Genomic DNA, 57,671 nt, shown 5'->3' with positions numbered 1-57,671 from the left:
TACACGCAATTCTGCCGCAACGACCGCCCTTTACGTGGACAGTGTCATTGCTCCGCTGCTGCCTGACATGCAGACGAGCCAGGCGCTTGACGACACTGTCGCGCGTGCTCTGGACGAGACGCTCGGGCAAGGTGCGCTCGGCAACCGGCTGTTGTCATTCCGTTTGTGGCGCTCGGACGGAACTGTTCTCTATTCGAACGACAAGACCATGGTCGGAAAGAAGTTCCCGCTCAGTGATGAGCTCAAGACGGCCTTTGCCGGCAAGATGGCGGCACAGTTCAACGAGCTCGACGATGTCGAGGACAAGGTAGAACGCCTTGCCGGTAAACCGCTTCTGGAGATCTATAACCCCGTCCTGCAGCCCTGGTCAGGACAGGTGGTCGCCGTTTCGGAGTTTTACGAAATTGCCAACGACTTCCAGCACAGCCTTAGACAGGCCCGGCTTCACACCTGGCTCGCGGTGGCGGGCTTTACGCTTGTGTTCTTCGCGACGCTTTCGGCGATTGTTTTAAGGGGTAGCCGAACGATCGAAAATCAGCGTCATGCGTTAAGCCAGCGGATCGACGATTTGTCCGCTTTGCTTGCCCAGAACGAGGCTCTCCGGGAGCGTGTCCAGCGCGCTTCCGAACGTGTCACCGCATTGAACGAGAGCTATCTGCGGCGCATCGGCGCGGATCTTCACGACGGCCCAGCCCAACTTATAGCTTATGCTTCACTTCGGCTGGATAGCCGCACCGTCGTCAGCGCCTCGACCTCTCCTGTCACCCGCGAGCGGGAGGTAGCATCCATCAAGGCAAGTCTCGACGAAGCCATGCGCGAAATCCGTACGATTTGCAGCGGTCTGGTCTTGCCGCAGATCGAGGCAGCGAGCCTTTCTGAAATATTGGAGCGTAGTGTTCACGCGCATCGCCAGAGAACCGGGACGATCGTCGAGCTGGTGACGTCCAGCATCCCTGTTTGTCTATCGCCGTCGGCGAAAATATGCATCTACCGTTTTGTGCAGGAAGCATTGAATAATGCCTATCGCCATGGCGGGGGCGCGGGCCAGCGTGTTATCCAGCGTCTGCAGGAAAATTGCGTCAGCATAGAAGTCGCAGACGATGGGCCAGGTTTCAGTCCCGACGACGTCGGACCTACCAGCCTTGGACTTGCGGGCCTCAGGGAACGCGTTGAAAGTCTTGGCGGTACGTTCGAGATCACATTTGCGGCGCCAGGTACGACCGTCAGGATGACACTCAACACCGAGGAGGCCGAGCAAATATGAGCGAAACGATCAGGGTCGCGGTTATAGACGATCACCCGCTGTTTAGAGAGGGCGTAACGAGAAGCTTGTCGGAGATCGATGGTTTCTTGGTGATCGCCGAAGGCGGCTCGAAGGATGACGCGTTGCGAATTGCGCAGGACCTGCGGCCCGACATCATCCTCATCGACATTTCCATGCCAGGCGGGGGACTGAACGCGATTGGTCCGATCCTTGAAGCATCACCCGCGCAGAAGATCATCATGTTGACGGTCTCTGAAACCAACGATGATGTTACCGGAGCCTTGAAGGCGGGGGCGAAAGGTTATGTTCTCAAAGGCGTCGGCTCCAGAGCACTCGCTGACATCATCCGCACGGTGGCTGACGGGGACGGATATGTTGCTCCGACGCTGTCTGCCAAGTTGCTTCACAATCCATCCGAGCCCTCCAACGTTGACGCCATTGCTGCGCTTACCGCCCGTGAACACGAAGTTCTAAAGCTCGTCGCGACGGGCCTTAGCAATAAGGAGGTGGCCCGGAAGCTCGACCTGCACGAGAAAACGATTAAGCATCACATGACACAGGTCATGGCGAAACTTGACGTCAACAACAGGACAGAGGCGGCGATGGTCTTTCGCGATGCGATCGATCGGAAGCCGGTCAGGGACTGAATGATTGAAGCCGTTTTACATCATCAAACGTGGCGCGCCGATTGACGATCGTGCGCCCTTTCGCATCTTTCATGATGTAACGTCCCCTTTTGACTTCCTCGCTCATTCCATCGACGTGAAGCACTTCAAGCGAGGAGTTGTCATCGCCTCTTGTCGTTGCCGACACACCAGAGCTTTTTCCGGAAGAGCTGTTGCTCGAGCCGCTCTTCCCGTTGCCACCGCCGCCGTTGCCACCGCCGCCGTTGCCATTGCCGCCGCCGTTGCCGCCATTGCCGCCGTTGCCATTGCCGCCGCCATTGCCGTTGTTTCCACTCTTGGCCAGGGCAGACTGGGTGACCACGTCAAACGCGGATCCCGATATTTCAATCTTGTAGGGAAGGATTGAAAGGGAGACACCAACCAAAGCCCAACACAACGTGGCTAGAAAGTTCCGACGCGTCGTCATCGCTGTTACCTGACGCGGGGTCAGCGCCCACGTCCTTTGTCAATTAAAGAGCGCACTTGGAGCAATGGCGAATATTCGGCTCGAAGGCGATGGGCAAAACCTGCTGAGCAAATTTACATGCAGCATCCAAGCAGCCGAAAAGGCCAGTCCAAGTTCTTGAGATTGCTCATGACGCATGCCGATCGTCAACCCTGCAAGCGCCTGATAAAGGAAGATCAGACCTTTCCTGCGAACGGGATCGGACCTTCGTCCGCTTGCGGATAGGACCAAAGTCCGAGGACAGATGAGGACTGGGAGGGCATGATCAACCCACGAGAGATATGTGCTCGCGTACTCTCGTTTCGTTCTGATGTGCAGGTCGCGTTCCGGAGACCGTAATGATCCCTCAATGGCTGGCGCTTCTGAAGAGGACCCACCCCCCGGGCGCGGTTACAAGTTTCTCGGCTGCTGCATTTGAGCTTACGGCCGCAATTAACCTACGCCTCGCCTTGAGGATGATCAAACCGACAGCAGAGTGTCTGGCCAGAGCCGAAGAATTTTATGAGCGAGCAAAGCTCTATAGCGAATTGCGCGAAGCCGGTTCGGCATCTACTATCAACGCGGAAAGACAACTGGCGGACGCTTTAAAATTGCTGACAGCGGAAATGCAGGTGTGCGATCCTGGGCGAAGTGCCAATGACATTGTCGTACGACACATCTTGACAGACGAACGTGCCAGGAGACCAGAACCACCTGACAAGGATCGGGAAGGCATTCCTCTCGAAGTTGGAGATTTCGATTGTCTCCGCTCAACTTCCTGCTGACCATATCCGGTGGTATGGAGCCGCTGCGACCGTTGAGACTTCCACCAATACCGACGACCATGTACTCGGCTCCGGTTCATGCGCCGGTCTCGATCACCGGATCCGCAGGGGTTCGTGCATTCCGCCAAATGCCACAATCTAGACAAGAAATTACCTAGACAATGGCGTGAACGGGATATCGGTAGAATCAGGCCAGTTCCTGATCGAGGGTCGACCACAAGGTCGGGGGTAGCGAGCTTGAAAGTCAGACGTGGCCGCGTTGGGCTCGTGCATGAGATGCCGGGTTGGCCAGCGCTGTGCAGTCGTTGGTTTGATGAAGCGCCTATCTTCGCCTGGAAGGGACAGCGTTCTCCGTCTCTTTCGACAGATCCGGCGACTTAAGTAGGGTGACTATTTGGCGCTGTCGTGACGCCAGTTCGGGGGACCAGATTGTCAGATGATCGACGCAAAGAACAATCCGTACCCCCCGGTTCCAAAACCGAAAATGGCGTGCCGGGCGACGACACTGCGCCGGTAGAGGTCGAACGCCGTCGTTATCCGCGATCGGCACAGCCAAGCAATGAAGAGCCTCCGGCTCCGCCAGCGTTGGAACCATTGCTGTTTTCCACGCGCGGGCTGGAACCGGCAGGTCAATTTGCGGCCTGGCAGGCCTATGTCGCTCCCCTTATAGACATTCGGCGTCCGGATTCCCCTTCGCAAGAAGCGGAGTTTGTAGCCGATCATGCGGCCTGGAATCTCGGCGGCATGCTGGTCGTTCAACAAAGCACCCCTGCCCACAGCTATGTGCGATCGGAGGCAAAGGTGCGGTCAAACCTCATCGATCATTGGCACATTTCGGTCCTGCGCAACGGGCGGACATGGACGGAAGTTGATGGGCATGTCTCGGAGGGCGAGCCAGGAAAGGTGGAACTGCGTTCCTTGGGACATCCATTTCGAGGCCGATCAACCGAGGCGCGGGTCCTCTCGCTTTATTTGCCGCGCGAACTGCTTTTTGATGTTCCCGCCTCCAGCGAAATCAAAAACAATGTCGCCTTGTCCGGAACATACACTAAACTGCTGATCGAATATCTGGATGGTGTCGAGGCAAACCTTTCACGTCTGGCTGCGGTGGACCTTCCTTACGTGGTCCAGACCACACGTGATATGGTTTTGACCTGCGTTTCAGCATCGGCTTCGAATATTGCTGTTCCGGAGCAACACAGCACCTTGGCTTTGATGGAGCGCGTGCGCCGCTTCGTCCAGCGCAATCTGAAGTCGCCCGATCTCACGACGGATCGGATATGTCGGGAACTTGGTGTTTCGCGCACCCGCCTCTATCAGGTGTTCGAGCCGGATGGCGGCGTTCATCACTATATTCAGCGCCGGCGGCTTTTGTCTGCTCACGCTGCCCTGAGTGACGTCAGCAATCGGCAGCAAATCGTCGATATCGCCTTTGCTGTGGGCTTTTCTTCTGCTGCCCATTTCAGCCGGGCCTTCAGTAAGGAGTTTGGTTACAGTCCGCGGGAGGCGCGAAATGTGGCCGTTCCGCTCTATCTTGGGCATGCTGTCGCACCAATGTCAGAAGTCGAGAGCGCTCATTCCTTCGACAAATGGCTAAAGACGCTCGGCCATAGCCGCTAGCCCCGGCCGGTGGCCATCAGAGCAGGCGATCTGCGGCATTGACGAGCTCATTTCGCTTGCCGCACACATCGATCGTGCGCCGCTAAAGCCGATGGCGACCTGTCCTAAGCAGCCCGGCGACCTCCCGACGATGGCCCTTTACTGGTCGCCGCTCGTCGCAGGACCGTGGGTATGTTTGCTTGACCGCATATCGTGGTCATTGAGGGTAAAATTCCGGATCGCCGATCGGTGATTGCAAAAAATGGACGCTGCTGCAAGTTTCGGGATGCGTGGCTAACGACACGCGACACTTAACTTATTAGAAACGAAGCATAATAGCAGTTCAGACGAGAGAAACCGGGTACATGACGAATGTACTCTCCATGCAAAATAGCGCAACCTCCAGGGGGCATATCAATGGAATTTACCCGTCCGACAATACAGATCAGCAATCCGCAACATGGCGCAAGTGATCCATATAGAGCTGTCGAGCGCGAAGAGGTCCTTGCAGCGGCATTTCAAGATTTCGTGCAAAGGGCCCTTGCTGCGGGGTGGAAGGAACCGGAGGTCGCCTTGACCTTGGCCGACATCGCGGATGACTATGTGATGGCGCTCGCGCGAAGGGTTGCAGCAAATTAGTATTGAGTATCCGTTCGCGTCTCGCACGACAACAAGCGCGAAATGGTGCCAGCAATTCTTCGGCAAGCCCGCCGGCGCTGCTGCTTCGCGACGAAGCGGCTCGCCGGCGGCGTGCGTGGTTCTGAGACCGTGGTTTTAGCTGCTGGTTTCACAATGGGGATCATTTGCCCGGATCGATCCGCGAGAAGGCGGCGAGAACTGTGCGCTCAGACTGCATCAGATACGCTTCGAGCGCCGTGCAAGCTTCGGCCGTCAGTCCCGCCTCGAGCTTTTCGAGAATAGCGCCATTGAGGTCGACATAGGGCGCGTGCAACGATTCGGGATCGGCGAGAAGGCCGAAACTGAGACGCAGCTCTGCGGCGATCTGGGCGTAGAAAGCATTCAGGCGCTGACTGTCGGCAAGATCGACGATCGCCGCGTGAAAGACCATGTTTTCGCTGCCGACCATGGCCCAATCCTTGCGATCGCGCGCGACCCTGGCGCGCTCGACCGCCGAGCGCATACGAACCACCGCCGGATGCTTGGGATAGGCCTTTGCAAGCGCCTGGCATTCGATCACGCGGCGCACACGGTAGATGTCGATGATTGAGGCCATGCTCGGCGTGGCGACGAAGACGCCGCGATTGGGTTCGTGGCGCAAGAGATTTTCCTTGGTCAAGAGCCGGAAGGCTTCGCGCAGTGAATTGCGCGACACATCAAGGCCGGCGCTGAGCGCTGCCTCAGACAGGCGCTGCCCCGGCTTCAATTCGCCCGCGATCAGCATGTCGCGGATCTCCTTCGCCAGACGCGGCGCAAGCGCCGATATGGTATCCTGTTCAGCCATCAAAGCCCCTTCTGCATGGAAATGGATGAAGCATCCGTCTCCTTGCGCATCGATATCGCGGTTCTCGCTCAATGGGAACCATTGGGCGAACGACACGGCCAATCGGGTCACTGCGGCAAAGGTCAATCGCGGCAGTCAGACATATCCCTTAAGGGCGCGAAAAGTGACAAGCGCGCGGGCGGGTGCTGCAAAATGGGTTCTGAAGATTGGCCGGCGCTCATGAAATGCTCAGATTGCTCAACATTTCAAAAATATAGTAGAACGATAAACTAATATCGTTGAACAATCTTGACATCTTAGAGAAACGCGACGACGCTGGCTCGTGTCAGAACTCACACGGCCCGCCCGAGGGACTGCGGGAGGCCGCATAAGGAGAGGGTTTATGGAACAGCTATCAATTTCATCCGCAGACGGCGCATCGGCCGCATCCTCTGGCATGTCGCTCAAGTCGCGGCGCGCAGCACTCACGGCTGCGGTGTTCTTAATGGCTACGTCGGCAATTGGCCCGGGATTCATCACCCAGACGGCAACATTTACCACCAAACTCGGTGCGGCTTTCGCTTTTGCGATCCTCTCCTCGATTGTCATTGATTTCGTCGTGCAGCTGAACATCTGGCGAATCGTCACCCTGACGCGGATGCGTGCCTCCGATCTCGCCAATGCCGCAATCCCGGGCGCTGGCTATCTGCTTGCCGTTCTGGTGATCGTCGGCGGATTATTCTTCAATATTGGCAATATCGGGGGCACGGGCCTTGGTATCAATGCGATGATCGGGCTTGATCCGAAAACCGGCGGCGCAATCAGCGCGATTCTTTCGATCGGCATCTTCTTATCGAAGCGCGCCGGCATGGCCGTCGACCGTTTCATCATCTTCGCCGGTATCTTGATGATCGCATTGACACTCTATGTGGCCATCGCATCGGCCCCGCCCGTTGGCGAAGCACTGTTCCAGACCTTTTTACCGGCAACCGTCGATTTCGCCACGATCACCACCATCGTCGGCGGCACGGTCGGTGGCTACATCACCTATTCCGGGGCACATCGCCTACTCGACAAAGGCACGGTCGGCATCGAAAACCTCGGCGCCGTCAACCGCGCAGCCCTCACCGGAATCGCCGTCACCGGCGTTATGCGCTACGTCCTCTTTCTCGCTGTGCTCGGTGTAGTCGCAAGCGGTGTCGTAATCGATGTCTCAGGCAAGGGTGCCAATCCGGCCGCCCAAGCCTTTGAGGCCGCCGCCGGCGATGTGGGCATGCGCGTCTTCGGCATTATCCTGTGGGCTGCCGCCATCACCTCGGTTATCGGCGCTGCCTATACCTCGGTTTCCTTCCTCACGATCTTCAAGCAGGACCTTAGTGAGAGGGCGCGCAATATCGCGACCGTGATCTTTATCGCGGTATCGCTGTTCTTCTATGTGATTATCACGACCCCGCCGGCCCAGATGCTGGTCTTCGTCGGCGGCCTGAACGGTCTCATTCTGCCGATCGGCCTGTCGATTTTCATCTATGCTGCCTGGGCCCGTTCTGACCTGATGGGTGGCTACCGTTATCCGCGCTGGCTGCTTGCGCTCGGCGTGCTGGCTTGCGTCCTCACCTGGTACATGGGCTACAAGTCAATCGGCCCGATCTTCGCGCTTTTGACCGCCTAAGGAGACCTGATATGACTGCCATCGATCTGAACAGCGATCTCGGCGAAAGCTATGGCGCATGGGGCATGGGCGACGACACCGCGATGCTCGCCCTCGTCTCCAGCGCCAATGTCGCCTGCGGCTTTCATGCCGGCGACCCGCTCGGTATTCTAAGAACCGCCAGGGCCGCAGCTGAAAAGGGCGTTTCGATCGGCGCTCATGTCTCCTATCCTGATCGCGTCGGCTTCGGCCGGCGCGACATGGATGTCGCAAGCCACGAACTGACCGCCGATGTCATCTATCAGATCGGCGCACTGAAGGGCATTGCAGCGGCAGCGGGTGTCACCGTCGGTTACGTCAAGCCGCACGGCGCTCTCTACAACCGCATCGCCCGCGATCCCAAGCAAGCCCAGGCAGTGATCGACGGCATCAAGGCGGTGGATCCCTCGTTGGTGCTGATGGGTCTTGCAAATACGCCAATTCTCAAGCTCGCCCGCGACTGCGGCTTGAAGACCGTGGCGGAAGCCTTTGCCGACCGGGCCTATACACCCGATGGCGACCTTGTCTCACGCCGTGAACCGGGTGCCGTCCTGCATGATCCCCAGCTGATCGCGCGCCGCATGCTGCAGCTTGCCCATGAAGGTACGCTTGAAGCGATCGACGGCTCGACGATCAAGATCGACGCCCAGTCGATCTGCGTGCATGGCGACAGCCCCAGCGCTGTCTCCATCGCCATGGAGATTCGCCGCGTCTTCGAAGTCGACGGGATTGCCGTCCGCTCCTTCCTGGCCGCCTGACCAACCTGCGAGAGACGTGCAATGATCGATATCGAACATCTTCGCCACATCAACGCTGGGCCGGCTCAAAAGGCCCGCGAACGCTATCGGATAGGCAGCATCGAGCCGACTTCGGGCGTCGCGCCGGGTTTCACCCAGGCTAATATGATCGTGCTTCCGCGCGACTGGGCCTTCGATTTTTTGCTTTATGCGCAGCGCAATCCAAAGGCTTGTCCGGTGCTCGATGTCTCTGATCCGGGTTCGCATGCGACCCTGCTTGCGCCCGGCGCCGACCTTCGCTCTGATCTGCCGCTTTATCGCATCTGGCGTGATGGAAGGCTCGCCGAAGAGACAGCGGATGCGACAGCAGCCTGGGCCGAATATCCAGACCTCGTCAGCTTCCTGATCGGCTGTAGCTTCACCTTCGAGACCCCGATGGCGGAGGCCGGGATCGAGATCCGCCACATCACGGACAAGTCCAATGTGCCGATGTATCTGACCAACCGGCCTTGCCGGCCGGCCGGCCGCCTGCATGGGAACATGGTTGTTTCCATGCGGCCGATCCAAGCGTCGCGCGTGGCGGACGCCGTGACCATCTCGGGACGCTTCCCGGCAGTGCATGGCGCACCTATACATGTCGGCACGCCGGAAGCGATCGGCATTAAGGATCTCGCCGCGCCGGAATTCGGCGATCCGGTGCGAATCGAGCCGGGCGAGGTTCCGGTCTTCTGGGCCTGCGGCGTCACCCCGCAGGCGGCCGTGATGGCCTCCCGTGTCCCCTTTGCGATCACCCATGCGCCGGGACACATGTTCATCACCGACATCCCCGATTCCGCCTATCACGTTTGAGGTTCCGATGCGTTTCCTGCCTGTCAGCCTGACAACCATGCTTGTCGAACTCGCCGATCTCGACGAGACGCTGGCGCTGTTTGCCTCGCTCAAAGCTGATCCGCTGGAAGGTATCGAGGACATGGTGCCTGCGGCCCGCACGCTGATGATCCGCTTGCGGCCGGAAAAGCTGACGCTGGAAAAGCTGGCCGGCGAGATCGCGACACGCGATCTGTCGATGCGCGCGGCACCCTCCGACAAGCTCGTCGAAATCCCCGTTTGCTACGATGGCGAGGACTTGGCAGATGTCGCAGGCCTTACGGGCTTGTCTATCGAGGACGTCATCCGTCGCCATACCCACAGCGAATTCACCGTCGCTTTTTGCGGCTTTGCGCCCGGCTTCGGCTATCTCACCGGCGGCGATCCGGCACTGCAGGTGCCCCGCCGCCCGAGCCCGCGCACAAGGATCCCGGCCGGCTCGGTCGCTTTGGCCGGCGCCTTCAGCGGTGTCTATCCGCAGGCGAGCCCCGGCGGCTGGCAAATCATCGGCACGACGCCACAAAAGATGTGGGATCTATCGCGCGATCCGCCAGCACTTCTTCAGCCCGGCTACCGCGTGCACTTCTTCGATCTCAAAAAGAAGGCAGTATCAACTACCAAGACGACGACCAAGACCCTGGTTGCCCACCCACCAGTAGTCGCGTCGGATAGCCTTGAGCTCAAGGTTCGTGCCGCCCCCATCCCGGCACTTTTCCAGGACTTCGGCCGCTTCGGCAAGACCGGCCAGGGGGTCTCATCCTCCGGCGCGCTTGACCAGGGTGCACTCAAGGCGGCCAATCGGGTGGTCGGCAATCCGGCCGGCATGCCCTGCCTCGAAATCACACTTGGCGGTTTTTCCTTCGAGGTTTCTGGCCGCACCGTCATGGCGCTTAGCGGCGCGCTCTGCCCGATCAGCATCCGTGATGCAGCTGACCGCACGATTAGCGCCGAGACCTATCAGCCAATCTCGCTTGAACCGGGCGATGTGGTGACGCTCGGCCACGCACCGAAAGGCATGCGCAGCTATCTCGCCGTCCGCGGCGGATTTGTCGTTAGGCCGATACTCGGCAGCGCTTCCACCGATACGTTGGCGATTGTCGGTCCCGACCCTGTCGCGGCAGGCGCAGTGCTGGCCATCAACAGTGATAGCTCGGCCCTAACCAGCGTTTCGCTTCATGAAGCGCCAGCCTTCGACCATCCGGCAGCGGACGAAACCATCACGCTCGACGTGATCATGGGGCCCCGCAGCGACTGGTTCACCGAGGCTGGTATCGCCGCCCTCTCCGGCCAACTCTGGCAGGTGACACCTCAGTCCAACCGCGTCGGCATCCGCCTTTCCGGCGATGTCCCGTTGGAGCGCAAGGACAAGGCGGAACTGCCGAGCGAAGGTACGGCGACCGGCGCAATCCAGGTACCGCATAGCGGCCAGCCGGTCCTCTTCCTCGCCGACCATCCGCTGACTGGCGGATATCCGGTCATCGGCACGGTCGCCGAATACCATCTCGATCTCGCCGGACAGATCCCGGTCGATGCCAAAATACGATTCCGGCCCGTGACGACTTTCGCCGATATTCAGCCCGCCAAGGCTCGAGATCGGTAACGGCCAAAATCAAGTGAGGAGGAGACGTCCATGAAGAAAGTCCTGATCGCCAATCGCGGCGAGATCGCCGTGCGCATCATCCGGGCTTGTCGCGATTACAGCCTGCAATCTGTCGCCGTCTATGCCGATCCAGACATGGACGCGCTCTTCGTCAAGCTGGCCGACGAGGCCCATGGGCTTGTCGGCGCCCGTCCGGACGAGACCTACCTCGACATCGACAAATTGATCAGCATAGCTAAGCGCTCCGGTGCAGATGCAGTGCATCCGGGCTATGGCTTTTTGTCCGAACGGACCGAATTCGCTCGTGCGGTGATCGATGCTGGCCTCACCTGGATCGGACCCGATCCGCATGTCATTGAAGCATTGGGCGACAAAGTCGAGGCGCGGCGGATCGCGACCAGCGTCGGCGCGCCCCTGGTTGCCGGTAGCGACGGCCCGGCCAAGTCGGCTGCCGAAGCCATCGCCTTTGCCGAAGAGCATGGGTTGCCCGTTGCCATTAAGGCTGCCCACGGCGGCGGCGGCCGTGGCCTGAAGGTCGCTTGGAGGATGGAGGAAGTAGCAGAGCTTTATGAATCTGCAGTCCGCGAGGCCAAGGTCGCTTTCGGCCGTGGCGAGTGTTTCCTCGAGCGGTTCCTCGACCGTCCGCGCCATGTAGAAGCGCAGGTGTTGGCCGACAAACACGGCAATGTGCTGGTGCTTGGCACGCGTGATTGCTCGCTGCAGCGACGCAATCAAAAGCTCGTCGAGGAGGCCCCTGCCCCCTTCCTCAGTGACACCCAACGCCAATCGATCCACGATGCTGCGAAGAAGATCTGCGCTGCCGTCGGCTATTCTGGCGCGGGTACGGTCGAATTCCTGCTCGGCGGCGACGGCACGATCTCCTTCCTTGAAGTGAACACCCGCCTGCAAGTCGAGCATCCCGTAACCGAGGAGACAACCGGCGTCGACCTCGTCATCGAACAGTTCCGTATCGCCGACGGCCTGCCCCTGCGCGTCACCGAGACGCCTGTCCCGCGTGGCCACTCGATCGAGTTCCGTATTAATGCCGAGGATCCGGGCCGAGGCTTCCTGCCAGCGCCGGGTAAAATCACCGTCTTCGACCCTCCTGCCGGGCCTGGCATCCGTGTTGACAGCGGCGTCGTCTCCGGCTCGACGGTGCCTGGAACCTTCGATTCACTCATCGCGAAACTGATCGTCACCGGCGCCACTCGTGAAGAGGCGCTAAGACGTGCCCGCCGCGCGCTCCGAGAATTCAACATCAACGGCATTGCGACGGTTTTGCCCTTCCATCGCGCCGCGATCGAGACGAAGGACTTTACGGGCGAAAGCGGCTTCAAGGTGCATACGCGCTGGATCGAGACCGATTTCGACAATCGTCTTGAAGCGGAAGCCCGACCAGAGCCGGTTGCCAATCCCCCGCTGATCCGCACCCATGTGGAAATCGACGGCAGGCGTCATGAGATCGGCATTCCGGTCGCGCTGCTGGCCGGTCTCGGCGGGCTTGCAGGCCAAAACACCGGGCTGGAAATTGCTGCCAGGGCGGAAGACACCGCGAGCGTGACTACGCCGATCTCAGGTACGCTGCAGGCCTTCAAGGTCCAGGATGGCGCAGAAGTGGCGGCGGGTGACCTGATCGCGGTGATAGAAGCGATGAAGATGGAAACCCTGGTGACGGCATCGCGGGCCGGCAAGATCCGGATCAGGGCCCAAGCCGGCGCCTATCTGCAAGCCGGTGCCGAGATCGCCCGCTTTGAGTCCCCACCGTCGGATAGATAGACCCGACGAACAGAGCCGATCGCGTCTGGCCCCGAAGGCAGAAGCAGCAAGGCTTAAGCGCATCCGGTATGTGACTAGCCACTCCTGCCACGCCGAGCCAGCTGCGACCGGAGTCCAAAGCGCGCCTGCGGCACGTTCGACAGGCGGCACCTTGTCTTGTGCGTGAGGGCTGCCATCTATCGGTGATCATTTGGAATCACGTACCGGTGTCATCGGACATTTAACAGAGAAGCATGGAAATCAGCGAAATCGTCGCCGCTTACATACGTGTCCTGGCGTTGGCTGTCTTAGTCGTTTATGGCTATGCTTGGGTCATTCGCACGATCAGCCAAAGATTGATGAGGGGCGTTGCGGCGGGCCTTTTGTTTGGTCTCGGCGGCATTTTTTCCATGAATGATCCGATCGTGATGAGGCCGGGGCTTATTTATGACGCCCGATCCATTCTTCTGGTTCTCTCCCCCCTCTACGCAGGACCGATTGGCACCATCATTGCGGCAGCCATGATGGGGGCGCACCGGTTGGTTCTTGGCGGCGTCGGCGCGACGGGCGGCGCAGTGAGCGTCATCCTTGTGGCGCTTAGTGGTTACGCGAGCACGCTCATACCCCGTCACCGCATCGGCATCGGCTGGGGGAGATCGCTGCTGCTCGGCCTTGCGACCGTCTCTTCCTTCATCGTCCTTGTCTTTTTACCTCCGGAGATCGCCAGGGACCTGTTTCTGAGCGCTGCGGCTCCCGTCATGCTTGCCAATATTCTCGGCGTCCTTCTCCTTGCCGATCTGCTTGAGCGCGAAAAGCAGCGAGTGCGCCTCGTGCGCGTGCTGGAAAATGAAGCGAGCGTCGACCCGTTGACGAAGCTGCCAAATCGGCGCGTCTTTCAGCGCGCGGCCGACCGCTGCGTCGAGGAGGCGAACAATCGCGGGCGGCCTTTCTCGATCGTTATGCTCGACGTCGACCACTTCAAAAAGATCAACGATACCTGGGGACACAATGTGGGCGACACCGTGCTCTCCCGGGTCGCCGACATCATTCGCCGGACTGTGCGCAAGACCGATGTCGCGGCTCGCTACGGGGGCGAAGAGATCATCATTCTGCTTCCAGAAACTGAAGAGGGCGACGCGTCAATCGTTGCCGAGAAGATCCGCCATGCAATCGAGTCAGAAGACTTGATCGTCGATGTTACCGCAGTCAAGGTTACCGTCAGCATCGGCGTCGCGGCTGTCGATTCCAGCGGCACTACTATTCGTGCAGCAATCGAGGCCGCAGACAGAGCGCTTTATCGCGCCAAGACGACTGGCCGCAACCGCGTCGAACTGGCAACGGCTGCGTGAAAACGATGGTTCTGCCGGGACGCCGACAGCAGCGCTGCCAGCAAAATCGGGATCAGCCCGACGTCTCTGGGCGCGTGGCCCGCTTAAGGTCGGCGAGCCCTCGGTTGGCATCCTTACTGCCAGTGGCGGCGGCCGCGTTGAATATCCGTGCCGCATCGCCATACATTTCGAGGTTCAGATAGCAATAGCCGCGCAACACCATGAGATCGATCGTCTCGCGTTTGATCTGCGCTCGCTGATCGAGATAGATCAGCGTCTCGCGATACCGCTTGGCGCCATAAGCGGCGAGCGCCCGGTCAGCGAGGATTGAAACCTGGAGTTCGGCGGCGCGCTCACGGCTCTGAGGTGCACGCGTTGCCGCAACGGCTGCATTGTTGGACAGCCCGACGCGCAGATAGGCGAGACTCTGTCCATAGGCGGCGTCTTCGCGCGTCTGCCGCGCAGACCCCTTCAAGGCTCTTTCGAAAGCGGCAACAGCTTCCATCGGACGATTGAGATCCATCAGGCACCAGCCGCGGCTGAGCGCGGCATCGGGGCTGAGGAAGCTCGCATCCGTCGTGGTCGAGCAGCCGCGCGGCCTGCGGGTGCCTTGCTGCACAGTGACTGTCTCCATTGCCGATCCTTTGGATCGCACAGCCAGGCCCGGAGGCTTGGTTGCGCCTCCTCCGTCAGCCGGTTGAGCTGGCACAACCGCACGTGCAAGGCTTCGTGGAAGCCGGGCGGGCGTTTGAAGCGGTGCCTCGACGGAGGGCGCCGATAGAGATGCGTCGTCAAGCGCGGCGATACGCTGCGAACGGCCGGCCCAAAGCCGCTGGACCTCCGCGACCCCCGTGCGATCGTTCAGTTGCTCACGGGTGATGGCAAGACCATAGGCGGAAGGTTCGTCGTCCGGTTTCCAGCGAAGCGCAGTTTCAAACCAGCGCGCTGCAGTTTGCGGCTGATTGAGCGAGCGTGCGTACCAGCCGAATTGCTGCGCGGCCGGGACGTATTTCTGCGCAATGACCTCTTTTGCCATGCGACCAAGTACGTCTTCGCTTATATTGGCAGGCGGCTGCAAAGCCATCAGATTGGCAGCGGCGGCAAGATAGGTATCGGTGGCATCCTTGGAATCGCTACGCCACCTGTACATGACATCCTCGGCCTCTTGAGGCGCCTTGCGGGCGACAAGCGCGAGCGCCAGCCCCTGCGAGGCGGATGCGGAATCCTCCTTGGCACGGGCTGCGCGAAACCACTTCTCCGCCTCCGGCGCATTCTCGCGTCGCAGCTGATACCAGCCAAGCAAGAGCGCATCGGAGGCGAGCCCTTGGGTTTGCGCGAGACGCGCAACACGCGATACATAGTCTGCCGCGACATCGAGCTTCGGATCGGCGTTGCCTTCAGCGACGAAGCGGCGAGCGAGCTCGTCACGGATGCCATCGAACTCGCGCGCGCCGCTCACGGCAGGCTGCTCGAGGGCAAGCAGCCGCTGCATGGCCTGATAGGGCAGCAACGCCGAAGCCTTCTGGACGCTCGCAAGGCGTTCCTGCGGATTCGTGCAGTACTTCAGGATGTAGCTGTAGGCATCTACGCTGCGCGCTTCTCTTCCTGTATGGACGAAGGCTTCGGCGACGCGCCACAAGACATCTATATCGCTGCAGGTCAGAAGGCTGGGGGTCGCAGCGCCCGTCTCGATGACTGTAGTGTACTGTTTGAGGTCGGACGCATTGACAAGCCGCGCCCGGGCTTCCGCAACATCCAGGCGATCGAGGAGATCAGCGGGCGGCTGCCAGCCGATATCAGCCGTGCGGCGGTCGGCGATGGCTTTGCGAAGCTCTGCATAACGCCCCTCCGCATAAAGCTGCCACATGGCTTCGAGCTGCTTATCGCCACTTTGCGGCACGGCCAGCGGATCGGCGGGTGGCACCCAGTTCGGATAAAGCGCCTGGAGACGGGAGATCTCGGCCTGCAGGCGAACCTTGTCGCCGCGGTTTGCAAAATACCGCAGCGCGCTTTCGTCGACCTTCGGCTGTGCCGCCGGTTGCGGCCCTGCCGGCTGTTGGGCCGGCCGTTCCTTCTCGGCAGGCTGCGGCTGAGCCTCTGGGGCAGGCGTCTGCGAAGGCTGAGGCGCCTGTGCCGTCAGCAACGGTGCCGCCTCCTGAAGACGGTCGGCGACCGCCTGGACGTCGATCGGCTGGCTGCTGGGCGTGTCCGCTTGCACCATGCGGTCGGTGTGCAGGTTCGAGCGTCCGATGCCGAATTTCTCCACCAGCGCGGCACGGTCCTTCACCCCGGTTATTACGACGGCGACCACCGCTGCAGCCGATAATGCGATGAGGGACGACTTCACAGACACTCCGGATGTTTTTTCACGACGAGGGCCAGCCCGAGCAGCTGGAGCGTGGACGGATAATAGAGCGCAGGCGAAAACTGCCGGGCAGTCGGGGGCAGTTTCTTGCCGTTGACCACACAGGCCACAACATCGTTAACAATCCGATAACCTGGGTCAGCAAGCACCGTCTTCACGCCACCCGTGGCAAGATCTATTGTCGCCGGAGCACCATTTGCGGTCATTCCATGTTGTAGCCTGGAAAGCAGGGCCTTGTCGGTAATCCCTGCCCTTGCGAGATAAAGCGGGATACGAACAGCGTTGTAGGCGAATTCCGCATCAAAACCCTCGGCTGGTGCCGGCCCGCGGGCAAGGCTTACCCATTCAGCAGGCAGTTTGCGCGGTCCGAATTGCAGGGATTTAAGGAGTGCAAGGCCGTCATCGGAAAGCTTTTGCCACCGGTCTGAAGGCGCAAGCAGCGCCATCACCGGGATCGCCTCGAAGATCCAGTAGGAGGGGTTGACCACCGGCCCATCTATCCGGCCGGGCGGTGTAAAACCTTCGACGCCGGGCAAGAGCAGCGTACGGCCACCGGCCTCCACCACTGCTTCGGAAAGGAGCGCTTGGGCCATTCTGGCGGCGGCTTCGATATAATCGCTCCTGTTCCAGGAGGTGCCAGCGAGCGCAAGCGCATAGGCAATCAGCATGTCGCCGTCCGAGGCGTTGTTGGTGTCCGTCACATGCGGTTTGGCTGAAGGGTCCCATTTCCATACAGCAAGTCCATCATCACGCAGCAGGAGTTCCGTGCGGGTGAAATACCATATCTGCTCGAAATCGGCGGGGCTGTTGGAGAGGTAGGCAAGCAACAGACCGTAGCCCTGGCCCTCGCTGTGGCTGATGTTGCCGTTGCCGTTGTCGATGACACGGCCGCTTGGATCGAGAAACTGCACCTTGTAGGCAGCCCACGCCTTTGGATCGACGAGCACCTGTTGGGCCTGAAGGGGTTCGACAGCAATCGCAAAAGCGAGTGCACCAGCCAGCACAGTTGCCACGATCTTCTTCATTTGCCCCTGCCCAATCTGCTCAGCATGCCCGAGGTCGCCATGCCGAGGAGAATCGAAAGAACGACAAGCAGAAAGGCGTAGGAGAGGATATTGGTCGAGAGCCAGTTTGCGGCGATCAGCCTAAAGTTCGCAAGCGACCAAGGCTGCGAGGGCACGAAATCGAAGCGCGAGACCGGCACGGTTTCGATCTCACCGGTCTTGCCGGAATAGGTGGTGATGTGTCCGGAAATCTGCGGCCAGTTGCGCTGCTTCGTCACAGCATCGACACCTTCGCGCAGATCCTTTGCCGAGGGGGCGGCCACGACTGTCCAGGCGCCGGCGCCGGTTGGGCTGGCGCCTTGGGCAACCATCAGGCTCGCCACGTTGGACGGCGTGAAAACGGCTTCCGCCCTCGGTACAAATTGCAGCGAACTCAGCGAGATGTCGAAGTTCTTGCGCAGCCACTCCTGGAACGCCGTGACCTGACCGCGCCATGCGCCGCTGCTCACCTTGGAGCGCCATTGGTCGAAAGCGGAATTGGTGTCCGGCTGGACCACCTGCGTATCCGGTACCGGGCGCCAAGTGGCCTGGCTTGCCGTGGAGATATTCAGTTGGGACAAGACCGCCGCCGGCAATTGCGAGATGGAACCGATGAATACGGCGTCCTGATCACCGATCGTGCCTGGCGAAGTCGTCGGCTCAATCGTCATGGGGCGACCGGAAACAACCGCCATCTGGCCAAGCAGCGTGGCCGCGGCAGAAAGCGTGTCGGCATCGATGCGGTCTATGAAGAGCGGCATCGGACCGGCAAGCCGTCCATAGGGGTAGGCGGTACCGGCCATGGCGGCAAGATTTGGACGCTGCCCGACGCGGGCGAAATCCGGCATGCGGAACTCAGTTGTATCGAACAAGGCAAAGCGCGACGTGGTCGAGGCGGTCGCACCGGGCACACATATGTTGTCATCGCTCGTCGTGAGGATTGCTTCAAGACTGAGCGAGTTGAGGCCCGGCTTGAAGTGGCGCATGGCCACCCGGATCGGCAGGTGACGGAGGATGCCGCCGCCGGTTCCGGTAATGGGCATCGTCGAGGCGATATTGCCGTTGACATAGATGTCGATATGGCTGCCGGGAAGTACGCTGCCGGTATAGGCCGCATCCAGCAGAACCGTCGCTTCTCCATAGGCATTCGCATAGAAGTCGGAAGGAACCGCGACATTGAATTTCGTACGAAAACGCCGACCGGAAAACTCTGTCGTCTTCACGCCCAGATCGGCAAACGTAAGCCGGGTGTCCTGAAGTATCAACGGTGCGTTTGGCGCGCTCCAGCGCTCGGTGGTCAACGCATCGCGCCTGATGCCCGGCGCACGATCGGTTGGGGAGACGATGGTATCGATTGCCGAGGAGATCGCCTCCCACGAAGGGCCACTGATTAGAAGCACGGGCGAGCCAGTGCGCGGGTCGGTGACGAATGTCGCGAGCGCTGCGGACTGAGCCGCCGGCGGCAGATCTGGAAAATAGGGCTGCAGCTCGGAAGTCGTGCCGACGAGAACGGTAAGCTTGCCGGGACCGGCTGCCGGCAGCGTGTCGACGCTGAAGGAGATGGATTGGTTCGGCATACCACTCAGCACCGAGAGCCCCTGTGCGAGGCGAAGCAGCGGCTTCGTCGTGCCAGGCTGCTCAAGGGCTGGAACGAGGAGGTCGAATTCCGTTCGACCGGACCCGTCGACGCCGACCGCACGGATGGCATCCGTGCTTGACAGCTTTGCAGCTTCTTGCCCTTCGAAGCTCAGATGGGTCTGCGCAGGATCGATATTGGACCACAGCTCATAAGTCGACTGGATCGTGCAATCCGTGCGGTGGCGCTGGCTTGCCTCGAAGGTCAAAAGGTTTGCACCGGGCTGTAACAGACCACGCGGAACATCGAAGCTGACTTGGGTAGGTGTGTCGGGCGAGCCGATCTGCTTTTGACCGATCTGACGGTTGTTGATGAGCACGGTGATCTGCGAGGCTTCCGGCGCAACAACGATGGAATTCTGGTAGGCGAAATTGAATTTTGCTGGCGCGGCTGCCTGTTCTGGCGTGAGGTAGACGCTCCACGACTTTCGGTCGTATTCGCCCTCAAGACCGAATTTGTCGAAGGGAACGACGTAGCGCCGCATGCCGCCGGCCTTCTCCGCCGGAGTGCTGTCAGGCTGGACGGTTTGCGGCCGGGCGGGAAAGGATGGGGAAGGTTTCGGCGGAGCGGCAGGGACGGACGGTGCGTCTGGAACTGTAACAGGCGGTGTCACCGTTGGAGCAGGCAACGTCAGGCGCGGCACCATGGGATGAAGACCGGCCGGGCGCTCAGGCGACATGTCAAAGGGCGCGGGCGCAGTCTGAGCCGAGGTGAGCGTCGAGGTGCTGATGACGAACAGTGCAGCGGCAAGACCTGTCCTCATCAGCCGTTCGCCTTTGCCATCTGCTGCTGCGCTTCGCGCTCCGGACGCATGCTGCGGAAGAAATAAATGAGCCCGCGGCTCGTCTGATAGAGCGATAGACCAAGGAACCAGATGGTACCGCGGATGAGGCCCGGATTGCGGCGACGCGATTCCTGAAACTGCGCCCATTGATCGGAATTGGCAAAGATCAAATCGGCGATCAGGCGATGATCAAGCGCGCTCTTCGGGATATACTGGCAGCCGACGGCCATGATATCGCCGTCTTGCTCCATGTTGCGAACGATCAGAGGCAGAGTTTCGAGGTCAGCACCGCTGTAAGGACGGAAGCGGATTTCGCCTTCGGCGCCGATCGTCATTGGGTCCAGCTGCTTGTTGAAGACATGAAGACGCGCTCCGTGGACCGAGACGTCCTCGATGGAGGCGGTATGCCATTTGCCGTTGACGCCGAATTCACAGCGCCGATTGACGCGCACACGCCGCGAAGCGGCTCGCTCGCCGCGCTCCGATACCACGCCTAGCGCGCAGCCTGCCATGATCAGATTGAAAAGGTTCCAGCCGCCGACAACGAGCGTCACATCCGCCTTGTAGGGCTCGGCATAGATGCGATAGATCGTAATGGCGAGCGCAATGATCTGCACGGCAAATATAACGAAAAAGGGCCTGCTGATTTCCGAAAGGCGGCTGACCGAAATCGATTCGTCCTTTGCCGTGACCTTGAAGGTTGGTTTTCGTGGATTGATCATGACGGAAATGACGGCAGGCAAAAGGTGGACTGTCTGCACATACTCGTAAAGTTCCGATATCCACGGCCAGCGGAACGAACCATAAAGATAGTTCTGCATCATCAGGTTCACGAGCATATAGGCAAGTGTATAGGCCAGAAACTCGCCGCCGGAGGCGGTGAATATTTCAAGGTCGAAGAACAGATAAAAGAGCGGTGCGAACAGGAAGATCGTACGGGGGAACGGGAAGAGCCAAAACAGCGTCGAGGACATGTAACAAAGGCGCTGTGGAATCGAAAGGCCGCGCTTTAAGAGTGGAAACCGAAAGCGCAGGATCTGCATCATGCCTTGCGCCCAGCGGCTGCGTTGGCCGATGAAACTTGCGAAGGTGGCGGGCTGCAGGCCGGCGATCAGCGGCTTGTCCACATAAATGCTATTCCAGCCCGCGCCGTGCAACGCCAATGCGGTCTCACAGTCTTCAGTGATGCTGAGGCCGCTAAAGCCATTGGTGGACTGCAGCGCTCGACGGCTGAGAACTGCGGCCGAGCCACAGAAGAAGGCAGCGTTCCATTTGTCGAGGCCCCGCTGGATGATGCCGTAAAACATCTCATTTTCGCTCGGCATCCTGTCGAAAGTGCGCAGATTGCGCTCCAGCGGATCTGGATTGATGAAAAAGTGCGGCGTTTGTACGAGAAAGAGCTTCGGGTCGTCGTCGAAATAGCCGACCGTCTCGCGAAGGAAGTCCCGGGCGGGCGCGTGGTCAGCGTCGAAGACGGCGATGAGCTCGCCCGTCGAATGCTGCATGCCATTGTTGAGATTGCCTGCCTTGGCATGTTCATTGCGGTCGCGGGTCAGGTAATTGACGCTGAGTGCCTCGCAGAGCTGCCTCAGTTCGTTGTGCCGCGCAATGGCAGCCTGGGCTTCGAGCAGCTTGTTGGAATTGCGTTTTTGCAGCGTGCCGCCATCATCCAGCAGCCAGACTTGCAGTTTATCGGCCGGATAATCGATTGCTTTTGCGGCGGCGAGCGTATTGCCGAGGAGATGGGCGTCTTCGTTATAGGTGGGCACGAAGACGTCGACATGCGGGAACCGCTCTTGCTTGACAGGGCGCGACCGGCGCGGCGGAAGTGGGGTCGCGACGATGAAGAGGCTGAGCGCCAGCATGGCGATGCTATACATTTCGGCGAGATAGAGCAGCAGCCCGGGAATGAAGTTTTCAAGCTGGTTGACGGGCGGCAGCGTACTCGTCGTGCGCCAATAGGCATAACGCAGAACGACGGCAGTACCGAAGGCAAGCGCGATCAGGCGCCATGTGCCCTCCCCCTTCAGGATCTTGATCATCGCCATGATCGTCACGACGGTGATACTGGCAATAAGCTGAGTCTGCAGGTTCACCGGCAAGGTGATCAATACGAAGACGCAGAGCGAGACGATCGCCCAGGTGAAGATGCTTCGAGCCTTATGCATCGACGTCCCTTCAAAAGCATGGCCGGGCATTTCAGCACCGGGCTATGCGTTTCCTATCTTCGGCACGCGGCCGTCATGGCCGCATGGCCTATGCAGTCGGGGGAAGGCACGGTGATGCCACCTGCCTTCGCCGCTTGTTGAACGGGGCCCGGCGCCGGCAGCGGCTGGGTATTGGCCCCTGGCGTTTCGAAAGCTGGGTCCGGCAGCGGTACACGCACCCCGATCGGCGCCGGCATGGGCGCTGTTACCGGTGCCTTCACTTGACGTGGCCGACGACGGAGGGCCGCGGCCGGTTCGTAGCCGATTTCCATGGCGCTAGCGCGGAGGCCACCATCATCCGGGTAAACAGGGCTGCCGGCGCGGCCGAGAACCTCATCGGCGCCTTTTACCTCGCCGTAAGGATTCCATATCTGGCCATTGAGCGTGCCGGTGACCGTATAGCCATACATGACGCTTAAGAGCTGACGCTCGCTGGCGCGTGCGTCGCAAAGGCGAAGCCGCACCTGGATCATCCCGAAATTACGCGCTTGCGTATGTGCCGCCTGGCTCGATCGGATCTGCTGCCAGCCATAAAGGCAGGTATCGCCTGCGCGGCTGCGCCCGGAGGCATATGCGAACGGCCCATAGCTATTTTGCAGGAAGGTGTTGTTCCTCGCCATCGCAACGCCCGGCGCAGCCGCGAATGCCTCGCGAGAAATCCCACTCTCGCTGATCATCTTGTAGGGCGCGCCTCCCGCTCCCGGATTGGACCCACTTGCCCCATAGAATTGCACTTTCAGGAAATTCTGCCCCGGCACGGAAGAGGACGTATAGAGTGAAAGCATCTGCTCCACGCCGTTGCCGCGCGTGGTTTCGACGACACTCACGATGGCCGGGCCACCGGGGGGCGGAAGAATGAGTGCCTTTTCGCTGGGCACCGTCTCGGGCGCCGAGGGCTGCCTGACGCTGCCGCTCGTCGACGCACAGCCGGCCAACAAGACCGCCGCGACCACCGATATCAACCCGAGCAAGCGCATTTTGGGTGCCGCCGCAAAATCGTCTTTCCAGATATCCATCGGCACTTCGCGCAATGGATGTTCGAATCAACGACCGACCGGCCGTTAACGAGGAATAAACGGCGGATACGGTTAATCAAACGTTAAAATCGAGCCCCTTGTGACCGTCACCCGGCCGCTACGACGCAGCGATCTCCATAATCGCCCGTTGCGCCTTCTCATGGCGCGACGCGCCCGTTTCGTGCCGCTGGCGAGATTGATCTTCGACACCTGACCACGAAGATCTAAGCACTTTTGCTGCTCACCGCATTGCCACGGTCCAAAGTGGTTTGTTATTCTTTAGATAAGCTTTCTGTCATATACGATCGAGGACCCGGTCGTCACACGGCCGCAGGATAACGCGTTCTGGTAGAGCTCTGCGTTGACTACAACGAGGCTCGCTCTAGTTCTGATACGGAACAGGTTTGGGTTCGGCAGGATGTATCGATAACGGACCACGTAAGCGAGGCGGGTTGAGGAGGGTGACCCCATGCCGGAAAATCGTGCGAACTGGCCTCAGCCGGCTCCGCAGTCCGAATCCGGCAGCCACGTCGAGGGGCTGTTTTCGCTCTGGGATCATGATCTCAGGCTCGTCGACTGGTCTGAAAAGCTGAAGGAGCGCCTGGATCTTGCTGACGAGGCCCCCCTAACCTTGGGGGATGTGTATCCCGACCTGGAAAATCCCGATCTGGCTGCCCTCGTTCAGCTCGTCGTCGATACCGGCAAGCCGCGAACCATTCGTCTCGACGCCGGCAAATCCGAGCGGCGCAACCTGCTGTTGTTCCAGGCAGGGGCCGGCCTTGCGATCGTCGAACTTGGCGGCTCTGACATTGATGAGACTGCAAAAGCGCAAGAGTTGGACCGGGCGTTACTCCTTCACCAGGCAACCCATGATGTTTTGACCGGGCTGCCCAACCGCCGCCAATTCAGCGACAAACTGGGAAAAATTCTCCCGGTCCGTGCAAAGGCAGGCCTTGCACTGATGCAGATCGATCTGGACGATTTCAAGCCCGTCAATGATACGCTGGGCCATGGAGCCGGAGATATCGTCCTGAAGCTTGCGGCCGAAAGGATTCGAAAGGCGCTGGGCAAGGACGAGACCGCCTATCGCCTTGCAGGCGACGAATTCGCCGTCATACAGATCGCCCGAGAGCAACCGGATGAGGCCGAAAAATTAGCAGAATCGCTGATCACCGAATTTCGCAAGCCTTTCACGGTGGACGGAATCACCGTGTTTGTCGGTGCCAGTATAGGCGTTGCAATCGCACCTCGCGACGGCAATGAGAGCGAGCAGTTGATGAAGGCTGCCGATGTTGCCCTTTATGCCGCCAAGAAGGACGGACGTCGGCGCGCGCGGACCTTTAATCCGAGCATGCTGCATGTGCTGGAACAGCGAGAGGTATTGAGACGAAGCCTTCGGGTTGCGCTGCAACACCGTGAATTCTTTATCGAATATCAGCCGCTGGTCGATCGGTCGTTGGCGATAGCCGGCTTCGAAGCACTGCTGCGTTGGCGCCACCCAATCCTCGGCGTGATCTCCCCGATCACCTTTATCCCGATGGCGGAATCAGACGGCCTTATGAGCGAAATCGGTCAATGGGTGCTAGAGGAAGCGTGCAGGCAGGCTTCGACCTGGCCTGCCCACTATACTCTTGCGGTAAACCTGTCTCCCGCCGAATTTTTAACCCCGGGTCTGACCGACCGAGTGTCGCAAACCCTCGACGTCGTCGGACTGCCCTCGGAGCGCTTGGAGCTCGAGATCACCGAAACCGTGCTGCTGGAGCGCACGATCAACAATCTTGATACGCTGAACACGCTCAACGTGCTTGGCATCCAAATTTCCCTCGATGACTTCGGAACCGAGTATTCCTCTTTGAGTTATCTGAAGAACTTTCCCTTCGATAACATCAAGATAGACAAGTACTTTATCAACGACCTGCCTGATGATCAGAAGAGCCAAACCATCGTACGCTTCGTCATCGCCATGGCCCACGGGCTCGGGATGCGCGTGACTGCCGAAGGCGTTGAGACGGCCGAACAGGCCGCCTGGCTGCAGGCGGAGGGATGTGACCGGTTGCAAGGCTATTTCCTGAGCCCGCCGCTGGGGGCCGACATGGTTGATGAATTTATTGGCAAGCATGCTGACACGGGACCCGAATAATGATCGGGTCAAATGCTGAAAAGTGAAGCGGCAATTCGCCAAGGAGGTGTCGATTGACGAATCAAGAAGCGGCAATTGGCCCCACATTTGACCAGTTGCTCAGTCTGAAGATGGACATGGCGAGCTTTACCGCCGACTGGCTGCATTGCGATCAGTTGTCCAACTACGTCGCTCGAATGGTCAGCCATGACCGGCGCGATCCCGTGCGCCATTCCAACCTGCTCTCCTCAGCCCTTAACGAGCTTCTGGAGATGTCGTTTCGCTCAGAGGCGAATGACGGTGAGTTCGTATGCAACTTTTATCGCTGTCAGGAGACCGAGCGCATCGAGCTGATCTTTCCTTGCCCGACAGAACAGCGACAATTCTACAGGAAGATTGTCCTGGGATTAAAAAACCGCCGAGCCGTTATAAATTATTGCAACTTGATCACCAACGATGCCGCCTCCGATGGCCAAGCGATCCTGCTCGGACTGGTTGTGAACTATGACGCGGAAATCCAGATCCGCGATTTGGGTATCGGCACACTTGCATTCATTGTCGACCTGCCGCTCGAAAGGCTACTGAATTGACTGCACAAAGTCCTTCGCCTGTCTTTACAGCGCAATTCAACATCAACGATCAGGAATTCTCCCTTGCCGGCGTGCTTCGACCTCATTCCACGGCTGAAATTGCCGACGATCTCTTGCTGCTGCGAAATGGTATCGAGACCGTCAGCGGTGTTTTATACGTCAATCTAAAGCGCGTTACGCATATGAACAGCACGGCATTTCGTGCCTTGACGCGGGTTTTGGTCGATGCTTCGCGTTTAAGGCCCGAAATCAAATTCGTGGTCGTCGCATCAAGCGTTGTCGCCTGGGCGGCACGGATGTTCCGGCATTTGAGCGATCTTTCACCGAACATTGCGCTCGAGATCTACGACTCGGCTTTTTATCCCGGCCAGACATTCGTTGAAAACAAAAGCTTCATTCCAATCCTCAGAACGCAGACCAAGATGACGTGGCGGCATGAGCGAGAGATATTGCCGCGCCATGGGCTTCGCAACGGCATGGTGATTGCCGACATCTGTTGCGGCATTGGCGATTTCGCGATGCTTGTCAGAAAGGAGTTCGGTCCAGCAAGGATCGTTGCGCTAGACCATTCCTCGCCAAGCCTCGACTATGCCCGTGATGTTGCCGAAAGGTTCGATGTCCGCGATATTGAATACACTTACGGCGATGCATCGCAGATGCTGTTCGAAAGCGACCAGTTCGATTTCGTGACCTGCCGGCACTCGTTGCAAATCTTCGATCGCCCCGAACTGCTGCTCAGGGAGCTCTATCGGATCTGCAAACCTGGCGGCCGGGTTTACATCACCAACGAGAAGAACTCCCACTGCCTGGGGGAGCCGCGGGCCGACAGCATCCAATGGACTTATAACGAGGTCGCCAAGCTCTTTAGCCATTTCGACATGGACGTCGAAATGGGGCCAAAGAGCTTGCGTCTATTGTTGGACGCGGGCTTCGAGGCGGTGAAAATGGAAAGTTTCATGGTCACCAACCTCGACGGCGATCCCCAGGAGTTCGCAGACGTCATCGCGGCATGGCGAGATGTTTACGCAGGCGAAATGTCCGTCCGCAGGGGCGATTCAGCGGAATTCATCGAACGTTTCAAACAAGGATTCGCCGACCATATCTTTGCGGCGCTTCATCCAAAGGGCTACGCCGGCTGGCCCATTTGGGCAGCGTCCGGGCGAAAACCGCTATGATGACCGCGCCGATCAGGAAGCCAAGACTCGGCCTGCGCTCATTTCGCGCGAAATTCATGATTGTTGTCGGTGGGGCGGTCCTTTTTGACCTGCTTGTCAGCGGCGGTCTCGCCCTTTGGAATGTCCAGCGACTTTCTCGGGATGCGACGGCCGAAGTGGGACACGGCCTTGAACGGGCAAGTCAAGATTATATCCGCGCCTATACCGATTCCACGGCCGCGCAGGTTGGCTTGCTTCTCCACCAGGTCCATTCCGACGTCAAGGCGTTGACAGGCGTGCTTCAGGGTCAGATCGATCAACCAGCGAGGAACGGGGAGATTGGAGCCGCCATGGCAAGGGCGGCTCCAGATGCGGTGACCGTGACGTTTGACGCCAAGGGTAAATGGGCGCAGAACCTTCCAGGGGCGCCGTCGGTCGTCAGCGTGTGGGGCTACCTCCTGGACAAGGATCGCCGTCCGCTGCCGCAGGTGCAGACGGATATCGAGACGAGTGCGGTCCTTGATCTTGTCGCGCCCGACCTCCTGAAAAATGGCGCATCGAAGCTGCAGATGTACTATATTGGGCCGAAGGAGCGCCCGATCTTCAGGACCGCACCTTATACAGATCAAGCGCAGACTTTCGATCGGCTTTATCCCGGTCACAACAGCGCAGACTTTTGGGATTTCTTCTTTCCCGGTCTTTATGAATCCTGGCAGAAGTGGGCAAGCGACCCTTCCTTGCGGCCGGTACCTGACAATATCACCCAGACCGCTCCCTATACCGACGCAATCACGGGAAAACTGATCGTCAGCTTCTTCCATCCGCTTTGGACTGCCGATCGGCGTAGCGTGGCGGGAGCTGCCGGAGCAGACATCACCCTTGACCAGCTCGCCGAAATTGTCGAGCGCGTGAAGGTGGCCGAAAGCGGATTTGGCTTTCTAACCATGTCGGACGGCAATGTCGTTGCGATCAACCCTGCCGGGGAAAAGATCATCGGTCTACGCTCGGCGAGCGACGCCACGAACAAGGGCGTTACCGGCCTTGACCGCTCTTTACGCAACAGTTCCCAAAAGGAAGTCGCCTCACTGCCGCTTGATGCCGATGGCGTCATAAGGCACATTTTGCTGAACGAGAGCGGCGAAGATGTTCCTTATCTTGTCGTTACAAAACAGCTAAACGCAACCAATCTTTGGATAAACGGACCGGTTCAGCGCGAGGTAATGTCGCTCGGCATCGTTGTACCCGAGCGTGAAATCTATGCCTCCCTCACAGCCGCCAGGGATCAAATATCGCGGGCGACCAACCGCATTCTGATTTATCAGATCCTCGCGGTTCTCGTGTCGATGCTCGTCGTCACGGGAGCGGTCTTTTTGGCGTCAAAGCGAATTACAAGCGGGATCAGCGCACTGGCGGGTGCCGCCAAGCGCATACAGACAAAGGATTATTCTGTCAGGGTCGATATACCAACCAAGGACGAAGTCGGCGAGGCTGGTCTCGCGTTCAACCGCATGGCCGAGGAGATCAGCTTCCATACCGAAAATCTCGAGAACCTGGTTGCTGAGCGCACGCAGGAAATTGAGGTGGCCAAAGAAGAAATCTCGATTCTGAACGGCCAATTGAAGAGCGAAAACCTGCGCCTCGGTGCCGAACTGGATGTGGCTCGGCAGATTCAGCTCATGGTGCTGCCGCGCGCTAAAGAGCTTGCGGCGATCGAGCAGTTGGAGATTGCCGCCTATATGCGCCCCGCCGACGAGGTCGGCGGCGACTACTACGATATCCTGCAAAACGGAGCTCACCTGAAGATAGGCATTGGCGACGTGACGGGCCACGGCCTCGAAAGCGGTGTGTTGATGCTTATGGTGCAGTCCGTCGCCCGCGCGCTACAGGAAGCCGGCGAAACGAACCCCTCAAGGTTCCTCAGCCATCTGAACCGCACGATCTACAAGAACATCGAGCGGACCAAAATCGACAAGCATGTCACGCTGTCATTTCTGGACTATGATGGCGAGCGTTTGACGATTTCGGGCCAGCATGAGGATCTGATTGTCATTCGTCATACCGGGGCGGTCGAACGGATCGACACCAGCGACCTCGGCCTGCCAGTGGGACTTGAATCTGATATATCGTCTTTCATCGATACCCGCGAAATACCCTTTCACAAGGGCGATTTGATTGTCCTTCATACCGATGGCGTCACCGAGGCTGAAAATCCCGAAGGCGAACTATTCGGCATCGAGCGGCTTTGCGAAAACGTCCGCCGCCTGCACGGTCGCACAGCTGAGCAGGTGATGAACGGTATTCTCGAAAGCCTCATGACCTATATCGGAACGCAAAAGATACATGATGACATTACGCTCGTCGTAGTGCGACACAGGTGATGACATGACAACCGTCCTATATGGGCAGGAGCATCTCGCTTCGTTTGACGCGGCGCACGCCGTTCAGCTGCGGCTACTCGATGGCCCTCTTGACCTTGCCTGGAAACACTCCAGCATGACGTCGGATTTCATCGCCGAGATGATGGCGCTGCGATTTCGACCTTCGAAGCGGCGCTATAATCAGGTCCGACAGGATATCGGCTACCTTACGAACGAATTGATCGAAAACGCCATCAAGTTTCGTGCTCCAGGCGAGATCGCGATCGAAGCCATAGCGGAGGACGACAGCTTTAAGATGAGGATATCGAATTTTGTCGACAGGCAGACGGCAGCCAGGTTCCAGCGGTTGCTGTCGAGCATAACGCAAGGCGATCCGAGCGATCTTCTCATCCAGCAGATCGAGGCGAGCGCTAAAACGGCAGGTAGCGGTTCCGGATTGGGATTGCTGACTTTGATGAGCGACTACAAGGCAGACCTGGCTTGGCTCTTCGAAGAGGATCGCCCGCGCAACCGCGCGAGACTTGAAACATATGCAGCAATGCCAATTTCACCGTCATGAACCGCGAGAAAAGTGCTATGGAAATCAGAGAAGAAGCGTTCCGCGTCTGGTCCGAGGGCGGTACCGTTTATTTTGACGGAACCATGCGGCTGGCAGGCCCGGACGCTTACGCACCCATTCATGCCTTGGCCATGAAAGCGCTCGAAGAGGGGGCGGGCAAGGCCACTTTCGACGTGACCGGACTTCAATTCTTGAACTCCTCCGGCATAAACCTGCTTGCCAAGTTGACGATCGAGGCTCGCAATCACCCGGACATTCATTTGACCGTACGCGGTTCTTCTCAAGTCCCCTGGCAGATCAAATCATTGCCCAACCTCAAGAAGTTGCATCCAGGCGTGGATCTGCGGCTGACCTGACACATGTGCATCAGACCCGTCGACGCCCCGAGTGATCGGCGGAGGCTCGCCTTCCCATGAGGCTTGCTTAACTGCGTTCATTCGGTGGCCGTCAGCCAGATGCAAGCTAGGGCCTTGGCAATTGCCGGATCAACCATATGATCGTCGTGGCGACGGAGTGATGCGCTTCAGTCGCTCCTGACGGCCAATTCGGGTGAAGGCGCGCTGGCTATCTGACAGATTTCGCCGCAATATCGGCAGGAACTAACGTCCACCGAAGCCGGAGCCGATGGTGATACCCCAATAGATCACTTTCTGCAGTACGATGGCTAGGAAGATGCCGGTAGCATCGTGATCGCTGCGCCGGCCATGATATAGTTCCACGAGGTTCCCTTGCTGTATCTGAAACAAGGTGAGCCCGAGCGGCAGCGTGGCCTTTTCCATGCCGTTGGTGACGATTAGCGGCCACAGGAAACTATTCCACTCCCCATGAAGGCGAAAAGCGCGAGCAGGATCGGGAGTGGAAGCCTTCGCTTTCACCTTCGGCTGAAGCCTCGAAAACACTTCAATACCTTTGCCAATAATGTTATCTGATAGGCCTATCTATATGTAAACATTTATATTTTTAATATTTACAATTCTCTCCCATTGCTAGGTCGTAGACTCAGCCGCAGCCACATCCGGATCGAGCCGAGTTGGACCATAGCGAGGAAGTCGCCCGCGTGCTTCAGCTTGGAGAAGAAGCGCTCGATCAGATTGCGCTGGCGATAAAGCTGCTTTCTGAAGCAGGCTTCCAGCGGCGGTTACTCTTCGGCTGGATGTTCGGTGCGGCTCTCGGATCAGCTCACGAATGCGGTCGGCGTCGCAGGCCTTGTCGGCCGGCACGATGGTGTCCGGCCCAAGGTGATTGAGTAGCGTATGGGCATCTGCCCAAATGAGTTTGGCCCTTCGTCAGGCCGAGCCGGATCGGGAGCCCTTGTGCGTCGACAACGACGTGGATCTTGGTCGTGAGGCCCGCCGCGCGAGCGGCCGAGACAGTGATCCGCACCCTGTTTTTGCCGTCGCGGCCTGCTGGTGGGGGCGAATGGAGGCGCTGTGGATCATTTGCTGTCGGCTCAGCTTTATGAGGTGTTTCAGCTGGTTGATGGGGCATTGATCGCAAATTGCGCGGCGAAAGCCCGGATATAAGCGGGCCGGGCTTGCCCGCGAGCTACATAGGCAGCCAAGTTTTGATATTCGTCCAAAATGCCGGACATTCTAAGTCGCAGCAGCACTGATACCATCAATAAATCGCCCGCGCTGAACGCATCGTCGAGCCAGTCGGCGACGCCTAAGTGCGCCGAGAGTTTGTCCAGCCGAGCGCGAACACGGTCCTTGACCAACGGTAAGCGCTCCTCGCTCCAAGGCTTGTCACCTTCGAATATTTTTGCCGTCGTTAGTTCAAGAATCGGCGGCTCGACGGTGTTAAGTGCGGCAAACATCCACGTGATCGCGCGCGCACGGGCATCGTGATCCTTCGGCGGCAGGCCCGCATACTGCTCGGCAAGATGAAAGACGATCGAGCCGGTCTCAAACAGCGAGAGAACCTTCCTCATAGGTGGGGATCTGGCCGAAGGGATGGATGGCCAGATGGTCAGGCGCCTTCATCTGTGCGAAGGAAACCAGACCTCATAAGGCTGACCCACTTCTTCGAGGGCCCAGCGAACGCGCATATGGCGCGCCAGTCCCTTGCCGCCGTCGGGCGATCGTTCAAATGCTGTGATAGTGATTGTCATCGCATCCGTTTCCTTGCTTGGGCGAATTTCTTCGTCTTCCTATCGGGACGACGAATGGCCTCCCCGAAATCGACCTCGGCCTTGAACTATTTTCAGCTGGGCGCAGATCGCGAGGCCCGTTTCCGATCAACGGTCGTGATGGCACGGTGGCCAATCCACAAGGCCGCGTGTAAGGGCTGCCTTGTTCGATTGTCCGCTTTTGCGAGCTTGCGCCCTGAAAGCAGACCGCGGGCCTTCCACCCATTTCGGGTCAATCCTGATTATGGGTCACGTCCTAACGGGCTCAAGACATCGTCGGTGCGCTGCCGATGGTTGCACTTGGCTTCCTCGAAAGGCGCGGCTTCCACCTCACCCATACCTTGCTTGATGACGTAGCGGCAACGAAGCGTCTATTGGATTTGCAGGACGGGCCGGAAAAATGTCGGGGACGGAATCGAGATGGCGGCCGGACAAGTAGCCTTCGATATGCGGCAGGCGGCGGGAACCCTAGTTACGCTCCCTGCCGCTTCACGCTAGCGGGTCTATCCAGCGCGGCTCGATATGCCGAACGACAGCAGTCCCGTGACGTCTGAGAACGTGGAGCAGAACAGCCGACACCCGTTGGAGCCGATATCGTGGCGTGTTCACAGTGAGAGCGGTACTGACCCGTGAGACTTAACGCATTATGCGGCTTCAACGCCCGGTCCGGCCTGGAGAAGAAAGCGGCGACTTTAGCCAAATTCATAGACCAGTGCCACGATGCCGATGAGGCAAAGCAAGGCGAGTATGATTCGCTCTGTCCTCGGTGTCATAGCAGCCACCACATGGGCAGTGATCCCATTAGAAAGATCAGCGCCACCAGAGCGAGGTAAATTACCCAGCCGATACCCGGATGAAGCCCGGCCATCGCACTACGCAAATATTGAAAAATATCTGGTCTTGGGCGAGCCTTGTCTCCCCTGTCCTTTCCTTTTTGATCAGTGCGTGGGCCAACCATTGAATCAACCCTGGCCCCGTGTTGCCTGTGACCAGCGCTCTAGCAGCCACGAATATAGGCATGGGCAATTGGGTAAACGCGCAAGTAGCCTGTTTGTTTGACGCTGTGGCCTTGATTGCGTCATCCAGGCCATCGCGGGCATCGGGCACGGGTTTTGCAACGAGTGCTGGTACGGCGGATTAACGGAGGCAAAGTGTTATGAAACGAAACGGTTTGGCGTTTCGGCCGGTCGGTTTGGCGATGCATCGCATCGGAAAGTATCGGGTCGTTAACTCTGTGGGCCTTGCAGCCGATACCCTACTGCAGCACTGGCCGACCGATGACGGAGAGGATTTTTCCGAGGCAGTCATGGCATGCCTTGACGGATTATACGACCGAATACCTCCCGAAGACGTGCGGGCTGCATTTATCAAGGCTGCGCATGAAGCGAACATTATCGTCATCGAATTGGTGAGACCCGCGCACCCGCGCAACTGATGCCACGCGTCTTGCTGGTGGCGCGCATGAAAGGACGAGTTGGCAGTAGAACGCCGTGCGAAGCCTTTATGTTGCCAGCACCGGTGAAACTGCAGCTGACGGATGTTCAGCCCGCTTTTGAAATTCCAATATCTAACGATGCGACCTGAACATTGTTGCGTCCGCTTTTCTTTGCGGTGTAGAGGGCACGGTCTGCTCTTGCGATTATGTCTGACGGTTGATCGGAAACACTATTCGAGACAGCGACGCCTACGCTGGCGGTTAGTCTCAGAAATGGCTGCCCTGTTCCTGTCTCGATGTTAAGCTCCTGCACAGAACGTCTCAGCCATTCCGCGCGCTCAATCGCTTGCTCGAGCGAACACTCCTCCAGGACGACGACGAACTCTTCGCCGCCGTATCGCGCTGCAAGATGGTTTGCTTGCCATGGCACGGATGTCAGCACATTCGCGACAGCCACAAGAGACCTGTCACCTGCAAGGTGACCGAAAGTGTCGTTGACGGATTTGAAGTGATCGATATCGATCATCATGATCGCAACGCCGGGCGAGCTTATTGCCGGACGGGTTAAGACCGCCGCCAGATAGCTTTCAAAGGTCCGTCGATTCGCCAATCCCGTTAAAGGATCCTTTTCCGCCAATCCTTGCAGGATCGAATTGGTGCGGTGCAGATCGTCGGATACTTGGCCGTAGGCAACGATCGCCGCATCAATCATTGCGAGTTCCGAAATGAGTGGAAGGCGTTCCAGCGTCAGGACCGGTTCGTTCCTGCCAATGCGTTCCAAATTCTTAATCGCAGCGCCGATGGGTGCAGCAAGATGATGCTTGGCAGCAATGAGTATTGTGACGGCGAAAAGGCCAGGAACAACCAGGATGAGGAGCCACCCAACCTGCATGTAGCTCGCACTGTTTTGGATTTCGCTGGCGATATTGTCCGCCACGACGGCAGCATCGCCGCTCAACTGAGTCCCCATCGCATCGAGATCGTGTATGGCCCTCTCATAGGCCTGCGTCGCCAGTCGGTCGAGTTCATCAACGACCCGTGCGTCGATAGAATTGGCGGAGGGCGACGGTTGCGTCGAGCTTTCTTTGTCGCGGGCCTGCTGGCGAAGCTTGGCGATCGTCTTGGCTTCGTCGGCGACTTTCTGAGATCTCTCAACCAGGAAACCGTGGTGATCGAACGAAAAGCCTTGCGCGAGAGCCTGGATTTGCAACTGGATCTGGCGTTCCAGTCTGCGGTCTTTCGCCAAAAAGATCGATCGAACAAGAGAAGAGAGGCGCTCGATTTTTACCGCATTGCGCGTTTGCGTCAGGATCAGAGGGATTTGTACATCGCGCGTAAAGTTCGCTTGTGTCTCGATCCTTTTCAGGAAGACGAACGAAAAAGCCGCTGCAATCAGCGTATATGCCACGACGCCGAGCAGAAGAAATCTTGCAACAGCGCTGAGTGAGAGCTGACGCCGTTTCGGGGCGCTATTTTCTTCCATTCCATCGGCTCAATAAATGCTGAACGGGAAATAAGCGTCGTTGATGCGGTCGTAGACACCGTTGAGCTTAATCTGCTTCAGTGCGGCATTCACCTTCTGAATCAGGGCCGAGTTTCCCTTCTTCGCGGTGATGTGCGCCGAACTTTGAAGAAACTCGCTTGAGATTGGATCTCCCACATATCCAAAGCGCGCACCTTCCGTGGTCTGCAGGAAGCTCAAAAGTTCAATGGCATCGCCGATCAACAGATCGGCCTGGTTGTCCAGAAGAAGACGTTGGGCACCTGGTTGATCCTTTGCCAGCACGGCCTTGCTTGCTCCATAGGCCTTTTGCAAATACTCCGCCTGGATCGTGTCCTGTGCTGCCGCAATCCGTACGCCGGAGAGGGCTGCCGGCGCACTATCCTGGAACTTTTCAGCGTCGCCGACCAGAACCGAATGAGAACGGTAGTATGGAGCGGAGAACTCCATTTTTTGAGCGCGCTCTTCGGTAAACGCCATGCTTGCGACGATCATGTCGTATTTATTATCCGACAAACCTTGAACGATCTCGGTCCAGGGGATGGCGACAAACGTGCAATCAACCGCCATTTGCTGGCAAAGCGCTTTGGCAATATCGACGTCGAAACCACCAAGCTGACCGGATGCATCTTGAAAATTGAATGGTGGGTATGCGCCTTCCGTCGCGACGCGGAGCTTTTCATTCGCCGTCGCGAGATCAATCGAGCCTGCGAGAAAAAGGACTGCTGCAAGTGCGAACCGGCCGATCATCTGTTCCCCCATCTTCCGTCCTTTGAGCATGATAGAAGGAAATAGATAACAAACGATGATGGCACCCCATCGATTTCAACGAATTTGCGGCCAAATCCGAGGTCCCATTGGCACCCAACGGGCCACTCGGCACCATCTCATTTTAAAAACGTCAACGTCCAGCATCGCAGGACCAAGACGCTGGCGGAAACAGCGGCATCGTTTGCCGCCGGCCAAACCGGCGGCCATTGTCGCGAACGCCAATGCGATCGCCTGAGAGCTGCCAGGGCCATTTCCGGAACAATCGGGCAGATGTAGCGTCATTGCCCCATTTGACGTGCGGCGGATGCACCCCAGAACACCAACTGTCGCACGGCTGCGACAGTTCGGCCGAGCCATGCGACAATCTTCATATTCCAGGAGCATTGCAGAAACACGTTATTTCCGACAGATTGCTCTTGCGTTCCGTGGGAGGAGCCGATGCACGAACACTCCGCACATGCGGGTCATGTCTATACATGCGCGCAGCAGAAATCAGCGGCGGCAAGTTCACCAATTGTGGCTTCCTGGCGGCGTTGCATGACCATGCATCAGCTGGCGCCGGAAGATGTGCGCACACCTTTGCGGCTCACCGATCACGAGTTTCGGCAGGCACGCGAGCAATCGGAACAACTGGTCAAGGATGCTACAGACGAGCTCGACCGGCTTTTTACGACAGTCGGTAAGGCCGGCTGCTGCTTGCTGCTCACGGACCGTAACGGCATTGCGCTCGAACGGCGGGGCAAGGCCGGCGACGACAAGGAGTTTCACGATCTCGGCCTCTGGACAGGATCGATTTGGACGGAGGCAAGCATTGGCACGAACGGCATCGGCACTGCGCTGGCCGACGAACGCGCCGTTGCGATCTTCCGTGACCAGCATTTCTTTTGTTCCAATATCCGGCTCAGCTGTACGACCGCGCCGATCCGCGATCATCTTGGCCAGCTCGCAGCTGCACTCGACATTTCCACCTGCCGCGACGATGTCAACGAGATGACGCTGTCGATCCTGTCGCAGACCGTGCGCGACGCAGCCCTTCGCATCGAGCTCAATATCTTCCGGAGCGCCTTTAGCGGCGCGCGTTTCCTGATGGTCCCCTCAGGCGCGAATTCGGCGGCCGCCTTGCTTGCCGTGGACAAGCACGACCTCGTGCTCGGAGCTACCCGCGCGGCGCGGCTGGCGCTGAAGCTGGACGACCGGCAGATTGCGGCGGGCGTTCCCGCAGCCGATGCGCTCCATGAAAACTGCGCCGCAAACGGCGAGGCTCTTCTGGAAGCAGAGCGTGCGGCGCTTTTGCGCGCCCTCACCCGAACCAGCGGCAACGTCTCGCGGGCTGCGATGGATCTTGGCATGAGCCGGGCCACCCTTCATCGCAAGATGAAGAAGCTCAATCTCCACTGAACGTCTCTTGTTCTTTCCGAAGTGCGATTATCATGTCGCACCGCTGCGACACTGTGCACTGCAACAATACCCCGCCAGTCTGGTTCGTTCGACCAAAGATGCGCAGAATTCCTCCACTGGTTCACTCCTGAACCTGGCTCATCTAGGGAGGATGACATGCTGCATCAGAAGATCGTCGAAGCGCCGTTCAAGTCAAAGTACGGCAACTTCATCGGGGGCGAGTGGCGCGAGCCGATCGAAGGCAAATACTTCGACAACATCACGCCGGTGACAGGCGGCAAGCTTTGCGAAATTGCACGTTCCGACGAAAAGGACGTCAACGCGGCGCTCGATGCGGCCCATGCGGCGAAGGATAAATGGGCCAAGACTTCGCCTGCCGAACGCTCGAATATCTTGATGAAGATCGCCCAGCGCATGGAGGACAAGCTGGAATTGCTCGCCCAGGCCGAGACGTGGGACAACGGCAAACCGATCCGCGAGACGATGGCGGCCGACATTCCGCTTGCCATCGACCACTTCCGTTATTTTGCTGCCTGCATACGTGCACAGGAAGGCTCGATCGGCGAAATCGACCACGACACCGTCGCCTATCACTTCCACGAGCCGCTTGGCGTCGTCGGCCAGATCATTCCTTGGAACTTCCCCATCCTGATGGCGGCCTGGAAGCTTGCTCCGGCCCTTGCGGCGGGCAATTGCGTGGTTCTCAAGCCGGCCGAACAGACACCAGCGTCCATTCTTGTATGGGCCGAACTCGTCGGCGATCTGCTGCCGCCAGGCGTCCTCAATATTGTCAACGGTTTTGGCCTGGAAGCCGGCAAGCCGCTTGCGGCCAGCCCGCGCATCGCCAAGATCGCCTTCACGGGCGAGACCTCGACCGGGCGACTGATCATGCAATATGCCAGCCAGAACCTCATCCCCGTTACCCTCGAACTCGGCGGCAAGTCGCCAAATATCTTCTTCGCCGACGTCATGGCCGAAGACGACGATTTCCTTGACAAGGCGCTGGAAGGTTTTGCGATGTTTGCTCTAAACCAGGGCGAAGTCTGCACCTGCCCCAGCCGCGCCCTGGTTGAGGAATCGATCTATGACCGCTTCATGGAAAGGGCCGTCAAGCGCGTCGAAGCCATCAAGCAGGGCAACCCGCTCGACAGCGCGACGATGATCGGCGCGCAGGCATCGAACGAACAGTTAGAGAAGATCCTCGCCTATCTCGACATCGGCAAGCAGGAAGGCGCCGAAGTCCTGGCGGGGGGCACGCGCAATGATCTCGGCGGCGAACTTGCCAATGGCTATTATGTCAAACCGACGATCCTCAGGGGCCATAACAGAATGCGCATCTTCCAGGAAGAGATCTTCGGCCCGGTGGTATCGGTCACGACCTTCAAGAATGAGAAGGAAGCGCTGGAGATCGCCAACGACACTCTTTACGGCCTGGGAGCAGGCGTTTGGACGCGTGACGGAAGCCGCGCCTACCGCTTCGGCCGCGAGATCCAGGCGGGGCGCGTCTGGACGAATTGCTACCACGCCTATCCGGCACATGCGGCCTTCGGCGGCTACAAGCAGTCTGGTATCGGCCGCGAAACACATAAGATGATGCTTGACCATTACCAGCAGACCAAGAACATGCTCGTGAGCTACAGCCCGAAGGCGCTCGGCTTCTTCTGAGGAACGGGTTGGTCATAAATTGCTGCCTTCTCCCTATTCGGGAGGAGGCTTTTCGGCATGAAGGAACCAGGATGGAAACGACCGTTACCGGTGAACCACGCGTGCTTGCAACGGATGCGGCGCTTGTTCTGATTAGCGAAATCCGCCGCGACCATCCCGATATCCTGTTTCACCAGTCCGGCGGCTGCTGCGATGGGTCGTCGCCGATGTGTTACCCGTCACCTGAATTCCGCGTCGGGGAGACAGATGTGAAACTTGGCGAGATCGGGGGCGTGCCTGTCTATATCAGTGCCAGCCAGTTCGAAGCCTGGAAGCATACGCAACTGATCATCGATGTCGTCCCCGGCCGCGGCGGCATGTTTTCGCTCGACAATGGGCGCGAGAAACGTTTTCTCACCCGCTCGCGCCTTTTGGGCGGCGCGACCTGCGCCATCCCGGATCAGCGCACAAGCGCTTCCGATGTCCCTAGCGTTTGAGGGCTCCATTGGCTGCGCATTTGGCAAAGCTCATTTCTTCGGCGCTTCGAACAGTTCGATCGGATTTCCCGCGGGGTCCTCGAGAAGGATTTGCTTGCCGCCCATTCCTTGCAAGATGTCGTTGCGGAACCGTGCGCCGGCTTGGCGCAGTGCTGCGACCTGCGCCTCTATATCCGTAACTTCGATCTGAATGCGATTCCAGCCGCCGGGCTCCGGCTTGCGCCCATCCGGCATCGCCTGTGGCGCTCCGCCTGGTCCGGTCATTGCGCTTACGAGAAGGCGAAACCCATCTTTGGTGAGAATGGCGAAGCCTGGCGCGGGACGAAACGCGACCGAGAAGCCGAGATGCTGTTGGTAAAAATCGACTGCTGCGTCGACGTCGTCAACGATGTAACGCACGCTGATGCCTGACATGGAATTTTCCTCCGTTGTAGCTCTCGTTACTTTACCCCCGATAATTGGTAGATGCTTGCCCTTGCCCAAAGGTCCTCAAATGGGATGGAGAAGCGCACCGCTTGCTGCCAGCACCAAGACGACGATCCAGGGTGGCATTTTCCAGACGACAAGCAAGAGAAACCCTGCGAGTGCGAGTGCAAAATCCACGGGCGAGAGTACAGCGTTCGTCCAGACCGGGCTGTAGAGCGCCGCACCAAGGATCCCGACGACGGCGGCGTTCGCGCCGCGCATGGCGGCCTGTGCCGCGGCTCGCAGCCGAAGCGCGTCCCAGAACGGCAGCATGCCGTAAACCAAAAGCAGGCCCGGCAAAAAGACGGCGACAAGGGCGATGACCGCCCCGGCGAGCCCGTTGGGTGCAGGCCCCATAACCGCGCCGAGATAAGCGGCGAAGGTAAAAAGCGGTCCGGGCACTGCCTGCGCCAAGCCATAGCCGGCGAGAAAAGCCTCGTTCGTCACCCAACCAGGCGTCACCACTTCCGCCTGAAGCAACGGCAGCACGACATGTCCCCCACCGAACACCAGAGAGCCCGAGCGATAGAAGGCGTCGAACAGCGCGACAGCCTCATGGCCAGTGAAGCCTGCAATAAGGGGCGGGACCAAGAACAAGACCGCGAAGACGATGAGCGCGATCGCGCCGCCCCGGCGCGAGACTGGGAAGCTGAGACGTCCGGCCTGTACAGGGACGACCGCGCGACAAAACCAGAGCCCGGCAACAGAACCAAGTGCGATCGCGCCGGTCTGGCCGAACGTTCCCCCGATGAACACAGTGATCGCAACGGCGGCCAACGCAATGCCGGCACGCTCGCGGTCAGGTGTAAGAACCTTCGCCATACCCCAGATCGCCTGCGAGACAACGGCAACGGCTACCAGCTTCAGGCCGTGCAGGAAGCCTTCTGCTACGGGTCCGGTGAAAGCCGCGGCACCGAGCGCAAAGACCAGGAGCATGGCGGCCGATGGCATGGTGAAAGCGAACCAGGCAGCGAGCCCGCCAAGCAAGCCGTTGCCGCGCAGGATACCGAGCGAAAAGCCGACCTGGCTTGACGCCGGCCCCGGTAGAAATTGGCAAAGCGCCACGAGATCGGCATAGCCGGCCTCGTCGATCCATCTGCGCCGCACCACCAACTCGTCCCGGAAATAGCCGAGATGCGCGATCGGTCCGCCGAAGGAGGTCAGCCCGAGCTTCAGGAATACGCGAAAGACTTCACCGGGATTGCCACGCGGGCGCTCGACTGCAGACTCAGGCAGTGTTGTCTGGGAGAATTTCACGAAATAGCTCCTTGGCTTTTTCCTTGGTTTTTTCGAGAGCGACAAGGCCGTAGGGTGTAGCGTTGCAGATCCGCCGGTGCGAGCGGCCGACGCGTTCGATACGTGAGGTCAGATAACCTTTCTTCTCCAGGGAGTGCAGCATGGGGTAGAGCGTCCCGGCGCTGACTTTGTAGCCATGCCGGGCCAGTTCTTCGATCATCCACAGGCCGTGCAGATTGCCCTCTGCGGCGTGATGGAGGACGTGGGCCGGACAAAACCGGAAAGAAGATCCTGATATTCCATTCCTCGCCATCAAAAATAGATTACTCGATATTCGATATCGGGAATCGCGCGTTATAGGAAGAGTCGGGCCCGCCAGCACGGAGCCGGTCGACCTTCATAGGAAAATTCCGATGATCAGCGAGGCGACCTGCGCGAAGACATCGAGAATGTACACGAACCCAAACTGCAGGTGATATTCGAAACCAGCCGGAGTGCTCGGCGGCGTGAAAAAAGCCTTCAGCGACGACGATCGTCGCAGCTTGCAACTGAGCTGCCGACTTTCTCGCCTCCCTGCGCGAAGATCCATGGTCTGCAGCTCTCCGCCTGTTCAAAAAAATGAATCCGGAACCTCGCGGCTGGCCTGTATAGGCGTACCTTGCCGGAGTGCAGGAGAATGGCTGCCCGCGGATGTCTCGAACAGGCGAGGCATTTGGCGGATCGCTACATTTTTATGTCGTGGATCGACTGTAGTCGCGTCATTGCGTGTACTAGATTCGGCGCAACAAAGTTCGAGGGTGCATGTGATGGCAGAATTTCCACAAAAAGCGAAAGTTGTAATTATTGGGTTGGGCGGCATTGTGGGCGCATCAATTGCGCATCACCTGATCGAACGTGGCTGGGATGATATCGTCGGCATCGACAAGTCGGGCATCCCGACCGACATCGGCTCGACGGCGCACGCCTCCGACTTCTGCTACACGACCAGCCATGACTATCTCTCGGTCTGGACGACGCAGTACTCCATCGATTTCTACGAGAAAATGGGCCACTACGCCCGCATCGGCGGCCTGGAAGTTGCACGGACCGGCGACGACACCTGGATGCAAGAGATCAAGCGCAAGCTAACCTCGGCTAAGGCCTTCGGTACCCGGGCACATTATGTCAGCCCGGCCGAGATCAAGGAAAAGTTCCCGCTGATCGAGGAGAGCATGGTTCAGGGAGGCCTGTTCGATCCCGATGCCGGCCTCGTCATTCCACGCTCGCAGACCGTCGCCGGCAAGTTGGTCGATGCTGGCGAAAAGGCCGGCAAGCTCAAGGTTTTCGGCAATACGCCCGCCAAATCGCTGATCGTCGAGAATGGCCGCATCAAGGGCGTCGTTACTCATCGCGGCACGATCATGGCCGATCATGTCGTCGTATGTGCCGGGATCTGGGGTCGCCTGATCGCCGAAATGGTCGGCGAAGACCTTCCGGTCATGCCGGTCGACCATCCGCTGACTTTCTTCGGACCCTACAACGAGTTCGAAGGCACGGGCAAGGAAATCGGCTTTCCGCTTTTGCGCGACCAGGGCAACTCCGCCTACATGCGCGATACCGGCGACCCGAAGACCACCGAAGGCGGCCAGATCGAATGGGGCTATTACGAAACGACCAATCCTCGCCTTTGCCATCCGCGCGACATTTTGGAAAAGCATGAAGCTCGCCTCTCGCCCTCGCAACGCGACCTCGAAATGGAGCAGATCCTCGAGCCACTGGAGCGCGCCATGGAGCTCACCCCGATCCTCGGTGAACTGGGATACAATGAAGGCCATTCCTTCAATGGCCTCCTGCAGGTCTCTGCAGCTGGCGGCCCGTCCTGCGGCGAAAGCCAGAAGGTTCGCGGCCTCTGGTACTGCGTCGCTATCTGGGTCAAGGACGGCCCCGGCTACGGCAAGCTGATCGCCGACTGGATGACGGACGGCCGCACAGAGATCGACCATGCCAGTATCGACTATGCACGCTTCTATCCGCACCAGCTCGAGGAAAAATTCATCGAGGGCCGTACATTCGAGGCGGCCCAGAAGATCTACTTTCCCGCCATACATCCGCGCGAGCCCTATGCCACCGGACGCAACGTCAAGCGCTCGCCTTTCTACGAGCGCGAGGTGGAGCTCGGCGGATATTTCATGGAACTTGGAGGCTGGGAACGCGCGCACGGCTACAAGGCGAATGAGCATCTGCTTGAAAAGTATGGCGACCGCGTTCCGGTTCGCGAAAACGAGTGGGACAACCGGCACTTCTGGCGCGTATCGAATGCTGAACATCTCGCCATGAGCGAGGATTGCGGAATCGTCAACCTCAGCCACTTCTACATGTTCGATGTTGAGGGCCCGGACCATGTCGAACTGATGGAATGGATCTGCGCGGCCAAGATCGGCGGTGATGCAAACGTCGGAAAGGGCATCTACACGCACTTCCTCGATGACGAAGGCATGGTCCGTGCCGACCTGACCGTGATCCGCATGGCCGATCGCTGCCGCGTCATCGACGGCGCCGATGCCGGCCCGCGCGATTTCCATTACGTGAAGCGCATCGCCGAGGATAAGGAGTTCAACGTTACCGTCACCGAGGTGGCCGAGAAGTACACCACCATCGGTATCTGGGGTCCGAATGCGCGCGCAACGCTGAAAAAGGTCGTCGCCGATCCGGCCGGCCTTGATCCCGAAAACTTCGCCTTCGCGGCAATAAAACCGATCGAGATCGCCGGCAAGTCCGTCACGGCCTTCCGCATTTCCTATGTCGGTGAACAGGGCTGGGAACTGCACATGAAATACGAAGACGGTCTTTCTGTCTGGGATGCGCTGCGCTCGACCGGCGTCATGGCCTTCGGCGTGGAAACTTATGCCAATTCCCGCCGCATGGAAAAGAGCCTGCGCCTGCAGAACGCCGACCTACTTACGCAGTACAACCTCATCGAATCCGACCTCGCCCGTCCGAAGGTCAAGGAAGCCGACTTCCGCGGCAAGTCCAAGCATCTGGAATACAAGGCTCGCGAGCACCAGCCGGCCATGCTCTGCACGCTCGTGATGACTGACAATGTCGACACGAGCGGTGTTGCCCGCTACCCGGTCGGCTCACTGCCGGTCATGGATCCGGCCACGGGCGAAACGCTGGTCGACGAACTCGGCCGCCGCTCCTATACGACGTCGATTGCCTATGGCCCGACCATCGGCAAGAATATCGCGCTGGCATTTCTGCCCTGGTCCTATTGCCAGGTGGGTCGCGAGCTCGAGGTCGATTACTTCGGCGAGACCTATCCCGTCGAAGTCGTCGCCGTCGGCTACAAGCCGCTCTACGATCCGGAAAATTCGAAGCCCCGGAGCTGATATCAAGAACAACGGGTTCAGCGAACCCGTTGCCTCGTCCCTGACGGGCGCAGGCGCTACGCCCGCACGGCGCGTTCGCTGCGCAATATGACGAAACAACGTGGCTGATATCTCGCCCGCAAACTGGCGGAAATCGTCGGCCCCAGCACCACAGATGCCGTGATTGTCGGCCTCAAGTAAACGATCCACGCCCGCCGCCAGAAAGAAACGCCGAGGAAAGCGGCGCGTCGCGGCGTGTGCAATGACTTACGCCATTATAATTCATTCGATTGACTGATATCAAGAAACGCCATATAGTAACTCTCATGAACGAAACGGGCACCAAAAACACCGAGGCATCCCGAAGCGAAGTTACCCGCGAGAGGCTGCTTGCGGCGGCACTTGATGTATTTGGCCGGTACGGCTTTGACGGCGCTAGTACGCGCAAGCTTGCCGATACGGCAGGCGTCAACCTACAAGCCATCCCTTATTACTTCGGCAGCAAGGAAGGGCTTTATATCGCAACGGCCGAATACCTTGCGGGAATTGTCGCCGGACATGTCGCCGGCATCCGCCATCGCGTCGGCCGCCATCTTGAAGAAATCGATGAAACGAACACGCCGTTGAATGTGTCGCAGGCACGGCTCTTTCTGACGGAGATCGTCGAAACAATGGTCGTCCTTTTCGTCAGCAAGGAATCGGAGGCCTGGGCCCGCTTCATCATCCGCGAGCAGTTGGAGCCGACGGCGGCTTTCGAAAGGGTCTATGCCGGCATCATGGGACCGATGATCAACATGGCACGGCGGCTGATCGGGGCGATTTTGAAAGACGACCCTGCCTCCGAGAACGTGCGTTTGCGCACCCTCTCCTTCGTCGGCAGCCTTCTGGTCTTCCGCATGGCGAACGCCGCAGTGCTCGCGCAGATGGAATGGGATTTTATCGGCAAAGAGCAGATCGCAACACTGCAGGCCCACGCGCGCAACCTTGTCGCGCTGCTCGAACCGGCGAAAGGAGAAACAGAATGAACAAGATCATTCCGGCTGCGATCCTTCTCGCCGGCGCAGCCGCGGCCGGCTGGTGGTACGACGTGCCGTCGAGGCTCGGCTGGGCCCCGCAAGGCGCAAAGGAGTTTACACTCTACGGAAATGTCGATATCCGCCAAGTTTCGCTCGCTTTCCGGGTAAGTGGCCGGCTCGAAGAGGCACGCGTCGATGAGGGCGATACCGTCAAGCGCGGTGCTATTCTGGCGCGGCTGGACACCGAACCTTACGACTATGCGGTCCGTTCGGCGGAAGCAAGCGTCGCCGCGCTGCGTGCCACACTCGACAAGCTCAGGGCCGGTCCGCGGCCCGCAGAGATTGCGCAGGCAAGCGCATCTTACAACGAAAGCCTTGCTGACCTGAATAACGCCAATCTCGCTTACGACCGCGCCCGGCAGCTGCGGCCGCAGGGTACGGTTTCTCAAGCGGGCCTCGATCAGGCGACGGCTGCAAGAGCAATGGCTGCGGCACGTGCGGAATCGGCAAATCAGGCGCTCGTGTTGTTGAAGGAAGGCAGCCGCGCCGAAGACATCGCAGCTGCGGCAGCGCAGTTGAAATCGGCCGAAGCCACTCTTGCAACGGCGCGGACATCCCTTGGCGATACGGAGCTTCGGGCACCCAACGACGGCGTCATCCTGTCGCGGATCAAGGAGCCCGGTGCGATCGTATCGTCCGCCGATGCCGTCTATGTGCTATCGCTGACCGAGCCTGTATGGGTCCGCAGCTATGTCGCAGAGGCGGAACTCGGTCGGATACATCCGGGCATGAAGGTCAAGGTCACGTCCGACACCAAACCGGATCAGGCCTATGACGGCAGGATCGGCTTCATTTCTCCGGTTGCAGAATTCACGCCGAAATCCGTCGAGACACCGGAACTTCGCACTGACCTCGTCTATCGTCTGCGCGTCGTCATCGAAAAACCCGGGCCGGATCTTCGCCAGGGCATGCCGGTGACGCTTCGCCTTCCGTCATTGCAGGCAGCGAAAAAATGAGTGCTGCAGAAAGACCTCGTGATACCGCCGAGCTCGTTCACCTGAAGGACGTGACGAAGCGGTTCGGCGAGGCGAAACCTGCACTTGATACAATTTCGGCCTCGATCCGCGGCAGCGAGATCACCGGGCTCGTCGGACCCGACGGAGCAGGCAAGACCACACTGATCCGCCTGATGACCGGTCTCATGCTTCCGGAAGGAGGTACGGTCAAGGTGCTGGGCTTCGAACCGCGCGACGGATCGGCTGCCATCCAAGCTTCAATCGGCTACATGCCCCAGCGCTTCGGACTTTATGAGGATTTGTCGGTCCAGGAAAATCTCGATCTCTACGCCGACCTTCGCGGGCTGCCAAAAAGCGAACGAGCAGCGACCTTCGATGAACTTCTGACCTTCACGGACCTGAAACGCTTCACAGGCCGTCTTGCCGGAAGGCTCTCGGGCGGCATGAAGCAGAAGCTCGGCCTTGCTTGCGCGCTTTTGAAAAAACCTCGGCTTTTGCTCCTTGACGAGCCCGGCGTGGGTGTCGATCCGATTTCCCGGCGCGACCTGTGGAAGATGGTCGAGAATCTGACAGCGGAAGGCATCGGCGTCGTCTGGTCGACGGCCTACCTCGACGAGGCCGAGGCCTGCGATCGCGTCCTGCTGATGAATGAGGGCAAGCTGCTTTTCTCCGGTGAACCGAAGGATCTGACGGGCCAGGTCAAAGACCGTGTCTTTCGGTTGACCGGAGTTTCGGGTCGGCGCCGTCAGCTGCTTGCGAAGCTTCTCGACGAGGACGGCGTTATCGACGGTGTCATCCAGGGTGAAGCGATCCGACTGGTTACCGCGACCGGCCACGATGGCGTGTTTGCCGCAGCCACGAACGCAAATGTTAGCCCCACAGAACCGCGCTTCGAAGACGCTTTCGTCGACATGCTGGGCGGAGGGCCAGGCGGTCGGTCGAGGCTTGCGGAGGCGCAGCAGCCTCTGACCGGCAAGGACGACAAGCCGGTGATCGTAGCGAACGGTCTCACCAAACGCTTCGGCGACTTCACAGCAGCCGACGACATTACGTTCGATATTCCGCGAGGCCAGATATTCGGGCTGCTCGGGCCGAACGGTGCGGGCAAATCAACGACTTTCAAGATGCTGTGCGGACTTTTGAAACCGACGAGCGGCGAAGGGCGGGTGGCCGGCTTCGACCTGCGCCGCGATGCGGCACAGGCGCGCAATCGCCTCGGCTACATGGCGCAGAAATTCTCGCTTTATGGCGATCTCAGCGTCGCGCAGAACCTCGATTTCTTTGCCGGCGTCTATGGACTGAGCGGCCAGCGCAAGCGCGAGCGCACGCAATTGATGACATCGATCTTCGATCTTCAATCGCGTCTTGCGATGTCCGCAAAGGACCTGCCGCTCGGGCTGAAGCAGAGGTTGGCGCTTGCCTGCGCCGTCATGCATGAACCTGAGGCGCTCTTTCTCGACGAACCCACCTCGGGCGTCGATCCGATTACGCGCCGCGAATTCTGGACACATATCAACGGGCTCGTAGAAAAAGGCGTCACCGTCCTCGTCACCACGCATTTCATGGACGAGGCGGAATATTGCGATCGCATTTCGCTGATCTATCGGGGCCGTTCGATCGCACTCGGTACGCCGGACGAGCTGAAGGCGCGTTCTTCAAATGCCGACAACCCCGATCCGACGATGGAGGATGCGTTCATCGCGCTTGTTCAAGCCTCGCAGGAGAGGATTGCGGCATGACGCTCCCGCCCCTCGCACCGGTGTCCCGCTCCAGCCGGACCCGCCGTTTTGCAGCATTGGTTCGCAAGGAATGCCTTCAGGTCATTCGTGATCCGAGCAGCATTCTGATTGCATTTGTGCTGCCGCTCATCCTGCTCTTTCTATTTGGTTACGGCGTTTCGCTGGACACGACGCGGACGCGGGTGGGATTGGTCATCGAAGAAACAACACCGCTGACGAATGATCTTGCCGCAAGCTTCCAGGCATCCCGCTATTTTTCCGTGACCACCGGCCGCGACAGACGGCTCTTCGCAGAAGAGCTGGTACTTTCCCGCATCCGCGGCATCATTGTCATCCCGGCGGAGTTCACCCGGAATTATGCAGCAGGCAATCGGCCGCAGGTCCAAGTGATCGTCGACGGTTCCGATCCCAACACCGCCAATTTCGTGCAGAACTACGTCCAGGGCGCCGTGGCAAACTGGCGGCTCCAGCAGCAGTCCGAACTTGCCGCAGACGGCCCGCCGATTTCCGTGGAGCAACGCTTTTGGTTCAATCCGGAACTGACCAGCCGGTCATTTCTGGTGCCAGGCTCGATCGCAATCGTCATGACGCTGGTTGGAACGCTTTTGACATCGCTGGTCGTTGCCCGCGAATGGGAGCGGGGCACGATGGAAGCGATGATGGCAACGCCGGTGACGGCCGCCGAGTTGCTTGCCGGCAAGATACTCCCCTATTTCCTGCTCGGCCTCACATCGATGACGCTTTGCGTGCTGCTTGCCGTCTTTTTGTTTGGCGTTCCGTTTCGCGGTTCCGTCCTGGCGCTCTATGCCCTGTCCGCCGTTTTCCTCATGCCGGCGCTCGGGCAGGGCCTGCTGATCTCGGCTGCCACCAAGAACCAGTTCCTTGCCTCGCAGCTGGCACTGATTACGGCCTTCCTTCCCGCTTTCCTGCTGTCCGGTTTTCTCTTCGAGATCAATTCGATGCCGACCGTGATCCAATGGATCACATTCATCGTGCCGGCGCGTTATCTGATCCCCAGCCTGCAGACCGTGTTCCTGGCCGGCGATATCTGGCCGATGTTCCTCCATGCGATCCTCGTGATGTTTCTGATCGGCTCTGTCTTTTTCCTGCTTGCCGCACGCAGCACCAAAAAGAGGATTGCGTAAGATGTGGTGGACGCGTCTGAAAGCGCTTATTGTCAAAGAACTGCTGGCCGTACTGCGCGATCCGAGGGGCCGTACCATCCTGATCGGTCCGCCGATCGTGCAGCTCCTGGTCTTTTCCTATGCAGCGACGCTCGAGGTTCGAAATGTCGATGTGATGCTACTCAGCCGCGACAGCGGCTATTGGGGGCAAGAACTCGTGCGGCGCATCGAGGGTTCGCCGACATTCCGCAAGGTGATCATCGCCGGCACGCCAGCCAGCGTGCGGGATGCTATCGATCGCCAGACGGTAACCGCCGCAATCGAAATTGGTGCCGATTTCTCACGCAGGATCGAGGCGGGAGAACCGGCCGATCTGCAGGTCATCCTTGACGGCCGGCGCTCCAATGCATCGCAGATCGTTTCGGGATACCTTATGCAGATTGTCGCGACATTATCTGCTGAGACGCCTGCAGGTGTCCGAGGAGCTGTCCGTTCCGTCACGACAGTGCCGCGCAACTGGTTCAATCCCAACCTGATCTTCCAATGGTTCATGGTGCCGAACCTGATCGCCAGCATCGCGCTGCTCATCGGGCTTATCGTCACCGCCCTTTCGATCGCTCGCGAACGCGAGCTCGGTACCTTCGACCAGTTGATGGTCTCGCCGCTGCGCACCCATGAGATCCTGATCGGCAAGCTTGTCCCGCCGATGATAATCGGGCTCTTTCACATGACGGTCTATATCCTAGCGGCGATCTTCATCTTCGGCGTGCCGCTGCGCGGTTCGCTGCTGCTTCTTTACGGCAGTTCGCTCTTCTATCTCGCATCGGTCGCCGGTCTGGGGCTTTTCATCTCCGCCTTGTCTATGACGCAGCAGCAGGCAATTCTCGGCGCCTTCCTGTTCATGGTGCCGGCTATGCTTCTTTCCGGCTTCGCAACGCCGATCGAGAACATGCCCGATTGGCTGCAGCCGGTCACACTGATCAACCCGCTGCGCTACTTCCTGGTGATTGTAAAAGGCATCTTCCTCAAAGACATTCCCGTCATGGAGGTGTGGCACCAGACATGGCCGCTTTGCGTGATTGCTGCCGGAACCTTAAGCGCAGCCTCGTGGCTATTTCGCAGAAGGCTCGAATGATCATTTCGAGCTGTCTCCCAAAACCCCTGACACTGTCCCTGCGGCACTTGCTTTATCGCGGCTACCACCTTCTGCCGGCGCAGCGCCAAGGCATGTGCAGTGCCGCGATTTTGTCGCTTGCATTGTTTATTAAAATGGATTTTACTAAACACATTGCTAAACATGAATATTGAGGAGTTCATGTGAGCATTCCTTAGAAGTGGGTGAAGTTGCGACGCCGGTGGGAGCCGGCCTTTGGTTCTGGGAGGAACTTATGCAAAAGAAATCGAAAGCCCTTCTCGGGTTGGCCTCGGCGCTCATGCTCTCGTCGGCACTGCCCAATCTTGCAAAAGCCGATGAACTGACACTCTGCTGGGCCGCCTGGGACCCAGCCAACGCGCTCGTGGAACTGTCAAAGGACTTCTCGGCCAAGACCGGCACGACGATGAAGTTCGAGTTTGTCCCATGGACGAGCTATGCCGACCGCTTTCTCAATGAACTCAACTCTCACGGCAAGCTCTGCGACCTGATTATCGGCGACAGCCAATGGATCGGCGGATCAGCGGAGAATGGACACTACGTCAAGCTCAACGACTTTTTCGACAAGGAAGGCATCAAGATGGATGACTTCGTGCCGGCAACAGTTGTCGGTTACTCCGAGTGGCCGAAGAATACCCCGAACTACTGGGCGCTTCCGGCCATGGGCGACGTCGTCGGCTGGACCTACCGCAAAGACTGGTTCGAGCGTCCGGAACTCAAAAAGGAATTCAAAGAGAAATATGGCTGGGATCTCGCTGCGCCGAAGACCTATGATCAACTGAAGCAGATTGCCGAATTCTTCCAGAAGCGCGAGATCGACGGAAAGACCGTTTACGGCGCTTCGATCTATACCGAGCGCGGCTCGGAGGGCATCACCATGGGCGCGACCAATGTCCTCTATGATTGGGGCTTCCAATATGACAACCCCAAGAAGCCCTACGAGATGGAAGGCTTCGTCAATTCGCCCGACGCGGTAAAGGGCCTTGAATTCTACAAGTCCCTGTATGATTGCTGCACGCCGCCGGGCAGTTCAAACGTCTACATGGTCGAATCCGCGGATGCCTTCAAATCCGGCCAGGTCGCCATGCAGATGAATTTCGCCTTTACCTGGCCCGGCCTTTACAAAGACGAGAAAGTCGGCGGCGATCGCATCGGCTTCTTCCCGAATCCTGCCGAGAAGGCGCACTTTGCCCAACTCGGCGGACAAGGTATCTCGGTTGTCTCCTATTCCGACAAGAAGGACGGCGCGCTGCAGTACATCAAGTGGTTCGCACAACCTGATGTGCAGGCCAAGTGGTGGGAGCTCGGCGGCTTCTCCTGCTTGAATTCCGTCGTCAACGCGCCCGGCTTCGCCGGCAGCCAGCCTTACGCTCAGGCGTTTCTGGACTCCATGGCGATCGTCAAGGATTTCTGGGCCGAACCGAGCTACGCGTCCCTTCTCCAAGCCATGCAGAAGCGGGTTCATAATTATGTGGTCGCCGGCAATGGGACCGCTCAGGAAGCTCTCGACGGCTTGGTGAAGGATTGGACCCAAGTGTTCGAGGACGACGGCAAGATCTAGTGTCTGGCTGGACACGCGGAATTCTTGTCTGGAGGGCCCGGATCGGCAAAGGAGCCGGGCCGCATGATGTCTCACATACGCAGAGACCAGGTGACATCTTGAACATTTCCAATTCCATCGTCGAGAAGGCAGCCGATGCGACTGCAAAGATGACGCCGAATTCCGTGGTCCGGCGGGTGCGCGGCCTGTCCGATCGAGCGATAGCATGGCTGTTCATCGCTCCCGCCATCGTCCTGTTGCTCGCGATCAACATTTTTCCGCTCATCTGGGCAATCTATCTTTCCTTCACGAACTATCGTGCCAACCGGCCGAATGCCGCTGTCGAAGGGGTGGGTTTGAGAAATTACGAGCGCGTCTTAACCGATCCGGACGTCTGGCAGGCGATGCAGACGACAGCGCATTTCGTCTTCTGGACGATCGTCCTGCAAACCGTTATCGGCTTCACACTCGCCTACCTGATCGATCGCAAATTTCGCGGCCATGCCTTCTGGACGACGATCATACTGATTCCGATGATGCTGTCTCCGGCTGTTGTCGGCAATTTCTGGCGTTTTCTCTACGAACCGCAGATCGGCCTTTTCGCCTATGCGGTCTCCTGGCTCAGTGGCATTCCGACGTCGGATATCCGGATGCTCGGCGACGTTTCGCTTGCGCCTTGGGCGATCATCATCGTCGATACCTGGATGTGGACGCCCTATGTGATGCTGATCTGCCTCGCCGGCCTGCGCTCGATCCCGGACTACATCTACGAGGCCGCGGAGGTCGACCGTGCCTCGGCATGGCGCCAATTCTGGTCGATCACGGTGCCGATGGCGCTGCCTTTCATCATGCTCGCCATCCTCTTTCGCGGGATCGAGAACTTCAAGATGTTCGACATGGTAACGCTTTTGACCGGCGGCGGGCCTGGCTCGGTTACAGAGGTCGCCTCGATCACGCTGAAGCGCGCGGCCTTCGAGAGCTGGGCTACCGGCCGCGCCTCCGCCTTTGCTATCGTTCTCTTTGTCGCGGTGTTCGGTCTCGCCAACATCTACGTCAAGGCTCTTAACAAGGTAAAACAACGATGAGCTCTGCGAACTCCGCCCATTCGGTCGTTGAGCCGAGCTTCACCAGCAAACGGATCGCCGGCGCGATCGTGATCCTCTACGCGCTGATCACTCTAGTACCGCTGGTCTGGATTTTCCTGACCAGCATCAAGTCGCCGCCTGATTCCATCAGCTATCCGCCGAAGATCGTCTTCACACCGTCGCTTGAAGGCTATTGCAATCTTCTGACCACGAGAACGCGGCAGACGCCTGAATACATTGCTTCCTTGCCAGAGCCGACAGGCACCTGCGATGAGGTAACCCGCAAGCGCAACATGGTGATCGCCGGCCCCTCGAATTTCTTGCCGCGCTTCATCAATTCCCTGGTGATCGCGTTCGGATCTACTTTTCTCGCCGTCTTGCTCGGTACGATGGCCGCCTACGGCTTCTCGCGCTTCCGGGTGCCGCTCGCCGACGATCTTTTGTTCTTCATCCTGTCGACGCGCATGATGCCGCCGATCGCCGTCGCGATCCCGATCTACCTGATGTACCGGGAACTTGGGCTGTCCGACACGGCATTGGGGATGATCCTGCTTTACACGGCGGTCAATGTGTCGCTCGCTGTCTGGCTGCTCAAAGGCTTCATCGACGAGATCCCGCGTGAATACGAGGAGGCCGCGATGATCGACGGCTACACCCGGCTGCAGGCCTTCCGGAAGGTCGTGCTGCCGCAGGCAACGACCGGCATCGCCGCCACCGCCATCTTCTGCCTGATCTTCGCCTGGAACGAATATGCCTTCGCCGCACTTCTGACATCGGGCAGCGCGCAGACCGCACCGCCATTCATCCCGACAATCATCGGCGAAGGAGGGCAGGACTGGCCGGCTGTTGCAGCGGGTACCACCATCTTCCTGATTCCGATCCTGGTCTTCACCATTCTCCTGCGCAAGCAGCTGCTGCGCGGCATCACCTTCGGAGCGGTCCGCAAATGACGCACATGATAGAAACGCCCCGCCCTGACCGTCCGAAGCGGTCTTTTTTCCTGCGACGCGGTCCGATGGAGAACATTGCAACGGTGGTAATTGCAGCAGGTTTCCTGATGCTGTTCCAACCCTTCCTGCTGGTGCTCTACACCTACTCGCTGGTCACACTGCTTACCGGAACAGCGATGTTCATCATCGTCTCGAAATTTGCGGAGTGAACCATGGCGGAGATCAAGATAGAAAATGTCCGCAAACAGTTCGGCAGCTTCGCTGCCGTCGAAGGCTCGAGCTTCGTCGTCGATGACGGCGAGTTTCTCGCCCTGCTCGGGCCATCCGGCTGCGGCAAGACGACCACCCTTCGCATGATCGCCGGCCTCGAACTGCCGACCAGCGGCAAGATCTACCTCGACGGCGAGGACGTCACCTTCAATCGCGCCAGCGCCCGCGACATTGCCTTTGTCTTCCAGCTCTTTGCGCTCTATCCGCACATGAATGTGCGCAAGAATATCGGCTTTCCGTTGCTGTCTCAAGGGATGCCGAAGGCGAGAATACGTGAACGCGTCCAGGAGACCGCCCGCCTCCTACAGATCGACCATATTCTCGAGAGGTCCGTCTCCGGGCTTGCCGGTGGCGACCGGCAGCGCGTGGCGCTCGGCCGCGCCATCGTGCGGCGCCCGAAATGCTTCCTGATGGATGAACCGCTCGGTACGCTCGATGCGGAGTTCCGCGAGGTCATGGTTCATGAGCTGCGCGAATTGCACAACCGCATCCATGCGACGACGGTCTACGTCACGCACGATCAGCATGAGGCGATGGCGATGGCCGACAAGATCGCCGTCATGAACCATGGCGTCATAGAGCAGTTCGGAACGCCGCAGGAAATCTACAGCAAGCCTGCGACCATGTATGTCGCGGACTTCATCGGCTCACCGCCGATGAATTTCATGCGCTTCACCTCCGGCCTTCAGAAGGGAGACCGATCCATCTCTCTTGATGGCGTCGATGTCGCCGTTCCCGAGATTCACCAGGACTTGAGGGTAGGCGAGCTGGCGCTTGGCGTGCGGCCGGAGCACATCCGCGTCAGCGATGCCTCCGCCCTGCGCGGCGCCGTCTATGGCAGCGAGTATCTTGGAACAAATCAGATCGTGGCGATCGAAACCCGCAGCGGATTGATCAAAGCCCGGGTTCCGGCAAACCGTAACTTCCGCACCGGCGAAACGGTCGGTCTCGAATTCAACCCTGCCGAACTTGCGCTCTTCGACTGCCAGTCGGGCCGTGCGGTCGCTTCATCGCTCTATTCGGAGGTCCGGCATGGCTGATGTCGTTCTCAAAGACCTCAACATGCGTTTCGGCGACACGCAGGCGCTCAGCAACCTCGATCTTGCGATCCGCGATGGCGAATTCGTCGTGCTGCTGGGGCCGACTGGGGCCGGCAAGACGACGACGCTTCGCCTGATCGCCGGCCTAGAACGGCCCGACGGCGGCCGTATCGAGATCGGCGGGCGCAACGTCGCTGGCCAATCCCCGGCCGAGCGCGACGTGGCTTTCGTGTTCCAGCAATATTCGCTTTATCCGCACATGACGGTTTACGAAAACCTTGCATTTCCTCTTAGGGCGCCGGTTCGAATGTTGAGCAACGACGAGATCGATCGGCGCGTCCGCGAGATTGCGCAGATGGTGAGGATCGATCATAAGTTGGATAACCGCTCGACCCGTCTCTCCGGCGGAGAGATGCAGCGCGTCGCAATCGGCCGAGCGCTGGTGCGCGAACCCGCGATCTACCTCATGGACGAACCGCTTTCGTCTCTCGACGCCAAGCTTCGGGCGGAACTTCGGCTGGAACTCAAGCGCATCCAGAAGGAACTGGGCTCGACCCTGCTCTATGTGACCCACGATCAGGTGGAGGCCATGACGATGGCGGATCGCATCGGCATTGTCGCGGAAGGCAGGCTACTGCAGGTGGGCACGCCTCGGGAAATCTACGGCAATCCCGCCAACCTTCATGTCGCTGCCCGTCTCGGACAACCGCATATCAACCTGCTGCCCGCCGATCTACTTCCTGGCGGAAGTCCTCCCAAGGGTACGAAAACAATCGGCGCACGCACTGAGCATCTCGACATCGTCGTCGGCAAGGATGCAAATGCGGAGGTCGACTGGATCGAGCACCTGGGCGACCAGAACCACCTGCATATCCGTGTTCGTGATCACAAGCTCGTCACGCTTGCGGATCCATATCTCTCAATCAAACCGGGCGACAGGATCAATCTTACGCTCCGCGACCCGCTCTATTTCGACGCAAGCGGACAGCGGCTCGCTTGAACCGAAGAAACTGAACCAAAACAGGCATGCAAAAAACAGACGGGTCTCAATCAATGAAACATTTCTTCAATCGCCGGAAAGACATCGTCACAGAAGCTCTGGACGGCCTACTGCTCACAAGCGGCCCGGGCCGCCTTGCCCGTCTGGACACATTCCCCGAAATCAAGGTGATATTGCGCGCGGACTGGGACCATTCAAAAGTGGCAATCATTTCAGGCGGCGGTGCGGGACATGAGCCTTCGCACGCCGGGTTCGTCGGCAAGGGCATGCTGACGGCAGCGGTATCCGGCGAGATCTTTGCTTCGCCAAGCGTCGACGCGGTTCTGACGGCGATCCGCGCCGTTACCGGACCCAAGGGAGCCCTGTTGATCGTCAAGAATTACACCGGCGACCGCTTGAATTTCGGCCTCGCGGCCGAGAAGGCCCGCGCCGAAGGTTTCGACGTCGAGATGGTCATTGTTGCGGACGACATCGCGATCCCGCATATCAACCAACCGCGCGGCGTCGCCGGCACCCTGTTCGTTCACAAGATTGCCGGATATTATGCCGAGATCGGAACGGATCTGAAGACGGTCGCCGCACACGCTACATCCACAGCAACCGATATCGTTTCGCTCGGGATGTCGCTATCGACCTGCAGCGTACCCGGCCAGTCGCACGAAGATCGCCTTGGCGCGAACGAAGGCGAACTTGGCCTTGGTATCCATGGGGAACCAGGCGCCGAACGTATCGCGCTCCAATCGGTCGCCGATATCGTTGCCACTATGACTGAGCGGCTTGCCGCAAAGGTGGACGACTCGCGAAGCCATGCCCTGCTCATCAACAATCTTGGCGCCGTTCCGCCCCTCGAAATGGGCGTGATCGCCAATACCGTCCTGTCTTGCTCCCTTGGGCGCCGCATCAAATTGATTATCGGGCCGGCGCCAATGATGACGGCGCTCAACATGAACGGTTTCTCGCTTTCCCTGATCCGGTTGGATGGCGCCCGCGAGGCGGCTTTGATGGCGCCGGTCGAACCCCATGCCTGGGTACCTGCAGTCGAACATCATGGGATCAAGGCCATTGCGGCTCCCCAAACAGGCGCCAATCCGAGTGGAACAGCCGCGGCCAGCGACCACGGCCAGAGCCGTCGCCTGATAACAGCACTCTGCGAGCACCTGGTCTCGCTCGAAAGCGAGCTCAACCGTTTGGACGGCCGCGTCGGCGACGGAGACACTGGCTCCACGGTGGCAACCGGCGCTCGCAGCGTGCTTGCCCGCATCGACACTTTGCCGCTCAAGGAGCCCGCCGCC

General features: G+C 59.0%; 47 protein-coding genes and 4 pseudogenes (2 of these 51 running past the window's edge). 36 read left to right on the top strand and 15 right to left on the bottom strand.

Annotated elements, in window-relative coordinates:
* On the top strand, positions 1–1,264 hold the 3' portion of the coding sequence (locus RGR602_RS28845; protein WP_040115442.1) for a sensor histidine kinase. The gene continues 137 nt to the left of window position 1, outside the view; 1,264 of the gene's 1,401 nt are visible here — the last part of the coding sequence; its start codon lies beyond the left edge, outside the window; it ends in the stop codon at positions 1,262–1,264.
* Positions 1,261–1,911 (top strand): response regulator, encoded by a 651-nt coding sequence (locus tag RGR602_RS28840; RefSeq protein WP_040115441.1) that lies wholly within the window; start codon positions 1,261–1,263, stop codon positions 1,909–1,911. The genes RGR602_RS28845 and RGR602_RS28840 overlap by 4 nt, the downstream gene beginning before the upstream one ends.
* Here RGR602_RS28840 and RGR602_RS37760 read toward each other — a convergent pair.
* Positions 1,901–2,356 (bottom strand): hypothetical protein, encoded by a 456-nt coding sequence (locus RGR602_RS37760; RefSeq protein ID WP_040115440.1) that lies wholly within the window; start codon positions 2,354–2,356, stop codon positions 1,901–1,903. The genes RGR602_RS28840 and RGR602_RS37760 overlap by 11 nt on opposite strands.
* 377 nt (positions 2,357–2,733) lie before the next feature.
* Between RGR602_RS37760 and RGR602_RS28830 the strand changes: the two genes are divergently transcribed.
* The 3 genes from RGR602_RS28830 (at position 2,734) to RGR602_RS28820 (ending at position 5,397) form a co-directional block, all read left to right on the top strand.
* Entirely contained in the window at positions 2,734–3,159 is a 426-nt protein-coding gene (locus RGR602_RS28830; protein ID WP_052451789.1) for a hypothetical protein, read from the top strand.
* 489 nt (positions 3,160–3,648) lie between these two features.
* On the top strand, positions 3,649–4,779 hold the full coding sequence (locus tag RGR602_RS28825; protein WP_040115439.1) for a helix-turn-helix domain-containing protein: 1,131 nt from the start codon (positions 3,649–3,651) through the stop codon (positions 4,777–4,779).
* 396 nt (positions 4,780–5,175) lie between these two features.
* Positions 5,176–5,397 (top strand): hypothetical protein, encoded by a 222-nt coding sequence (locus tag RGR602_RS28820; protein ID WP_022717815.1) that lies wholly within the window; start codon positions 5,176–5,178, stop codon positions 5,395–5,397.
* 160 nt (positions 5,398–5,557) lie between these two features.
* On the opposite strand, the gene RGR602_RS28815 is transcribed toward RGR602_RS28820, so the two are convergent.
* Positions 5,558–6,220 carry a GntR family transcriptional regulator gene (locus tag RGR602_RS28815; protein WP_040116565.1) on the bottom strand — a complete coding sequence of 221 codons (663 nt, stop codon included), beginning with the start codon at positions 6,218–6,220 and terminating at the stop codon, positions 5,558–5,560.
* Between the two features lie 382 nt (positions 6,221–6,602).
* Between RGR602_RS28815 and RGR602_RS28810 the strand changes: the two genes are divergently transcribed.
* The 6 genes from RGR602_RS28810 (at position 6,603) to RGR602_RS28785 (ending at position 14,194) form a co-directional block, all read left to right on the top strand.
* The gene (locus RGR602_RS28810) at positions 6,603–7,868 is read left to right on the top strand and encodes an NRAMP family divalent metal transporter (RefSeq protein ID WP_040115438.1); all 1,266 of its coding nucleotides are present in this window, start codon (positions 6,603–6,605) and stop codon (positions 7,866–7,868) included.
* An 11-nt stretch (positions 7,869–7,879) separates the two neighbouring features.
* Complete coding sequence (locus tag RGR602_RS28805) at positions 7,880–8,644, top strand: LamB/YcsF family protein (RefSeq protein ID WP_040115437.1); 765 nt, start codon at positions 7,880–7,882, stop codon at positions 8,642–8,644.
* A gap of 21 nt (positions 8,645–8,665) precedes the next feature.
* Complete coding sequence (locus RGR602_RS28800; RefSeq protein ID WP_040115436.1) at positions 8,666–9,472, top strand: putative hydro-lyase; 807 nt, start codon at positions 8,666–8,668, stop codon at positions 9,470–9,472.
* 7 nt (positions 9,473–9,479) lie between these two features.
* A complete protein-coding gene (locus tag RGR602_RS28795; protein WP_040115435.1) occupies positions 9,480–11,090 on the top strand; it encodes a 5-oxoprolinase subunit B/C family protein in 1,611 nt (536 codons plus the stop codon).
* Positions 11,091–11,120: 30 nt separating this feature from the next.
* Positions 11,121–12,866, top strand: a complete 1,746-nt coding sequence (locus RGR602_RS28790) for an acetyl/propionyl/methylcrotonyl-CoA carboxylase subunit alpha (RefSeq protein WP_040115434.1) — start codon at positions 11,121–11,123, stop codon at positions 12,864–12,866.
* A 233-nt stretch (positions 12,867–13,099) separates the two neighbouring features.
* Positions 13,100–14,194: a GGDEF domain-containing protein gene (locus RGR602_RS28785; RefSeq protein ID WP_040115433.1), complete on the top strand. Its 1,095-nt coding sequence runs from the start codon at positions 13,100–13,102 to the stop codon at positions 14,192–14,194.
* A 52-nt stretch (positions 14,195–14,246) separates the two neighbouring features.
* Here the strand turns inward: RGR602_RS28785 and RGR602_RS28780 are convergent, their stop codons facing one another.
* From RGR602_RS28780 to bcsN, 5 genes are read right to left on the bottom strand one after another with little or no spacing between them, the layout of a single operon-like run.
* Complete coding sequence (locus RGR602_RS28780; protein WP_040115432.1) at positions 14,247–16,520, bottom strand: cellulose synthase; 2,274 nt, start codon at positions 16,518–16,520, stop codon at positions 14,247–14,249.
* Positions 16,517–17,563 carry a glycosyl hydrolase family 8 gene (locus RGR602_RS28775; RefSeq protein WP_040115431.1) on the bottom strand — a complete coding sequence of 349 codons (1,047 nt, stop codon included), beginning with the start codon at positions 17,561–17,563 and terminating at the stop codon, positions 16,517–16,519. The genes RGR602_RS28780 and RGR602_RS28775 overlap by 4 nt, the downstream gene beginning before the upstream one ends.
* Complete coding sequence (locus tag RGR602_RS28770; protein WP_040115430.1) at positions 17,560–19,980, bottom strand: cellulose biosynthesis cyclic di-GMP-binding regulatory protein BcsB; 2,421 nt, start codon at positions 19,978–19,980, stop codon at positions 17,560–17,562. The genes RGR602_RS28775 and RGR602_RS28770 overlap by 4 nt, the downstream gene beginning before the upstream one ends.
* The gene (bcsA, locus tag RGR602_RS28765; protein ID WP_040116564.1) at positions 19,980–22,169 is read right to left on the bottom strand and encodes a UDP-forming cellulose synthase catalytic subunit; all 2,190 of its coding nucleotides are present in this window, start codon (positions 22,167–22,169) and stop codon (positions 19,980–19,982) included. Before bcsA ends, RGR602_RS28770 begins: the two co-directional genes overlap by 1 nt.
* 53 nt (positions 22,170–22,222) lie before the next feature.
* Positions 22,223–23,146 (bottom strand): cellulose biosynthesis protein BcsN, encoded by a 924-nt coding sequence (bcsN, locus tag RGR602_RS28760; protein ID WP_223844155.1) that lies wholly within the window; start codon positions 23,144–23,146, stop codon positions 22,223–22,225.
* Between bcsN and RGR602_RS38905 the strand changes: the two genes are divergently transcribed.
* From RGR602_RS38905 to RGR602_RS28730, 7 genes are all read left to right on the top strand, one after another.
* Complete coding sequence (locus RGR602_RS38905; RefSeq protein ID WP_223844172.1) at positions 23,064–23,273, top strand: hypothetical protein; 210 nt, start codon at positions 23,064–23,066, stop codon at positions 23,271–23,273. The two genes, bcsN and RGR602_RS38905, sit on opposite strands and share 83 nt — an antisense overlap.
* Positions 23,274–23,693: 420 nt before the next feature.
* Positions 23,694–25,364 carry a putative bifunctional diguanylate cyclase/phosphodiesterase gene (locus RGR602_RS28755; RefSeq protein WP_040115429.1) on the top strand — a complete coding sequence of 557 codons (1,671 nt, stop codon included), beginning with the start codon at positions 23,694–23,696 and terminating at the stop codon, positions 25,362–25,364.
* Between the two features lie 110 nt (positions 25,365–25,474).
* Complete coding sequence (locus RGR602_RS28750) at positions 25,475–25,933, top strand: hypothetical protein (protein ID WP_052451929.1); 459 nt, start codon at positions 25,475–25,477, stop codon at positions 25,931–25,933.
* Positions 25,930–27,108, top strand: a complete 1,179-nt coding sequence (locus RGR602_RS28745; RefSeq protein ID WP_040115427.1) for a class I SAM-dependent methyltransferase — start codon at positions 25,930–25,932, stop codon at positions 27,106–27,108. Before RGR602_RS28750 ends, RGR602_RS28745 begins: the two co-directional genes overlap by 4 nt.
* Positions 27,105–29,465 carry a SpoIIE family protein phosphatase gene (locus tag RGR602_RS28740; protein WP_133939651.1) on the top strand — a complete coding sequence of 787 codons (2,361 nt, stop codon included), beginning with the start codon at positions 27,105–27,107 and terminating at the stop codon, positions 29,463–29,465. Before RGR602_RS28745 ends, RGR602_RS28740 begins: the two co-directional genes overlap by 4 nt.
* 4 nt (positions 29,466–29,469) lie before the next feature.
* Positions 29,470–30,024, top strand: coding sequence for a slr1658 superfamily regulator (locus tag RGR602_RS28735; RefSeq protein ID WP_040115426.1), 555 nt, complete (start codon positions 29,470–29,472; stop codon positions 30,022–30,024).
* A gap of 17 nt (positions 30,025–30,041) precedes the next feature.
* Positions 30,042–30,380, top strand: coding sequence for a slr1659 superfamily regulator (locus tag RGR602_RS28730; protein ID WP_022717797.1), 339 nt, complete (start codon positions 30,042–30,044; stop codon positions 30,378–30,380).
* Between the two features lie 243 nt (positions 30,381–30,623).
* On the opposite strand, the pseudogene RGR602_RS28725 reads toward RGR602_RS28730, so the two are convergent.
* From RGR602_RS28725 to RGR602_RS28720, 3 pseudogenes are all read right to left on the bottom strand, one after another.
* Positions 30,624–30,886: pseudogene (locus tag RGR602_RS28725) on the bottom strand (carbohydrate ABC transporter permease); the annotation flags it as partial.
* A 105-nt stretch (positions 30,887–30,991) separates the two neighbouring features.
* Positions 30,992–31,466, bottom strand: a pseudogene (locus tag RGR602_RS37755) (transposase); the annotation flags it as partial.
* Between the two features lie 26 nt (positions 31,467–31,492).
* A pseudogene (locus RGR602_RS28720) lies at positions 31,493–32,134 on the bottom strand (glutathione S-transferase family protein).
* A 1,174-nt stretch (positions 32,135–33,308) separates the two neighbouring features.
* On the opposite strand from RGR602_RS28720, the gene RGR602_RS28710 reads away from it, so the two are divergent.
* Positions 33,309–33,587, top strand: coding sequence for a DUF982 domain-containing protein (locus RGR602_RS28710; RefSeq protein ID WP_040115423.1), 279 nt, complete (start codon positions 33,309–33,311; stop codon positions 33,585–33,587).
* A 106-nt stretch (positions 33,588–33,693) separates the two neighbouring features.
* On the opposite strand, the gene RGR602_RS37750 is transcribed toward RGR602_RS28710, so the two are convergent.
* On the bottom strand, positions 33,694–34,299 hold the full coding sequence (locus tag RGR602_RS37750) for a GGDEF domain-containing protein (RefSeq protein WP_166677431.1): 606 nt from the start codon (positions 34,297–34,299) through the stop codon (positions 33,694–33,696).
* On the opposite strand from RGR602_RS37750, the gene RGR602_RS37745 reads away from it, so the two are divergent.
* Positions 34,267–35,034 (top strand): hypothetical protein, encoded by a 768-nt coding sequence (locus RGR602_RS37745; RefSeq protein WP_166677430.1) that lies wholly within the window; start codon positions 34,267–34,269, stop codon positions 35,032–35,034. The two genes, RGR602_RS37750 and RGR602_RS37745, sit on opposite strands and share 33 nt — an antisense overlap.
* Positions 35,035–35,079: 45 nt before the next feature.
* Here RGR602_RS37745 and RGR602_RS28700 read toward each other — a convergent pair whose 3' ends face one another.
* Entirely contained in the window at positions 35,080–35,850 is a 771-nt protein-coding gene (locus RGR602_RS28700) for a transporter substrate-binding domain-containing protein (protein ID WP_040115422.1), read from the bottom strand.
* Positions 35,851–36,297: 447 nt separating this feature from the next.
* Here RGR602_RS28700 and RGR602_RS28695 point away from each other — a divergent pair, with 447 nt between their 5' ends.
* The 3 genes from RGR602_RS28695 (at position 36,298) to RGR602_RS28685 (ending at position 39,398) form a co-directional block, all read left to right on the top strand.
* Positions 36,298–37,257, top strand: a complete 960-nt coding sequence (locus RGR602_RS28695) for a helix-turn-helix domain-containing protein (RefSeq protein ID WP_040115421.1) — start codon at positions 36,298–36,300, stop codon at positions 37,255–37,257.
* A gap of 156 nt (positions 37,258–37,413) precedes the next feature.
* Positions 37,414–38,922, top strand: a complete 1,509-nt coding sequence (gene adh / locus RGR602_RS28690) for an aldehyde dehydrogenase (RefSeq protein WP_040115420.1) — start codon at positions 37,414–37,416, stop codon at positions 38,920–38,922.
* Positions 38,923–38,993: 71 nt separating this feature from the next.
* Complete coding sequence (locus RGR602_RS28685) at positions 38,994–39,398, top strand: DUF779 domain-containing protein (RefSeq protein WP_040115419.1); 405 nt, start codon at positions 38,994–38,996, stop codon at positions 39,396–39,398.
* Between the two features lie 30 nt (positions 39,399–39,428).
* On the opposite strand, the gene RGR602_RS28680 is transcribed toward RGR602_RS28685, so the two are convergent.
* The 3 genes and pseudogenes from RGR602_RS28680 to RGR602_RS28670 form a co-directional block, all read right to left on the bottom strand.
* Positions 39,429–39,812, bottom strand: coding sequence for a VOC family protein (locus RGR602_RS28680; RefSeq protein ID WP_040115418.1), 384 nt, complete (start codon positions 39,810–39,812; stop codon positions 39,429–39,431).
* 75 nt (positions 39,813–39,887) lie between these two features.
* Positions 39,888–41,120: a chromate efflux transporter gene (gene chrA / locus RGR602_RS28675; RefSeq protein WP_223844136.1), complete on the bottom strand. Its 1,233-nt coding sequence runs from the start codon at positions 41,118–41,120 to the stop codon at positions 39,888–39,890.
* Positions 41,092–41,402, bottom strand: a pseudogene (locus RGR602_RS28670) (PadR family transcriptional regulator). Before RGR602_RS28670 ends, chrA begins: the two are co-directional and overlap by 29 nt.
* 503 nt (positions 41,403–41,905) lie before the next feature.
* Here RGR602_RS28670 and RGR602_RS28660 point away from each other — a divergent pair.
* The 13 genes from RGR602_RS28660 to RGR602_RS28600 all read left to right on the top strand — a co-directional run.
* A complete protein-coding gene (locus RGR602_RS28660; RefSeq protein ID WP_040115416.1) occupies positions 41,906–44,467 on the top strand; it encodes a GcvT family protein in 2,562 nt (853 codons plus the stop codon).
* Between the two features lie 305 nt (positions 44,468–44,772).
* A complete protein-coding gene (locus RGR602_RS28655; RefSeq protein WP_040115415.1) occupies positions 44,773–45,471 on the top strand; it encodes a CerR family C-terminal domain-containing protein in 699 nt (232 codons plus the stop codon).
* Entirely contained in the window at positions 45,468–46,478 is a 1,011-nt protein-coding gene (gene hlyD, locus RGR602_RS28650; RefSeq protein ID WP_040115414.1) for a secretion protein HlyD, read from the top strand. The genes RGR602_RS28655 and hlyD overlap by 4 nt, the downstream gene beginning before the upstream one ends.
* Positions 46,475–48,217 (top strand): ATP-binding cassette domain-containing protein, encoded by a 1,743-nt coding sequence (locus RGR602_RS28645; protein ID WP_040115413.1) that lies wholly within the window; start codon positions 46,475–46,477, stop codon positions 48,215–48,217. The genes hlyD and RGR602_RS28645 overlap by 4 nt, the downstream gene beginning before the upstream one ends.
* Positions 48,214–49,362: an ABC transporter permease gene (locus RGR602_RS28640; protein ID WP_407692062.1), complete on the top strand. Its 1,149-nt coding sequence runs from the start codon at positions 48,214–48,216 to the stop codon at positions 49,360–49,362. Before RGR602_RS28645 ends, RGR602_RS28640 begins: the two co-directional genes overlap by 4 nt.
* Before the next feature lies 1 nt (position 49,363).
* Complete coding sequence (locus RGR602_RS28635) at positions 49,364–50,476, top strand: ABC transporter permease (RefSeq protein WP_040115412.1); 1,113 nt, start codon at positions 49,364–49,366, stop codon at positions 50,474–50,476.
* A gap of 253 nt (positions 50,477–50,729) precedes the next feature.
* The gene (locus RGR602_RS28630) at positions 50,730–52,055 is read left to right on the top strand and encodes an ABC transporter substrate-binding protein (protein WP_040115411.1); all 1,326 of its coding nucleotides are present in this window, start codon (positions 50,730–50,732) and stop codon (positions 52,053–52,055) included.
* A 98-nt stretch (positions 52,056–52,153) separates the two neighbouring features.
* Positions 52,154–53,119: a carbohydrate ABC transporter permease gene (locus tag RGR602_RS28625; RefSeq protein WP_170250546.1), complete on the top strand. Its 966-nt coding sequence runs from the start codon at positions 52,154–52,156 to the stop codon at positions 53,117–53,119.
* Complete coding sequence (locus RGR602_RS28620; protein ID WP_040115409.1) at positions 53,116–54,069, top strand: carbohydrate ABC transporter permease; 954 nt, start codon at positions 53,116–53,118, stop codon at positions 54,067–54,069. Before RGR602_RS28625 ends, RGR602_RS28620 begins: the two co-directional genes overlap by 4 nt.
* Positions 54,066–54,278, top strand: coding sequence for a hypothetical protein (locus tag RGR602_RS28615; RefSeq protein WP_040115408.1), 213 nt, complete (start codon positions 54,066–54,068; stop codon positions 54,276–54,278). Before RGR602_RS28620 ends, RGR602_RS28615 begins: the two co-directional genes overlap by 4 nt.
* 3 nt (positions 54,279–54,281) lie before the next feature.
* A complete protein-coding gene (locus RGR602_RS28610) occupies positions 54,282–55,379 on the top strand; it encodes an ABC transporter ATP-binding protein (protein ID WP_040115407.1) in 1,098 nt (365 codons plus the stop codon).
* A complete protein-coding gene (locus tag RGR602_RS28605; protein ID WP_040115406.1) occupies positions 55,372–56,379 on the top strand; it encodes an ABC transporter ATP-binding protein in 1,008 nt (335 codons plus the stop codon). Before RGR602_RS28610 ends, RGR602_RS28605 begins: the two co-directional genes overlap by 8 nt.
* Before the next feature lie 53 nt (positions 56,380–56,432).
* Positions 56,433–57,671, top strand: the 5' portion of a protein-coding gene (locus tag RGR602_RS28600; RefSeq protein WP_040115405.1) for a dihydroxyacetone kinase subunit DhaK. 417 nt of this gene lie beyond the right edge of the window; only the first 1,239 of its 1,656 coding nucleotides appear in the window; the start codon lies at positions 56,433–56,435; the stop codon falls past the right edge of the window.

The organism is Rhizobium gallicum bv. gallicum R602sp (assembly GCF_000816845.1).
GTDB classification, from domain to species: Bacteria; Pseudomonadota; Alphaproteobacteria; order Rhizobiales; family Rhizobiaceae; genus Rhizobium; species Rhizobium gallicum.
This window is presented reverse-complemented; position numbering and strand designations above follow the sequence as displayed.

What these genes read in the sequence shown, in the direction of transcription:
- RGR602_RS28840 (WP_040115441.1), top strand. Translation starts at nt 1,261, where the DNA reads ATGAGCGAAACGATCAGGGTCGCGGTTATAGACGATCACCCGCTGTTT.
- RGR602_RS37760 (WP_040115440.1), bottom strand. Translation starts at nt 2,356, where the DNA reads ATGACGACGCGTCGGAACTTTCTAGCCACGTTGTGTTGGGCTTTGGTT.
- RGR602_RS28830 (WP_052451789.1), top strand. Translation starts at nt 2,734, where the DNA reads ATGATCCCTCAATGGCTGGCGCTTCTGAAGAGGACCCACCCCCCGGGC.
- RGR602_RS28820 (WP_022717815.1), top strand. Translation starts at nt 5,176, where the DNA reads ATGGAATTTACCCGTCCGACAATACAGATCAGCAATCCGCAACATGGC.
- RGR602_RS28815 (WP_040116565.1), bottom strand. Translation starts at nt 6,220, where the DNA reads ATGGCTGAACAGGATACCATATCGGCGCTTGCGCCGCGTCTGGCGAAG.
- RGR602_RS28810 (WP_040115438.1), top strand. Translation starts at nt 6,603, where the DNA reads ATGGAACAGCTATCAATTTCATCCGCAGACGGCGCATCGGCCGCATCC.
- RGR602_RS28805 (WP_040115437.1), top strand. Translation starts at nt 7,880, where the DNA reads ATGACTGCCATCGATCTGAACAGCGATCTCGGCGAAAGCTATGGCGCA.
- RGR602_RS28800 (WP_040115436.1), top strand. Translation starts at nt 8,666, where the DNA reads ATGATCGATATCGAACATCTTCGCCACATCAACGCTGGGCCGGCTCAA.
- RGR602_RS28795 (WP_040115435.1), top strand. Translation starts at nt 9,480, where the DNA reads ATGCGTTTCCTGCCTGTCAGCCTGACAACCATGCTTGTCGAACTCGCC.
- RGR602_RS28790 (WP_040115434.1), top strand. Translation starts at nt 11,121, where the DNA reads ATGAAGAAAGTCCTGATCGCCAATCGCGGCGAGATCGCCGTGCGCATC.
- RGR602_RS28785 (WP_040115433.1), top strand. Translation starts at nt 13,100, where the DNA reads ATGGAAATCAGCGAAATCGTCGCCGCTTACATACGTGTCCTGGCGTTG.
- RGR602_RS28775 (WP_040115431.1), bottom strand. Translation starts at nt 17,563, where the DNA reads ATGAAGAAGATCGTGGCAACTGTGCTGGCTGGTGCACTCGCTTTTGCG.
- RGR602_RS28770 (WP_040115430.1), bottom strand. Translation starts at nt 19,980, where the DNA reads ATGAGGACAGGTCTTGCCGCTGCACTGTTCGTCATCAGCACCTCGACG.
- bcsA (WP_040116564.1), bottom strand. Translation starts at nt 22,169, where the DNA reads ATGCATAAGGCTCGAAGCATCTTCACCTGGGCGATCGTCTCGCTCTGC.
- RGR602_RS38905 (WP_223844172.1), top strand. Translation starts at nt 23,064, where the DNA reads ATGAGTGCCTTTTCGCTGGGCACCGTCTCGGGCGCCGAGGGCTGCCTG.
- RGR602_RS28755 (WP_040115429.1), top strand. Translation starts at nt 23,694, where the DNA reads ATGCCGGAAAATCGTGCGAACTGGCCTCAGCCGGCTCCGCAGTCCGAA.
- RGR602_RS28750 (WP_052451929.1), top strand. Translation starts at nt 25,475, where the DNA reads ATGGACATGGCGAGCTTTACCGCCGACTGGCTGCATTGCGATCAGTTG.
- RGR602_RS28740 (WP_133939651.1), top strand. Translation starts at nt 27,105, where the DNA reads ATGATGACCGCGCCGATCAGGAAGCCAAGACTCGGCCTGCGCTCATTT.
- RGR602_RS28735 (WP_040115426.1), top strand. Translation starts at nt 29,470, where the DNA reads ATGACAACCGTCCTATATGGGCAGGAGCATCTCGCTTCGTTTGACGCG.
- RGR602_RS28730 (WP_022717797.1), top strand. Translation starts at nt 30,042, where the DNA reads ATGGAAATCAGAGAAGAAGCGTTCCGCGTCTGGTCCGAGGGCGGTACC.
- RGR602_RS28710 (WP_040115423.1), top strand. Translation starts at nt 33,309, where the DNA reads ATGAAACGAAACGGTTTGGCGTTTCGGCCGGTCGGTTTGGCGATGCAT.
- RGR602_RS37750 (WP_166677431.1), bottom strand. Translation starts at nt 34,299, where the DNA reads ATGATTGATGCGGCGATCGTTGCCTACGGCCAAGTATCCGACGATCTG.
- RGR602_RS28700 (WP_040115422.1), bottom strand. Translation starts at nt 35,850, where the DNA reads ATGGGGGAACAGATGATCGGCCGGTTCGCACTTGCAGCAGTCCTTTTT.
- RGR602_RS28695 (WP_040115421.1), top strand. Translation starts at nt 36,298, where the DNA reads ATGCACGAACACTCCGCACATGCGGGTCATGTCTATACATGCGCGCAG.
- adh (WP_040115420.1), top strand. Translation starts at nt 37,414, where the DNA reads ATGCTGCATCAGAAGATCGTCGAAGCGCCGTTCAAGTCAAAGTACGGC.
- RGR602_RS28685 (WP_040115419.1), top strand. Translation starts at nt 38,994, where the DNA reads ATGGAAACGACCGTTACCGGTGAACCACGCGTGCTTGCAACGGATGCG.
- RGR602_RS28680 (WP_040115418.1), bottom strand. Translation starts at nt 39,812, where the DNA reads ATGTCAGGCATCAGCGTGCGTTACATCGTTGACGACGTCGACGCAGCA.
- RGR602_RS28660 (WP_040115416.1), top strand. Translation starts at nt 41,906, where the DNA reads ATGGCAGAATTTCCACAAAAAGCGAAAGTTGTAATTATTGGGTTGGGC.
- RGR602_RS28655 (WP_040115415.1), top strand. Translation starts at nt 44,773, where the DNA reads ATGAACGAAACGGGCACCAAAAACACCGAGGCATCCCGAAGCGAAGTT.
- hlyD (WP_040115414.1), top strand. Translation starts at nt 45,468, where the DNA reads ATGAACAAGATCATTCCGGCTGCGATCCTTCTCGCCGGCGCAGCCGCG.
- RGR602_RS28645 (WP_040115413.1), top strand. Translation starts at nt 46,475, where the DNA reads ATGAGTGCTGCAGAAAGACCTCGTGATACCGCCGAGCTCGTTCACCTG.
- RGR602_RS28640 (WP_407692062.1), top strand. Translation starts at nt 48,214, where the DNA reads ATGACGCTCCCGCCCCTCGCACCGGTGTCCCGCTCCAGCCGGACCCGC.
- RGR602_RS28635 (WP_040115412.1), top strand. Translation starts at nt 49,364, where the DNA reads ATGTGGTGGACGCGTCTGAAAGCGCTTATTGTCAAAGAACTGCTGGCC.
- RGR602_RS28630 (WP_040115411.1), top strand. Translation starts at nt 50,730, where the DNA reads ATGCAAAAGAAATCGAAAGCCCTTCTCGGGTTGGCCTCGGCGCTCATG.
- RGR602_RS28620 (WP_040115409.1), top strand. Translation starts at nt 53,116, where the DNA reads ATGAGCTCTGCGAACTCCGCCCATTCGGTCGTTGAGCCGAGCTTCACC.
- RGR602_RS28615 (WP_040115408.1), top strand. Translation starts at nt 54,066, where the DNA reads ATGACGCACATGATAGAAACGCCCCGCCCTGACCGTCCGAAGCGGTCT.
- RGR602_RS28610 (WP_040115407.1), top strand. Translation starts at nt 54,282, where the DNA reads ATGGCGGAGATCAAGATAGAAAATGTCCGCAAACAGTTCGGCAGCTTC.
- RGR602_RS28605 (WP_040115406.1), top strand. Translation starts at nt 55,372, where the DNA reads ATGGCTGATGTCGTTCTCAAAGACCTCAACATGCGTTTCGGCGACACG.